We start from the raw sequence: 57,671 nt of genomic DNA, 5'->3' as shown, positions 1-57,671 counted from the left end.
CTCGCGCACCTGCTCCGTCACGACTCCGTGCACGGCCGCTTCGACGGCACCGTCGAGGCCGGCAACGGCGAGATCATCGTTCGCGGCAATCCCATCAAGGTACTGTCGGCCACCAATCCGGCCAACCTTCCGTGGAAGGAGCTGGGGGTGGACATCGTCGTCGAGTCGACGGGCCGTTTCACCAAGCGCGACCAGGCGGCCGCCCATCTTGCCGCCGGCGCCCGCAAGGTGCTGATCTCGGCCCCGGCCTCCGGCGCCGACCTGACGCTCTGCTACGGCGTCAACCACCAGTCCTACGATCCGGCCGCCCACCACGTCGTCTCCAACGCGTCGTGCACCACCAACTGCCTGGCGCCGGTAGCCAAGGTGCTGCACGAGAGCTTCGGGCTGCGCCGCGGCATGATGACGACCATCCACTCGTACACGAACGACCAGAAGATCCTCGACCTGCCTCACGACGACCTTCGCCGTGCTCGTGCCGCCGCACTGTCGATGATCCCGACGACGACCGGCGCCGCCAAGGCCGTCGGCCTCGTGCTGCCGGCCCTGAAGGGCAGGCTCGACGGCATGGCCATCCGCGTTCCGACGCCGAACGTCTCGGTGGTCGACCTCGTGTTCGAGACGGACAAGAAGCCGTCGGCCGACGAGATCAACGCCGCAGTCAAAGCCGCCGCCAACGGGCCTCTGAAGGGAGTCCTGCAGTACTGCGACGAGGAGCTCGTCTCGTGCGACTTCAACGGCAACCACCACTCGTCGATCTTCGATGCGCCGCTGACCAAGGTGCTGGAGCCCGGCTTCTCGAAGATCCTGTCGTGGTACGACAACGAAATGGGGTTCTCGGCCCGCATGTGCGACGTCGTCGCGATGATGGCCTCTTCGCTGTGACCTTCGTCGTCCCGTGAAGAGCATCGAGAAGATTCCTCTGGAGGGACGACGCGTTTTCATCCGCGTCGACTTCAATGCGCCGGTGACCGACGGCCGCATCACCGACGTGACGCGCATCCGCGCTGCGAAGAAGACGATCGAATACGCAATCGCCAAACGCGCCAAGGTGATCCTGGCGTCCCACCGCGGACGTCCCGGCGGCAAGGTGACGCCCGAACTGTCGCTCGGCCCCATTGCCGGGCAGCTGTCCGAGGAAATCGGCGGGAAGCCGGTCCGGCTTCTGCCCGATTGCATCGGTCCGGAAGTCGAGCGCGCCATCGCGCAGATGAAGGACGGCGAAGTCGTCCTTCTCGAGAACCTGCGCTTCCACAAGGAAGAGGAAAAGAACGACGAAGGCTTCGCGCGCGCGCTGGCGGCCTTGTGCGACGTCTACATCAACGACGCATTTGGCGCGGCGCACCGCGCACACGCCTCGACTGCGGGCATGGCCCGCTTCGTCGCCGACTGCGGGGCGGGCTTCCTGATGTTCGAGGAGGTCGCTGCGCTGCAGAGCCTGCTCGACGATCCGCCGCGTCCGTTCGTCGCCGTCATCGGCGGCGCCAAGGTCCGCGACAAGGTCAAGCTGATGCACAACCTGCTCGACCGCGTCGACTCGCTGCTGATCGGCGGCGCGATGTCGTACACGTTCCTGCACGCGATCGGCATCCCGGTCGGTGCGTCGATCGTCGACGACGACAACGTCGATCTCGCGCGCAGCCTCGTCACCGATGCGCGTGCACGCGGGGTGCGGCTCGCGCTTCCGCTCGACCACGTGATTGCGCGCGAGTTCAAGGAAACGGCCCCCGTCAAGGCGACCGAAGGTGCTGCGATCGATACCGGCTTCATGGGCCTCGACATCGGCCCGAAGACGCGCAGCGAATTTCGCGAGATCCTGCTCGGCGCGCGGACGATCTTCTGGAACGGCCCGATGGGCGTCTTCGAATGGGAAAGCTGCGCTGCCGGCACGATGGCAGTCGCCAACGCCGTGGCCGACTCGAACGCGCACAGCGTGATCGGCGGAGGCGACTCCGGCGCTGCACTGGCCAAGTCGGGGCGCACCGGCGACGTCAGCCACGTGTCCACCGGCGGCGGCGCTTCGCTCGAGTTCCTCGAAGGGAGCGAGCTTCCCGGCGTCGCTGCGCTCGAGCAGGCCGAGGCGGCAGCGTGAGGACTCCCCTTCTTGCGGGCAACTGGAAGCTTCAGGCCGGCACTCGAGCCGAGGCCGTCGCACTCGCGACCGCCGTGGCGGGAGGCTGCCGCGGCCTGTCCGGACGCGACGTGATGATCGCTCCTCCGTTCCCCGTTCTTCGCGACGTCGCAAGCGCGGTGCAGGCGAGCATCGTCGCCGTCGGCAGCCAGGACATCTACTGGGAAGCGTCGGGCGCATTTACCGGCGAAGTGTCGGCTGCGATGGTCGCCGATACCGGATGCCGGTACGCGATCATCGGGCACAGCGAGAGGCGCCAGTTCTTCGGGGAAACCGATGCCGGCGTCGCGAAAAAGGCCGCAGCCGCGTTCGCGGCAGGGCTGGTGCCGGTAGTCTGCGTCGGCGAGTCGCTGGCCGAGCGTGACGGCGGCCGGACGATGCAGGTGATCTCCACCCAGGTGCGCGAGGGCATCGGCGGCCTTTCGCCCGAGGCTTTTGCCGCCCTGGTGCTCGCCTACGAGCCGGTATGGGCGATCGGCACCGGCCGCACCGCCACGCCGCAGCAGGCCCAGGAAGTCCACGCCCACATCCGCGCCCTCGTCCGGGGACTGGCCCCGGCTGGAATCTCCGACCGCCTTCGCATTCTCTATGGAGGAAGCGTCAAGCCGGGCAACATCGACGAGCTGATGGCCTGTCCGGACGTCGACGGCGCGCTCGTCGGCGGCGCCAGCCTCGTCGCCGACGATTTCCTTCGCATCGTGCACTATCGGGAGCTCTCTTCATGAACGCATTGCTGATTATCGTCCACGTCGTTTCTTGCATCGTCCTGATCCTCGTCGTGCTGCTGCAGGCCGGGCGCGGCGCCGACATGGGCGCTGCATTCGGAGGCGCGAGCACGCCGATGTTCGGCTCGGGAAGCTCGACCAATCCGCTCGCGCGCATGACGACGATCACCGCGATCGCGTTCCTCACCTCTGCGCTGCTGCTCGCCGTGTCGTCGGCGCGGCGCGCATCGGTGTTCGACAGCTACAAGGCGCCTGCTCACGTCGACGTTCCCGTCGGTGCAGTGCCGGCGCAGCAGGAGTCGCCCGCTGCTTCTTCCGACCAGGCGCCCGCAACTCCGCCCGTCGGCGAGGCCAAGCCTTTGACGATTCCCGCAGCACCGGGCGCAGCCGCTCCGGGCGCCGGTGACGCAGCACCCGCAGCGGCGCCGTCTCCCCAGGCTGCCGCGCCGCAAGACGCTCCCACTCCAGCGCCGGCGCGAGCGCCGGCTGGTGCTGCAACGCCGCCGCCGGCCCAACCGGCGGAGCAAGCACCTCCCGGGCAGTGACGAGGCACCCGCGAAAAGCAGGAAAACAAGGGTTGACCGCGCCGGCGGCGACCCCTAAAACGCGCGCTTCGACGCGTGCGTCTTTGCGAGGCTGGCGGAACTGGCAGACGCGCTAGGTTGAGGGCCTAGTGGCCGAAAGGTCGTGGGGGTTCAAGTCCCCCGCCTCGCACCACCGAATCATCACGAGACATCCAGCGGAAATCCCGGCGCGCAGGCAAGGCAGAAGCCCCTCGCGAGCGTTTTGCAAGCGTTCGGGGCTCCACCCTACAATGCGGTCCTTTCGATGGGCACATTCACCTCCCTTCTGATCATCGTCGTCTGCGTGGCGCTGTGCGCGTTCTTCTCGGCGGCCGAGACGGCACTTCTGCGCCTGCGCGAGCACGAGATCGAAGAAGAGATCGAGAAGCGCCACGGCCCGGCTGCGCTGGCCATCCGCGATCTCGTCGCGTCGACGTCGCGGCTGCTGTTCACGATTCTTCTCGGCAACAACATCGTCAACATCCTCGGCGCCTCCGTGGCCTCGGTGCTGTTCGTCAACATGTTCGGTCCCGAGTGGGGAGTGCTGGTGTCGGCCCTCGGCATGACGCTGGTGATCTTCCTGTTCGGCGAGATCTTTCCGAAGGCGCTGGCGGCGCATCATCCGCGCGGCGTCGCATCGTTCATCGCGATCCCGCTCTACCTGATTCACCAGGCGCTCCGGCCCTTCCACCTGCTGATGGACCGCTACCTGACGCCGATCGTCGAGCGCGTGGCCGGCGGCCAGTCGCTCGGCGAGGTGCACAACCGCACCGAAGAAATCCTTCGCCTGGCGCGCGAGGAGCGGAACGAAGGCGCCGAAAGACCCCAGTCCGGGTCGGTGTCGGCCATCATCGGTGCGGCGGCCGGCGCCTCCGAGATGACGGTGTCCGACATCATGATCTCGCGCGCCGAGGTCACGGCCTTCCCGGTCGGCACCCCGGCTTCCGAAATCCTCGAGCGGGTGCTCGAGGAACGCTACACGCGCGTGCCGGTCTACGAGGAATCGATCGATCACGTCATCGGCGTCCTGCACCTGAAGGACCTGGTCAAGCTGGTGCAGGACGGAGGCAGCGACGTGCGCGGCATCCTGCGCAACGTGCTGCGCGTTCCCGAGCGCAAGTCGATCCTGCCGCTGCTGGCGGACATGCAGCACGCGTTCGTGCACATGGCCATCGTCAAGGACGAGTTCAACGTCACGCTCGGCATCGTCACGCAGGAAGACATCCTCGAGGAACTGGTCGGTGAAATCCGCGACGAGTTCGACCACGAGGAGCTGCTGACGATACGCCGCCTGGCCGACGACCACTTCGAGGTGCTCGGCCGCGTCAAGGTCCACGACTTCAACCGCGAGAGCGACTGGAACATTCCGGCCGAACGCGGCGACACGCTGGCAGGCCTCATCTTCAACATTCTCGGGCGCGCGCCGCGCCGCTGGGAGACGGTGACGCTGCCGGGCTACGAGATCGTCGTCGTCGACGTCTCCGGAAATCGCATCTCGCAGGTGCGCATCCGGCGGCTCGAAGAGGACTCCGAAGAAAGAGCCGAGGCCTGAATGCCGGTCACGCTGCACTGTCCGCCGAAGCCCTGACGCCCCGCGATCCGCCGTCCGCGCACGCGCTCAGCGAATCGCTTCGGCGCGGGCTGCGCCGTCAGCTCTCGTCCGCCTTCTTCTGCGCGGCCAGCCTGTCGGCCACTTCCTGCTTCGGCACCACGCGCCCGTTGCCGACCCCTTCGCAGATGCTTCGGGCTTCGGCAGTCCACCCACCGCGCCGGATCAGCTCCGGCCAGAACGGGAAGGTGCGGCACTGCACCGGCCTCGATTCGTAGACGGTGCAAAGGTTCGTCTCCGCATCGAGCAGCACGCAGCGGCCGTCGGCGAAATCGAGCTCGGTCCAGCCGTTCTCGTCACGAAACGTGAAGCGTGCGCGGAATTCGCGAGTGCTGAGGCCGAGCCTGTCGGCAAGCGCCTTCACGTCGTCGCTGCCGAGGTAGACGTGGGAGTACTGCCCGCGGGTCCAGCAGCATTTGCCGCACTGGGTGCACTCGAAGCGCAGCCCACGTTCCTTCTTTTCTTCCTCTGGCATCGCGGCGCGCGAGCATGACCGGGTCGAAGGGCAGGCGCAACGGCCTTTGCGCGGCGCGGCGCGTCTATTGCACGGCCCGCGCGGGCCTTTGCACGGGTGCGTGCGGGCTGTAATGGGTCGGGCGCCAGTTGCGCCGGAGGCGGCGCTTGCGTCCATGCCTTCCTTTTCGTCGAACAGCGCAGCCTCGAGCCGGCTCGCAACAGCCGCCGTCGCCGCGCTCGCCTGCAGCGCGTTCTTCTTTACGTGGCTCGGGCGCCAGCCCTTCACCGACGAGGGCTCGGTCTGCCACATGGCGATGCGGCTGCTGGGCGGCGCCCACCTCTACCGCGACGCGTGGAACGAAAAGGCTCCGCTGCACTTCGTGCTCGCGGCGCAGTGGGGGCGCGCGTTCGGCGTGACGGTGACGAGCCTTCGCGCCCTTGCTGCCACCGAAATGTTCGTCGTGCTGCTGCTGCTCGCGCGCCTTGTCGGCGGCGCGCGCTGGGTCGCCATGGCAACGGCGCTGCTGGTCGCTCCGTGGTACCAGGCGCATCATGGCGTACAGGAGGCGACGCTGGCGCCGCTTGCGCTGGCAACCATCGAGGCCTCGACTGCAAGCGGATGGCTGTCCCTCGCTGCGGCCGGGGTGCTTGCGGCCAGCGGCTGCTGGGTGAAGCAGAGTTTCGTCGCGATCCTTCCCGCGTTCGCCGACGAGACGCGGCCGCGCCTCGTCGTGCTCGCTGGCGCGACGCTCGCGGCGGCGCTGGCATGGCTCGCGGTATTCTACCTTCACTGCGGGGATGCCATTTGGCAGATGCCGCCGTTCGGCCAGCGCGAAGCGGCGCTGCCGTACGTCACCGGCATCTGGTCCGAGGACAAGACGATCCTTCTCGTGCACACGTCGGCGATCGTCGCGCTGATTCTCGCGACGACGCGGCTCGGCAGCGACGTGCTGACGCGACGCCTCGCCGCCTCCGCTTTCTGGATGGCGCTGCCTGCGCTGCTGAGGCCCGGTGCGTTTCGAGCTTGGCCTTCGGCCGTATTGGCGATTGCGGCGGTCTGCCGCGTGATCGCCTCGGCAACGCCGGCGCAGCAGCGACGCTGGAGCGCGGCTCTGCTGGCTCCGGCCATTGCAGTCGGCGTCGCCCGCATCGCGATCCACGACGGGAACTATTCCACCCTCGCCAACGTGGCTGCGCGCGTGGATTCGCTTACCGAGCCGGGCGCTCCGATCTGGGTCGGGCCCCACGAGGCTCTGATCTATTGTCTTTCCGGACATCACGCGGCCACGCGAGTCGATTTCGCGCTGCCATGGTCTCCGGCGCCGTCGATGCGCGCCGCCCTGCTCGAGCAGCTCGCCGCCGCTCCGCCGCAAGTGATCGTCGATGCCAGCGATGCGTACCAGCGCTGGCAGGGGCGGCTCGAAGACAGCCTGCCTGGCATCGGCTCACTGCTCGACAGCCGGTATCGGCACGTCGATACGATCGGCGGCTTTGCGATCTGGCAGCGAGCGGACCCCGCCGCGATCCCTTTGCCAACGGCGCAGCCCTCGCATAACTAACACCCATGTTCGAAACGGTTTTTCCCGAGCACGACCTGTTCTCGACCCCCGAACATCGCCAGTTCCGCACGACCATTCGCAAGTTCGTCCAGGACAAGCTCGTGCCGCGCTCGCGCGAGTTCGACGAGATGGGGCACTTCGACACGAAGCTGTACCCGGAGATGGGCAAGCTCGGGATGCTCGGCATCCGCTACGACCCGCGATTCGGCGGCCTCGGCCTCGACTACAGCTTCACGGCCATCCTCGCCGAGGAGCTCGGCTGCTGCGACAACGCCGGCGTCGCGATGGGCATCTTCGTGCAGACCGACATGGCCACTCCGTCGCTGGCCCAGTTCGGCTCCGACGAGCTGCGCCAGCAATACCTCGTACCGGCCATCCGCGGCGAGGCGATCGGCGCGATCGGAGTGACCGAGCCGACGGCCGGCTCGGACGTCTCGGCAATCAAGACGCGCGCGGTGCGCGACGGCGACGACTGGGTCATCAACGGCCAGAAGATGTTCATCACGAACGCTTCGACGGCCGATTTCTTCTGCCTGCTGGCCGTCACCGACCCGGGCGCCGGTTACGGCGGATTTTCGCAGATCGTCGTGCCGACCAGGTCGCCCGGCGTGTCGTTCACGCTGCTCGACAAGATCGGCAACTGGGGCTCGGACACCGGCGCAATCTATCTCGAAGACGTACGCGTTCCGGTCACGAACACGATCGGCGACATCGGGCGCGGCTTCCAGCAGCAGATGATGCAGTTCCAGGACGAGCGGCTGATCGCGGTGCTCGCCGCGGCGGCCGGCGCGATGGACGTCTGGAACAAGACCAAGGCCTACTGCGAGCAGAGGATCGTCTTCGGCAAGCCGCTGTCGAAGTTCCAGGTCAACCAGTTCAAGTTCGTTGACATGCTGGTGCGCATCCAGGCTGCGCGCGAGCTGGGCTACGCATGCGTGAGCAAACGCATGAAGGGCGAAGACGCCACGCGCGAGATCTCGATGGCCAAGATCTTCTGCATCGAGGTCCAGCAGTACGTCGCCACCACCTGCCTGCAGCTTTACGGCGGCGCCGGTTACCTGACCGACAACCCGGCCGGACGCCTGTTCGTCGACTCGCGCCTGAGCTCGATCGGCGCCGGCGCCGACGAGGTCATGAAGCAGGTCATCGCCAGAACCCTCGGTTTCTGAAGTTCCTCGGTTTCTGAAGGAGAATCCATGTCCGAGCAGCAAAACTTCTATCGCTTCACCGGCACCGACGGCTACATCGCCTCGGGGTCCCTCGTCGATGCCGTCAACTGCGCGATCGCACTGGAGCGGCCGCTGCTGCTGCGCGGCGAGCCCGGCACCGGCAAGACGCTGCTCGCGCGCCACATCAGCGACGCGCTCGGCCTTGCGATGGAGAGCTGGCACGTCAAATCGACGTCGAAGGCCGCCGACGGCCTCTACGTGTACGACACCGTGCAGCGCCTGAACGACAGCCGCTTCGGCGGCGCCGACGTCTCCGACATCCGCGCCTACATCAAGATGGGCCCGCTCGGTCGCTGCTTTTCCGCCGAGGACCGCCGCGTGCTGTTGATCGACGAAGTCGACAAGGCAGACATCGAGTTCCCGAACGATCTTCTGCACGAACTCGACGAGATGCGCTTTACCGTCACCGAGACGGGCGACGAAGTGGCCGCCGCCAAGCGGCCGATCGTGCTGATCACGTCGAACAACGAAAAAGAGCTGCCCGACGCGTTCCTGCGCCGCTGCATCTTCCACTACATCGAATTTCCCGACGTGCGCCTGATGAGGCGCATCGTCGCCGTCCACCATCCGCGCCTCGAAGAGACCCTGCTCGACCAGTGCCTGATCAAGTTCTACTGGCTTCGCGAGCAGCCCGAGCTGCGCAAGCGTCCTTCGACTTCCGAGCTGATCGACTGGATCGCGGCGCTCGGCCGCGCCGGACTGACGGCCGACAAGATCGAATTGCACATTCCGTTCATCGGCAGCCTGCTCAAGACCGAGCAGGACTCCGAAGCGCTCAAGCGCTACCAGAAGCAGGGCGGCAACTACCCGAGCTCGTGGTCGGACCTCGGGCCCAGGTACAACCAGTAAACGCCATGTTCCTCGATCTTTTCTACGGTCTGCGCGAGCAAGGGGTGCCGGTGGGCACCCAGGAATGGCTCACGCTGATGGAAGCCGTCGGAAAAGGCCTGCACGGCTCGAGCCTCAAGCGTTTCTACAACCTCTCGCGCGCCTGCCTCATCAAGCACGAAGGACACTTCGATGCTTTCGACCGCGTCTTCGCCAAAGTGTTCCACGGCGTCGAAGGCTCTCTCGACTCGCTGACCGACGAAGTGCTCGAGTGGCTCAAGGAGGCCAGGGATTTTCCCCAGCTCACGCCCGAGCAGCTCGCCGAGCTGGAGCGGCTTGCCGGTGACGAGCTGATGCGCCGTTTCCTCGAGACGCTGGCCGAGCAGGACGAGCAGCACGACGGCGGCAACAAGTGGGTAGGCACCGGCGGCCGTTCTCCGTACGGGCACGGCGGCGTGCATCCGACCGGCATACGCGTCGGCGGCCCGGGCCGCAGCCGCTCGGCGATGAAAGTCGCCGAGGAAAGGCACTTCGAAGACTACCGGACCGACGTGCGCCTCGACGTGCGCCAGCTGAAAGTCGCGCTGAGGCGGCTTCGCCAGCTCACGCGTCGCGGCAACCCGACCGAGCTCGACATCGACGAGAGCATCGACGAGACGTGCCGCAACGCCGGCGAAATCGAGCTGGTTTTCCGCGCCCCGCGGCGCAATGACGTGCGCGTGCTGCTGCTGATGGACGTCGGCGGCACGATGTCGCCGTGGTTCGAGCCGGTCAGCCGCCTGCTGACGGCGCTGCACGAGGAGCGGGGCCTCAAGTCTTTCGAAGCGTTCTACTTCCACAACTGCATTTACGACCACGTCTACACGAGTGCCCGCCTGACGCGCGCATCGGCGATCGCGACCACGCAGGTGCTGAGAACCCACGAGCCGTACTGGAAAGTGATCGTCGTCGGCGATGCCGCGATGCATCCGGCCGAGCTGCTCGAGCCGTACGGCGGCATCGATCCGCGCGTCACGACCGCGACGCCGGGAATCGACTGGATGCAGCGCATCCACGAACACTTCGACCGCTCGGTGTGGCTCAATCCGGAGCCGCAAAAATCTTGGGAGCGCACGCACACGACGCGTCTGCTGAAGCGCATCTATCCGATGTATCCTCTGTCGGTAGATGGACTTACCGAAGCGGTGAGACTGCTCGTCGGCGTCGGGCGCGCGGTCAACACCAAGGCCGCCTGAGCCGTCCGAAGCGCGCGACATCAAACGCTTTTCCCCATCTGCGGGTGCGGATCGCCTTGCTCCTCCGCCAGGATCGGACCATTCGTGAAGGCTCACGTTCCGCACCGGGGGCTTCACGAGAAACCAGGCAGGAGGCCTTCGTCTCCTGCACCACGGAGACCAGTGGGCATACCAGGCCTTTTCGATTCCGATCCCGACTCTTTCCCGCATCGATTCGAGCAGCGCTCGCCGCAGACTCGCGTGCACCGGCGCCAGCGCTCGGTCGTGGCTGCAGCACGTCCGTTCGCGTTCGCGGCCGTCTTTGCAGCAGCGGCGGCGCTGACCTCGCCGCCGCGTGCGCTCGCCGAATCACCCGCCTCCGTGCTCGAGGAAGCGCCCCACTACGGCGTCTACTACGACCGCTACGAGCCCGCGTTCTACACCGGCTTCGCACCACGCACGCTCGATCCCGCGCGTATCCAGCTCCACATCGGCCGCGGCAACCAGCTTCGTGCAACAGTTGTGCTGGCCGACGACGTGCTGCGCGAGTATGCGCGCGACCTTGCCACCAGGCGCGACACCATCCGAGCGCTGGTGTCCAGCCGCGAGCTGGTGCTGACGCAGAACGACGGCCTTGCGCGCTTCGAGGGCGCGTTATCCGATGCCGGGCTCGACCGGCTCGTGTCCGAAGAGCAGGCGCTCGCGCCCGACGTCCTGCGCGAGCGCAACCTCGCGCTGCTCGAACGCCTGAATCCCCGGCGGATCTTCCGCATCCACACGCCGGTCGACGACCTCGTTCGCCAGTGGACGGCCGCGCTTCGCCCCGAAGACCGCGAGCATCTCGATACGGCAAGACGCCTCGACCTCATCAACCGCCTGCTGCCGACGCGCCTGTTCGTCGCCGAGGCCGACGCCGGCACCGAGGCGGAGCTTGCGGCGCTGGTCCGCGTCAGCCCGCAAGGCGGCGCTGCGCTCGACCAGGGCGCACTCGCGGCGCTGCGCGCGCCGTACCTGCATCTTCTCGATCGCGTCTCGCACGGCATCTATCCGCACCGCGACGGTGCGCTCGACTTCGCCGAATTCACGGCGATCTGGCCCGTCGGCACGTGGAACCAGAGCACGACGCTGCACGGCCGGCCGATCCCCGAATATCCGACTCCCGGCCGCCGAGCGCTCACCACGCACCAGCGCTCGCAACTGATCGACCATGTGGCCGATGAGCCAATCTACAGCTGGTTTCCGTGGCTGCCGTACATGCACGTCGGCGACCACCTGCACAACGCGATCCACCTTCCGTACTGGCAGATGAGGACGTCGCAGACCTCGTTCCTGCCGGCGACCTGGCGCCAGGCCAAGGACGCCGACGGTCACGACTACGAATACCTGTGGCTGCTGTCGCGCGGCCCGATGTCGCACGGCTGCACGCACCTGAACGCCGGCCACATCTCCGAGCTGCGCCAGCTCCTGCCGTCGGCCGGCGACCAGCTCGGAAACGTCGACGTCTTCTACAACACGTCGGCGCAGTACGACGTGTTCGACATCCACGGGACTCTTCATCCGGAAGTGATGGGCGTGCGCTACTTCATTGCGTACTCGCTCGACGGCGTGAGGCCGGGGCGCCTGCGCGTGCGCGACGAGAGGCACGCATACTACGACTGGCTTTACGCCGGCGAGCTTCAATACGACGGTGCCGACCACGGCGTGTTCGACCACGTCGAGGACTGCCGTTTCGTCGGCCGCAGCGCATTGACGGGCCGTGGATACGACCGCATCCCGCTCTACGAAGCCGACTACGAGCCGGAGAAAGTGCAGTTCTACCGCAAGACCGAAATCCCGTTCATCCGTGAGCTGAGGACGGTGTCGGTGCGGCACCCGTTCCCGGGGCTCGACGTCACGGCCCAGGCAATTCCTGCGTCGAACACCGCGGGGAACTGAGCCGAGACCCGGGACAGATCCCGGCATCTCTTCACAGCGAGAACAACTCGGCCATGTCCTGCGGCTGCGTCGCGTAGATCCTGGCGTCGTCGGGAAGCCGCACCCAAGGCTGCGCGCTTCGCGTCCAGATGTGCGCGAGCGGCCGCACCCACGAACGATCGTCGAGAGTTCCCGGCTGGACGACGACGAGGGCCGGCGCCAGCGCGGGGTCGCCGAACAGCCGCGAGCCGCAATTGCTGCAAATCCGGCCGTTTTTCGTGCGCCCGTCGGGCATCACGATGCGATACGCGTGAAGCTCGCCCGAGAGCACGTGCACGCTTTCGCGACGCAGTACCATCGAGATGCCGAACACGCTGCCGGTGCGGCGCTGGCAGTCGGTGCAGTGGCAGGCGTAAACGGTCAGCGGCTCGGCGTCGACACGGTAGCGGACGCTGCCGCAGAGGCAGCCGCCATGCTGCGGGATCTCCACCGCCGCGCCGTCACTCGCGCAGCAGGACGTCGGCCGCCAGGCGCGCGCGCTTCAGGATGCGCCGCAGGCCCTCGTGCTTCTGTACCTGGGCGCGAAGCGTGACGATCGCGCGGCGCTCGAGCCGGTAACGGTCGAGTTTCTTCGGTTTCGGCGCGACGCCTTTTCCGGCCAGATCCTCGAGCGGCTTCCAGAACGTCTCGATCGGATGGCCCCACGTGGCGAGGTCTTCCGGATCGAGCCGGGCAGCGATGCCGCGGCACAGCGCAAGGCGCGCCGGATCGCCGGCGATCTCGCCTGCCCATTTGTGCAGCGAGGCGGTCGACGGGCGCGAGTGTTTCGCGACGCCGATCGGATCGCCGAGCCCCTTGCCCTCGTGCTCGTGCTCTCCGTAATTGATCGCCGAGGCCTCGAACGGAACGTCGAGAAACTCGAAGACGCCGCGCATGATGGTCTCAGGATCCGAGACCAGATCCTCGTAGACCACGTGGCAGATCGGAACCTTTTTTGCGCGCAGGAACTTCGCGATCGCCGGCACGTAACGTTCGGTGATCGGGTTGTAGGCGTGGGCCGCCTGGTAGTCGCTGTCGAAAAACGACTCGGCAAACGAGCTGAAAACCGCCAGCGGATGCCGGGTCAAGACGACGAACTTCGCGTTCGGGTAGATCTTCGCGATGAACTCGAGCACCAGGGCGTAGGCCGGCGTCTTGTCGAGGAACAGGCGCTTGTTCGGCCGGGTGGCGAGCATCCGAAGGTACAGCGTGTCGGCGTAGGCGCGGCACGCGTCGATGTAGTCCTGCTCCCCTCCGGGCAGGTCGGCGACGAATTCCCTGGTCGATTCGGCCGCGAGCACATGGTCGTACGGCGCCTTGTCGACGTTGGCGTAGTAGCCGAGGTGGGCCAGCGGCGTCAGCAGGTGCGGCTCGGGACGACCGTACACGAGCGAGTGCGACGAGATCATGCGGGCGAGCATCGTCGATCCCGAGCGCGGGGAGCCGACGACGAAGACGACCTTTTCTTCCATGGGAATCGTGAACCTTACCGAGCGTGGTCGCTCGCTTCCATTCGGCATCGAAGCCCGCGACATCAGCGCGGGATGCGCGCGTCGAGCCACTGCCAGATGTCGTCCATCACTTCGTCGCGGTTGATCTCGTTCAGCATCTCGTGGCGGCCGCCGGGATAGAGCTTGACCGTGACGTCCGACGAGGAGGACGCGCGCACGAAAGCCGCGGCACCCTCGGCGCTGCAGAGGCGGTCGTCGAGGCCGTGGACCAGCAGCACGGGTTGCGTGATTTCGCCGGAGCGCCCGACCAGCAGCGTGATGCCTTCGAAGAGCTTGAGGAACAGTTCCTCGCGAACGCGCTCGCGCAGGATCAGCGGGTCTTCCAGGTAGGCGCGCTGTTCTTCGGGATCCCGCGACAGACGCGTTGCGTCGACCCGGCGTTCGCCCGCCTCGAGGATCGGGACGATGGCCGGGCCGGACAGGATCAGCAGGTCGGGCTGCGGATTTCTTTCGAGCACGCACGCGGTCGCAATCAGGCCGCCCATCGAGTGCCCGAACAGGACCTGGGGTCCGTGGGACTCCTCGCGGCGCGTCAGTGACAAGAATGTCGACAAGTCGTCGAGGAAATGGCCGAACTGCTCGACGGTACCGGTCTCGCCGCCCGACAGCCCATGGCCGCGGTGGTCGAGGGCATGGACCGCAACTCCGCGCGCAGCCAGGAAGCGGCCGAAGCGGTCGTAGCGGGCGCTGTGCTCGCTCATGCCGTGGGCAAGCACGAAAACGGCCCGGGGCCGGTGCGAGCCGGGCAGCCACGCCCGCCGCTGGATGCGGACTCCGCCGACGCCTTCGAATTCCCCTTCGGTCGTCACGACGGCCGCCGGATCTGCTGCTGCTGCCTGCGGCTGGTTCACCCGGGCGGTATAAATTGCGCGGCCCCGCGAGTCGAGAACGCAGCCGGCGCGCCCCGGCGCAACACGGTAGGCATGAAACGGGCCGGCGCGGCCACGGACCGCCGGCCGGCGGTAGAAGGTAGTTTCCAACTCCGCGATTTTCAAAGCGGGTCATAATCCTTGACGGGGGTGGGTCGTTTGATTACAAGAACGGCTCTTCGAGGCTGCGGGGCCTCGAGAGGAGTACCTTCAAAATGCTCGAATCGGCACTAATTGTGGCCGGCCTCGTGCTCATCGGATGGCTTTTTCCTGAAGCCTGAAGCGCCAAACGCTCGATACACGGACCGACAAAAAGGATTATAGACCAAGGAAAAAGGGGTCCCGGCGCAATGCCGGGACCCCTTTTCCTTTCTCCCTTGCGCAATTTGCACGACGCCGAACACCGATGCGCGCGTGTCGTGTCAGTGAATGGTCCGGTCGTCCCAGCCGCGGCCGCGCATGCGGCGTCTCAGTCTCCACAATTCGAATCTCTTTCGCAGTCGCCGCCACGTCGCGCGGTCCAGCGTGTCAAAGCCCGCAACGCCGTTCCAGCGCAGGTACGCGTAACCGAACAGCGTGCCGCCGAGGTGCGCGGTGTGCGCGATTCCCGTTCCGGTCCCCTCCACCGGCTGCAGCAGCTCGAGGATGATCAGGAACGCGACCAGGTAACGGACGCGAATCGGCCCCGCGAAGAACACGTAGACCTCGCGGTTGGGAAACCACATCGCGTACGCAATCAGCATTCCGTAGATCGCGCCGGAGGCACCGACGCACGGGATCCAGGTATTCAGGCTCGCGAGCGTGAAAAGGATGCCGCCGCCGACTGCGCAGACGAAGTAGTAGCGCAGGAAAAAACGCGAGCCCCAGCGCACCGCCAGCTCGGAGCCGACCATCCACAGCACGAACATGTTCCACAGCAGGTGGAACACGCCGCCGTGAAGGAACTGGTACGTGAACAGGCGCCAGACTTCGCCGCGCTGGACGAGCGCCGGCACCAGCCCGAACTGCCGCGTGAGCCATCCTCCGGTGGCCGACTGCAAGAGGAACACGGCAACGCAGGCGGCGACCAGCCGCGCGATGACGGGCGGCACGGGACCGGGCGGGCCGAATCGAAGATTCGGCCGGTACCTGCCTGATCCGTAGCCGTAAGGTCTCACGAAGCTCCCCCACCCCGCGCCGGCAAAGCGCCGGTCGCTTCAGGTCATACGTAGCTCAGCCAGTGCGCGTACTGCGGGCTGCGACCGCGAATCGCGCGGAAGTATGCGTCCTGCAGCTTCTTGGTCACCGGGCCGGGACCGCCGCTGCCGATCGTGCGGTCGTCGAGCGAACGCATCGGCGTGATCTCCGCCGCCGTTCCGGTCAGGAACGCCTCGTCGGCGATGTAGATCTCGTCGCGCGTAAAGCGCTCCTCGACCACCTCGACGCCGTCGGCGCGCAGCAGCTCGATGGCCGACGCGCGCGTGATGCCTTCGAGCACCGTCGCGATCGGCGGAGTCTTGACGCGCCCGCCGCGGACGATGAAGAGATTTTCTCCGCAGCCCTCCGCAGCGTAGCCGTCGGTGTCGAGCATCAGCGACTCGTCGTAGCCGCCGCGACGCGCTTCGACACTGGCCAGGATCGAATTGACGTAGTGACCGACGGCCTTGGCCTTGGTCATCAGCGTGTTGACGTGCATGCGCTGGAAGCTGGAGGTGCGAACGCGAATGCCGCGCGCAAGGCCCTCGTCACCGAGGTAGCTGCCCCACGGCCATACCGCGATCGACGCGTGGATAGGATTGACGGCGGCCGATCCGAGCCCCATCTCGCCGTCGGCGACGTACACGAGGGGGCGGATGTAGCAGGCCTTCAACTCGTTGGCGCGAATGGTGTCGAGGCAGCCCTCGATCAGAGCATCGACGCCGTACGGCGACTCGATGCCGAGGATGTTGCACGACTGCACCAGGCGAACGATGTGCTCGCGAAGGCGGAACACCGCCGAGCGCCCGCTCTCGGTTTCGTAGCAGCGGATGCCTTCGAACGCGCCGACTCCGTAATGCAGTGTATGCGTGAGCACGTGGACCTTTGCGTCGTCCCACGGCGTCATCGTCCCGTTCATCCAGATGCATTTGCCCTTATCCACGCGGCGTTTCGTAGCGGCCGAGACGGCCAAGGTCAATGCGACCCCGATTGGAGAAGGAAGATGCTCTCGTACAGGCGCCGCACTTCTTCGCGGCTGCGCTGGTAATCGTCGAGAAGGCGGCGACCGGGATCGGTGCCGTCGTATCCGAGTCGGATCGCAAGAGGCGCCACCGCGGCCGGATCGCTGCCCAGCTCTTCGACCGGGCGGTTTCTCTCCAGCCGAAGCCTTGCCTCCAGGCGGCGCAGGAAGCGGTAGTGCTCGAGAAGGCTTGCCGCAGCCTGCTCGCCGACCAGGCCTTCGTCCCGAAGCGCTTCGAGAGCGCCGGCGGTAGAGCGGCGCCGCACCGACGGATGCGATGCGCCATAGCGGAGCTGGAGCATCTGCACGAGGAACTCGATGTCGACGATGCCGCCGCGGCCGATCTTGATGTTGAGCCGGCCGGTTTGTTCGCCCGAGAGCTCGTTTTCCAGACGGGAGCGGAGGTGGGCGATCTCGGCGATGCCGGCGGCATCGACGCTCCCGCTCCAGATCCTCGTGTCGACGGCGTCCTGGATCCTCGCCGCCAGATCGCCGTCGGCGTAGACCACGCGCGAGCGGATCAGCGCCTGGCGCTCCCACAGCTCGGCCTCGTGGGCATGATACTCGAAGAAGCTCGCCAGCGAGGTCACCAGGGGCCCGCTGTGGCCCGACGGGCGCAGCCGCGCATCCACCGCGTACGCAACGCCGTCGCCGGTTCGAGACGACAGCAGCGAGATCAGCTTCTGGGCCCACTTGGTCGCCAGCTGGTGCGCCCCGGGGTCGTAGCCTTCGCCGCTGCCCTCGTAAATGAAGATCAGGTCGAGGTCGGAGCCGTACGACATTTCGCGGGCACCGAGCTTTCCCATCGCGACCACCGCCAGGCGCAGCTGCTGCCAGGGCCCGCGCACTTTCGCGGAGACGAGGCTTCGCGCCGAGTCGGCGGCTGCCACCAGCACGACCTCGGCCAGGGTGCTCAATGCGCGGTGCACGGCATCGTCGGCCAGCGCACCGGCAAGATCGGCAAGCCCCGTCTTCAGAATCTCGGTGGTGCGAAAGCGCCGCAGCGCCGCGAGCGTGCCTTCCTCGTCGCTTGCCGGCGGCGGCATCGTGGCAGCGAGCGCTTCGCGGAGTGTCGCCGCGTCAGGCTCGCCGCCGCTGGCCGAGTCGGAGCGCACCAGGGAGTCCAGAAGCTCGGGATGGCCGACGAGGTGTCCCGCAAGATAAGGGCTGCTCGCGAACAGCGAGACGAGGATCTCCATCGTCCTCGGCGCGTTGCCGAGAAGCGCGAGATAGCTCGTATGCGCGCCGGTGCGGACGAGGAAATCGACGAGGCCCGAAAGCGCCCGCGCCGGATCCGACGAGCGCACGACGGCATCGAGCAGGTGCGGCGCGAGTGCCTCGACGGCGCGGCGGCGCTGGGGACTGGCCGGTCCGCGGAGGCGACCCTGGTAGATGCGTGCCAGATTGCGCGCAGCCTCGGTGCCGTCGGGAATTCCCATGCGCTCGAGCACAGCGCCGGCATCTTCGAAGCGGCCCTCGCCGATCTGGCCGAGCACCGCCATCGCCACCGGATCGATCGCGTGCTCGCGCCGAGCCGGCTCGTCGGGCCTCAACTCGAGAAAACGCAGGAACAGCCCGTGCACGCGCCGCGTCTGCTTTTCCCAGTCTTTCTCGAAACCGGCCACTTCGTCCGGAGCCGGCGGCGCGCCGCGGCGCCCGGTGCCGTAACCGAGGCGCCGCGCTAGAGCGCGAAGCTCTTCGGGCTGTTGCGGCAGCGTCTGGGTCTGGCGCTTCTCGTCGATCTGTACGGCGTGTTCGACGTTGCGCAGGAACAGGTACGCCGCGCGCAACGCGTCGGCATCGGCAGGCGGGAGCAGGTTCTCGCGCTCGAGAGAATCGATTGCCCGGCGCGTGGACGTTCCGCGCACCGATCGCACGTGGCCGCCGTGAATGAGCTGCAGCACCTGCACGACGAACTCGAGCTCGCGGATGCCGCCGCGGCCGGTCTTGACGTTGCGGGTGCCGGGTTTCTGCAACGCCAGCTCCGCGTCGATGCGGTCCTTCATGCTGCGAAGGTCCTCGACGGTGTCGTAGTCGAGGTGACGCCGGTAGAGGAACGGCTCGAGCGAGGCGAGGAAACGGGTGCCGAGCGCCAGATCGCCGGCAATCGGCCTCGCCTTGGCCAGCGCGCCGCGTTCCCAGGTGTCTCCCCATCCTTCGTAGTAATCGAGCGCAACTTCGACCGGATTGACCGGCAAGCCGTTGATGCCTTCGGGGCGCAGCCGCAGATCGACGCGAAAGACGACGCCGTCGGCAGTCGCTTCGCCGATGGCACGCGTCACCGAAGCGGCGAGCTGAGAGAAGAACTGGCGCGCCGGAGGGCTGCCGTCGGTAACGGCGTCCGATTCGTACAGGTAGACGAGATCGACATCGGAGCTGAAATTCAGTTCCCCGCCGCCGAGCTTTCCCATGCCGAGCACGACGAAACCGATGGGACGACCGTCGGGCGCCACGGCGTCGCCGTGCTGCGCGGCCAGTGTCGCGCGCGAATGGGAGGTCGCAATCGATATCGCGACCTCTGCCAGCAGCGTCAGCGACGATACAGTCTCGTCGAGGTCGGCAAGCCCGATCACGTCGCGGGCGCCGATGCGGAACATTTCGGCGGCAGCCAGGCGGCGCAGCTTTCGATGCAGGGCCGGCGTGTCGTCGTCGACACTGACGGCCGCGGCTGCAACGAGGGTTTCGCGCGACGGCGGCCCCTGCTCGCAGCTTCGTGCAAGCGCCGGCCACTGCGGGCCGCGTCCGACGAGCTGGCGTACGAGCCACGCGCTGGAGCCGGCGATTACCGCGAGCGTTTGCAGCCCGGCGGTCGGCCAATTGGTGAGGGATTCAGCGCCGCCGGCCTCGATGACACTCTCGAGTGCGCGCCCGGCCTGTTCGGGAGAAGGCGACGCCGCCAGTGCGGCCTCGAGAGCCTGTCTCCACGCCGCAGGCTGCGAAATCGCGATCTGTTCGAGAACCGGCCTCATCACGCCGGCGAGGACACCATGCCCGCCGGCTCCGGTCCAGCAGCCGCCGCGACGACTTCCTGCGACTGGCAAAGCTGCACTGCAAGATCTTGCTCGCGCGACCAGCGTTCCCAGTCGGCGGCGGCGCGCGCGGCCATCGCTTCCCTGCGGTCGCCCTTGGGAATTCGCCGTCCGGCCGCGTTCTCTTCGAGCGGCACGAAAAGGCCGTAGTTCGCGTTCATCGGCTGGAAATCGCGGCGGCCGCGGTCGGTGATGTACGCGAGCAGCGAGCCGAGCGAAGTCGTCGGCGGCGGTGTGATCATTTCTGCGCCCGACGCCAGCCGCGCGGCATTGATTCCCGCGAGAAGCCCCGTTGCCGCCGATTCGACGTAGCCTTCGACGCCGGTGAGCTGGCCCGCCAGCATCAGGCCCGGTCGCGCAAGCGTCTCGAGCGTCGGCCTCAGCGCCTTCGGGGAGTTGAGGAACGTGTTGCGGTGCAGGCTGCCGAGGCGCACGAACTCGGCATTTTCGAGGGCCGGGATCATCCGGAAGACGCGGCGCTGCTCCGGGTACGTCATCTTGGTCTGGAATCCGACCATGCTGAACAGGCGACCTTCGCGGTCGTCCTGGCGAAGCTGCACGACGGCATGCGCGCGCCGTCCGGTGCGAGGATCGATGAGACCGACGGGACGCATCGGCCCGAACGCGAGCGTGTCGCGTCCTCGCCTTGCGATCTCTTCGACAGGCATGCAGCCCTCGAAGTGCACGCAGCGCTCGAAACTCTTGAGCGGCATCTTTTCGGCCGCGAGGATTTCGTCGACGAACCGCTCGTAGCAGCCGCGGTCGAGCGGGCAGTTGATGTAGTCGTCGCCGCCGCGGCCCCAGCGCGCCGCGCGGAACGCCACGTTCATGTCGATCGAATCGGCCGTGAGGATCGGCGAAATCGCGTCGTAGAAGTACAGGTGCTCCTCGCCGACGAAGCGTGCCAGCTCCTGCGACAGCGACGACGAAGTGAGCGGCCCGGTCGCGATGATCACGATCTCGCCGTCCGGGATTGTCTTCGATTCGCCGCGATGGATGCGTACCGACGGCAACGCCTCGATGGCCGCCGTGATCTGCTCGGCGAAACGAACGCGGTCGACCGCAAGCGCCGATCCGGCCGGAACCCGCGTCGCGTCGGCCACGGTCATGACAAGCGACCCGACAGAGCGCATCTCGCGCTTGAGGATGCCGACGGCGGTGCGCTCGGAGTCTTCGCGCAGCGAGTTCGAGCAGACGAGCTCCGCGAGCAGCGAGCTCTGGTGCGCCTCGGTGCTGACCAGCGGGCGCATTTCCCACAGATCGACCGCCAGGCCGGCGCGCGCGATCTGCCAGGTCGCCTCGCAGCCTGCCAGGCCGCCGCCGACGACGGTGATGCGCGGCGCGGCCAAGAGGTTACGCCTGCTCCTGCAGCAGTGGTCCTTCGTCGGTGGCTTCGGAGTAGGTGCAACCCTCGCGCACGCAGCGGCGCACGGTGCCGGCGCGCTTGGTCGTCTTTTCGACCACCAGCGGCGCTTCGCACTCCGGACAAGGCGTTTGGATCGGCCGGTCCCACAGCGCGAACTTGCACGTCGGGTAGCGGTTGCAGCTGTAGAAGATCTTGCCGCGCCTGGAGACCTTCTGGACCAGGTCTCCTTCGCCGCACCCGCCGAGCTCCTTCGGGCACGTGATGCCGAGAGGCACCGGCGTGTTGGCCGACTTGATGTTCTTGCACTCCGGGTAGGCGGAGCAGCCGAGGAAGCGCCCGAACTTGGAGAACTTGTACGCCATCGCCGAGCCGCACTTCTCGCAGACCTCGTCGGTTTCCTCTGGCGCGTCGAGCACGATCGACCCGTCGTCGCGGCGCGTGAAGTTGCCGGTGAACTTGCAGTCGGGGAAACCGGGGCATGCGGCGAACTCGCCGTTGCGACCCCACTTGATGACCAGGGTCTTGCCGCACTTCGGGCACGGCAGGTCGGTCTCGACCACCTCGCGCTTGACGTCGCGCATCTCGATCTTGGCGCGGTCGAGGTCGGCGCGGAACGGCTTGTAGAAGTTGCGCGTGGCGTCGAGCCAGTCGCTCTTTCCATCCTCGACGTCGTCGAGCTTGTCCTCCAGCTCGGCCGTGAACTCGGCATTGAGGATGTCGGGGAAGGACTCGACGAGAAGGTCGGTCACCAGCGCGCCGAGCTCGGTCGGCACGAGGCGGCGCTGCTCGTCCTGGCGCACGTACTCGCGGCCGATGATCGTCGACATGATCGTCGCGTACGTGGACGGACGTCCGATGCCCCGCTCTTCGAGTTCGCGGATCAGCGTCGCCTGCGTGAAGCGCGGCGGAGGCTGCGTGAAATGCTGGCTGGCCGCCAGCTTCTCGAGCGCCAGCGCCTGGTCCTCGGAAAGATCCGGCAGCGAGCCCGAGTCGTCGTTCTCGTCCGGTGCGTCGCGGCCTTCCTCGTAGACGCGCAGGAAGCCGGCGAAGCGAAGGATCTGGCCAGTGGCGCGGAACTTTCCGCCTGCCGCGTGGATATCGACACTGGTCTGGTCGTAGACGGCCGGGCTCATCTGGCTGGCCAGGAAGCGGTTCCACACCAGCGTATAGACGCGAAACTCGTCGGCCGGCAGGAACTCGCGCACCCTGTCGGGCGGGAACTCCAGCGATGTGGGCCGGATTGCCTCGTGCGCGTCCTGCGCGCTCTTCTTGGTGCGGTAGACGTTGGGCGTGGACGGTGCGAACGCATCGCCGTACGTGTCCCGCACGTACTGGAGCGCTGCGACCTGCGCATCGGCCGCGACGCGCGTCGAGTCGGTGCGCATGTACGTGATCAGTCCCGTCGTCCCTTCGGTGCCGAGATCGATGCCTTCGTAGAGGCGCTGCGCGGCCGACATCGTGCGCCGCGGCTGGAAGCCGTGCTTGCGCGAAGCCTCCTGCTGCAGCGTCGACGTGATGAATGGCGGTGCCGGGCGCCGTTGCCGTTCGGTCCTCTTGACCTCGCCGACTTTCCAGTCGCGCGCGTCGCGGAATCGCTTTTCGAGATCGCGGGCCTGGACCTGGTCGCGAATGTAGAAGCGATCCTCGAGCGCCTTGCCGCCGTTTTCGGCTCCGTCGGCGCGCAGGTTCTTGGTTTCGATGCGCTTGCCGTCGACCTCGATGAGCCTCGCTTCGAAGAGCTGGCGCTCGTCCTTGCCTTGCTGATTGGCCGGAAACAGCGACGCCGTGATCTGCCAGTACTCGACCGCAACGAAGCCCAGGATCTCGCGCTCCCTCTCGACGAGAAGGCGCACGGCCACCGACTGCACTCGCCCGGCCGAAAGTCCGCGGCGCACCTTGTCCCATAGCAGGGGGCTGATCTGGTAGCCGACCAGGCGATCGATGACGCGCCGGGCCTGCTGGGCTTCGAACTTGCTGGTGTCGATGTCGCCGGGGTGGTGGATCGCGCTCTGGACCGCGCTCTTGGTGATCTCGTTGAACAGTACCCGGTGCACCTTGCCCTTGAATCCCTTGGGCACGACGTGCTGGCGGATGTGCCACGCAATGGCCTCGCCTTCGCGGTCCGGGTCGGGGGCGAGGTAGATGCTCTGCTTGCCCTTGGCGGCGGCCTTCAGCTCCTTGATGACCTTGGCCTTGCCACGGATCACCTCGTAGTCGGGCTCGAAGTCGTGGTCGACGTCTACCCCGAGCTTGCTCTTGGGCAGGTCGACCAGATGGCCGACGGAGGCCAGCACCTGGTAATCGCGCCCAAGGTAGCGCGCCAGAGTCTTGGCCTTGGCCGGGGATTCGACGATGACGAGGTTTTTGGCTGCCATGGCAGTTAGGTTGGCTTGGGGTCCGTCCTGAACGGTTGGGGCCTGCGCGGTCGGCTACTAATAAGGATGGAATTGCCCGGGTCGCCGGTTCCCGACCGTGGCCCGGAAAAGGCCATGCCCCTCACGGCGGACATGCCCGTCCAGTTCGAGGGCCGTTAACAACGCCAGAACTTCTGTGCCGTCAAGTGCTGTCGAAGCGCAGATCTGGTCGGCCGTGGCCGGCGAGTGATCCAGAAAGGCAATAATCACTGCTTCTTTCGGCGAAAGGTCGTCGGGTAAGATCACCTTCTTTTTCGATAATTTATGTCGATTTTTCTCATCCAACGAACGAAGTCCCGGAATGCCTGCCAGATCTGTCAGTGCACAAAATGGCGCGGCGCCGTGGCGGAGGAGCCGGTTGGTCCCCTCCGACAGCGGGGAGTCGATCGGTCCGGGCACGGCCAGCACGTCCCTTCCCTGGTCGAGGGCGTGCCGGGCGCTGGCCAGCGACCCGCTGCGCGAGCGGGCCTCGACGACGACGGTAGCCTGGCAAAGACCGGTGATGATCCGGTTACGGAACGGGAACAGCCAGGCGCGGGGTGTCCTGCCCGCCGGCTGCTCGGTCAGGAGGCAGCCCCCGCGATCCAGGATGTTCGAGGCGAGCCCGGTGTGCTCCGGCGGGTAGATCCGGTCGAGGCCGCCGGCCAGCACGGCCGCGGTACGGCCGCCCTCGAGCGCACCACGATGGGCCGCGACGTCGATGCCTCGCGCGAGACCACTGACCACCACGATACCCGCTTCGGCGAGACCCCGGCCCAGGCTTCGCGCGGTCCTCTCGCCGTAGTCGCTGCAGGCTCTCGCCCCGACGACGGCCACCGCCGGCGAGCAGGCCGACGGCTCACAGCCCTTCCAGAACAATGCGAGCGGCGGATCCGGAACCTGGCGAAGCAGCGCGGGGTAGGCGCTGTCGCCGAGTGCAGCGATTCGCAGCCCGAGCCGGCGACAGCGCTCCATGTGCCGCGGCGCATCGTCCCGCCACGACTCGCGCAGCTTCTCGATCGCTGCCGGCCGCGCCCCCGCTGCGGCAAGCGCCTCGTCGCCGGCACGCACGGCGGCCAGCGCTCCGCCGAAGGCGCTGACCAGCCGCAGCCAGCCGTCGGGCCTGCCCTCGGCAGCCAGGGCGATGGCGAGCCACGCCGTCGTTTCGTCGTCGGACACCGCAGAGGCTTAGCCGCTGCGCAGCGTGCGCGGCAATGCCGCAAACGTCATGGGATGTGGGACGCGATCGCTTCCTCGTCGGCCTCATGGGCTGGCGTGGGGACGAGCACTGCATCGTGATATTCTCGCAGGACATGGCTCTGGCCGCTCCATCGACCGACCAGAATACGTTCGCGTCGTCATGGCGCGCGACGCTGCAGGGCATCCGGCGCCGCCTCGTCGGAGAGCGTCTGGCGCCCGAAGATCGCGACGCGTTCGCCGAGGAGATCCACGAAAAGGAAATTCGCCGGCTTCGCGCACTGACGCCGTTGGCGCTCGTGATGCACGTCGCGCACGCGCTGATCTACCGGGTGCCCGACAGCCAGCGCGCCTCGTTGCCGCCGGGCATCGTGCACTGGCACGACCTCATCGTCCGCCTCCACATCGCAACGATTCCGGTGACGCTGGCGATCATCCTGGTCGTGTTCCGATTCCCTCGCTCCGCCGTCGGCCGCCAGATCATGGCGCTGACTGCGGCCGCCTACCTTTCCCACGGCGCCATCGCCAGCGGCGTCGACCAGCTCAAGTTCGCGAACATGGATGCCTTCACCGGCTACTGCTTCGGGAGTGCCGTGATCTGTTCGTTCCCGTTCCTGCGAGGCCTCACGGTCTACTCGATAGGCTTCGCGGTCGTCGCCGTGGCATTGATGACGTTCCAGCCGGACGCATCGCTGCGCCTGTCCGCCATGCTCAACGCGACGATGGTCGTCACGAGCAGCGTGCTGGTCGGCTCGATCCTCGCGGCCGCGCGCCGTCGCGATTTCGCGCAGAGACGCACCATCGCGCATCAGCGCGACGAGCTTGCGAGCCTCAACAGCGATCTCGAACACCGCGTCGACGAGCAGGTTGCCGAGATCGTGCGCCGCGCCGAGGAAGTGAACAAGCTCAACGCCCAGCTTCGCTCGCAGATCCGCGCACGCTCGACGGAGCTGCAGGTGGCGCTTGCGCAGCTGGCCTTGCAGCGCGGCGACGAAGGACTGCTCCACGACGGCGACGTCATCGGGGACCGCTTCGAGGTCGGTGAACGGATCGGCGCCGGCGCAATGGGGCTCGTCTACACCGGCACCGACCGCGTGACGGGCGCTCGCGTCGCGATCAAGGTCATCAAGACCAACAGCTCGATGGACATCGATTCGATGCGGCGATTCCTCGGCGAAGCCAGCGCCGCGGCGGCGTTCACGCATCCCGCAGTCGTCGGCATGGTCCACGTCGATATCGCCGGCAACGGGCTGCTTTACCAGGTCCAGGAGCTCGTCACCGGGCAGTCGCTCGACGAGGTGCTGCAAGCGGGGCCGTGGGCCCAGGCCGACGTCGCACGCTTCGGCGCCGTCCTGTGCGATGCGCTCGCTGCGGCCCACAGTCACGGAGTCGTGCACCGCGACGTCAAGCCGTCCAACGTCATGCTGACGCCGGCCGGGCCGGGTCTGAAGCTGCTCGACTTCGGCCTTGCCAAGTTGATGGACGAGGTATCGCGCGACACGCAGAGCCAGACGGCCACCGGGCTCATCGTCGGCACTCCCGCGTACATGGCTCCCGAGCAGGTGCTCGGGCACGAGATCTCTTCGAAGGTGGACGTCTACTCGTCGGGCGTGCTGATGTTCCAGCTGCTGACCGGGCGCCTTGCGTTCGAAACCGACGGCGCCAGCAAGGTGATGATCAGCCACGTCGCAAGAGAAGCGCCCGACGTGCGTGCGATCCGCGACGGCGTCTGCGGCGAGCTGGCCGATCTGGTCGCGACCTGCCTCGTCAAGGATCCGGCGCTAAGACCCGACGCTGCGACGATCGGCGCCAGCCTTGCGGCGCTCGCCGATGCGCTCGGTGCGGAGACCCTGCCGGCAATTGCGCGCAGGATGGGGGCCGCCGCGTCGGGCGCCGTCTCCGACAGCGACCGCAACCGCAGCATCGCGCGGCGTCTCGGCGCATTTTCGTAAAGCGGAGCGCCCTCCGGCGCACAATCTGCAGGAGATCGCGCGCCACCGGCGGCGCAGGCTGTCCGAGGACTGCGCGCTCGTCAGGCTGCGCGCGCCGGCGCCCGCAAGGAGGCGAGGAAATTGCCGAGCAGCCGCTTGCCTTCCACGGTCAGGATCGACTCGGGATGGAACTGCACTCCGTCGACCGCCAGCGTGCGGTGACGCAGTCCCATGATTTCGTCTTCGTCGGTCCACGCGCTCACTTCGAGCACGTCCGGCAGCGTCGACTTCTCGACGATCAGCGAATGGTAGCGCGTCGCGATGAACGGATTGGCCAGGCCTCGGAAGATGCCGCGCCCGTCGTGATGGATCGGGGAAGTCTTGCCGTGCATCAGGCGCGGTGCGCGCACGACGTCGCCGCCGAAGACCTGGCCGATGCTCTGGTGACCGAGGCAGACGCCGAGAATGGGAATGCGTCCGGCGAACGCTTCGACCACCGGCATCGAGATGCCGGCCTCGTTCGGCGTGCACGGCCCCGGCGAGATCACGATGCCCGACGGCGCGAGTTTTTCGATGCCCGCGATGTCGATCGTATCGTTGCGGTACACTTCAACATCGGCACCGAGCTCGCCCAGGTACTGCACGAGGTTGTAGGTGAACGAATCGTAGTTATCGATCATCAACAGCATGGGAGGCCATGCTACTGCGGCGGCCCGGCGATTGCATCCGCTGCGCCGCTGTCCGCCTCTCGACACGGCGGGCCACTGCGGATACTGCGACCACCATGCGCGGCGGCGCCAGCATCGAGCACGAGGCCCACGTGGCCGAGGCAATTCCCCGCCCGTGGCGCCTCGTCGACTACCTGAAGGAACGGCTCGTCGCGGTGCCGGTCACCGAGATCGGCAACCTCATTACATCGGGTTGCGTTCGCATCGGAACACCCGGCGCCGTCGGTCGCACAATGGATATGGTCGCTTGCGGGGATCGCATTACGATCGAGCGCGCCGCTTTGGAATCGCTGCGTCTTCGCGGCCGCTGGAATCCGCCGTGGGACCACGTTCCCGACGTGCTGTACGAGGACGACGATCTGCTGGTCGTGCACAAAAACGCCGGCCTTCACGTGCATCCTCTCGGCGATCATCGCGAATGCACTCTGGTGGGCGCGTTGCTGCACCGCGCGGGCCTGCGTGAGCAAGAGCCGTGGGCGGCGTGGCGTCCTCACGTGGTGCAGCGCCTGGATTGCGTCGTCTCCGGTCTTCTCGTCGTCGCGAAGGGAGCCGTATCGAAAGCCGCGCTCGTGCGCGTCCAGAAAGCGGGGCGACTCGAACGCAGGTACCTTGCCGTCGTCGACGGGTGTGTCGGTGACGACGACGGCGTCATCGATGCACCGGTAGGCCGCGACGAGGCACGCGGCTGGCGCCGCGCGATCGTACGCGAGGAGCGCGGCGGCGAGCGCGCGATCACACGCTGGCGCATCGTGGCTCGACTCGCGCACCGCACGATCGTCGAGCTGGAACCGGAGACCGGCCGCACCCACCAGCTTCGCGTTCACCTGGCGAGCATCGGCCATCCGATTGCCGGCGACGTCCTTTACGGAGGAAGCCGCCTCGATGCGTTCGCCGCGCGCGACGGCGAGGCGGTCGAAGCCGCGGCGATGTCGATCCCTGCGGACCTGGTGCCGGCCCCCGACGAACGACTCGGCAACCTCGTACGCCCGATCGCGCTTCACGCCCGGCGCATCTCGCTGCAGCATCCGCGCCTGGGCACGACGATCGACGTGGAGCACGAGCCGTGCGGCCGGGCTTTCGCGCTTGCGGCCGGCGAGGAATGGGCCAACGCGGCGCGATCTGCCCTTGCGTGCAGACCGCCGCCTTCGATCTGAGCGGCCGCACGAAAAGGCCCTGTCGCGCGTAGCCGCCGGCCATCCGGATACACAGTTGCTCGGCGCCCGGAAACGAGGAAGATCGAACCGCGCCGGTCTCGCAACCGCGGCCGACCTGGAGAGAACGATCCGAATGTCGCCAAGAATGCCTTTCCTGCTTTCGATCCTCTGGGCTGCCGCAGCGCTGTCGCTGGCGACTCCGGCCTGGGCCCACAGCACCGGCGGCGCGGCCGGAGGGTTCGCAAGCGGTTTCATGCATCCGCTGTTCGGCCCGGACCACGTCATTGCGATGGTCGCCGTCGGACTCTGGGGCGCGTTCCTCGGCCAGCCGGCGATCTGGATACTGCCTGTCGTGTTCCCGATGGTGATGGCCTTCGGCGGAGCGCTCGGCGTTGCCGGAGTGCCTCTTCCCGGCGTCGAAGTCGGTATCGCGATGTCGGCGATCGTGCTCGGCTCGATGGTCGCGCTGGCCGCTCGACCTCCGCTGTGGATCGCGGCCGTCGTCGTCGGCAGCTTCGCGATTTTCCACGGCCACGCCCACGGCACCGAGCTTCCGGCCGCCGCCGATCCGCTCGCCTACAGCCTCGGCTTCGTCATCGCGACCGGGCTGCTGCACATCTCGGGCATCGGGATCGGTCTTCTCGTGCGCTGGCCGGCCGGCCGCATCGTTGTCCGCGCCGGAGGCGGCGCGATCGCGCTCGGAGGCTTCGCGTTCCTGTTCCACCTCGTATGACGCGCTTGCTCGTGCTCGCGTGCCTCGTCGTCCTCCTGCCGGAGGCTGCGTGGGCGCACACGCCGATCCAGGGCATCGGCGATTTCTACTCGGGCGTGCTGCACCCGTGGGTGGTGCCTCAGCACATTCTTCCGATCGTCGCGCTCGGACTTCTTCTCGGCCAGCGCGGCGAGGAGTTCTTCCAGGCCGGGCTCGGCAGTTTTCTCGTCGCGATCCTGCTCGGGCTTGCTGCGGCGGGAGCCGGGTTCCAGGGAATTCCCGAAGTCGTGCTGCTCGTGCTCTCGACGCTCGAAGGCGTCGCCGTCGCACTGGCGCCCCCGCTGCCGCGCAGCGCCTGCGTCGCGCTCGCGTTCGCGACGGCGCTGCTCGTGGCACTCGATTCGTCACCCGAGGCGAGCACGCTTCGCGCGACTCTGATGACGCTCGGCGGCACCGCCATCGGTGCGAGCCTCGGCCTGATCTATTCGGGCGGTCTTTCGCGAAAGCTGGCGGCGCCGTGGGCGCGCATCGCGGTGCGCGTGGTCGGCTCGTGGATCGCGGCCAGCTCGGTGCTCGTGCTCGCGCTGGCGACGGTGGGGAAGGCTCCGGCGAAATGACCGCCGTGACGCTACGAAAATCGTAGCGCTACGATTTTTGTAGCAGCCCGGTCAATGCCGCGCCGGCTCGCACGAATACGAACGCCGTCAGCGTCCGATCTTCAGTTCCCTGCCGAACGCGTTGCGGAACCGCTTGGACACTTCGCTTTCCTTCCACGCCGTCATGCCGGGCTCGCGCAGGATGAATTCGCGGCCGGTCGTGCGTAGCGAGACGCGCGAGCCCGCCGGCGCCAGGCGTCTCTTCTCGATGATGTCCGACAGGCACAGGAGCAGTCCGGCGCGTTCGAGCGCATCGTAGTCGTCCTCGCCGAGGGGCGGCGAGCAGATGTGCGGATCCCAGCCGTCGGGATCGGACGTTTCGATCATCGAGGACACCAGCGTGATGCCGCGGTGGCTGAACCCGGCCAGTCCGCTGGAGCGCACCATCGCAGCGGTGTGCATCTGCATTTTGTAGTAGTCGATGCTGCGCCCGGCATCGAAGAGATTGGCGGCGTGGCCGAGCATCTCCCTCCACGTCGGCTCCGGATACGGCTCGAGCTGGTCGTACAGCGACAGCGTGATCTGCAGGCGCCTTTTCGCACGCAGCGGCTCGCAAGTGGCAAAGCGCGCCGCGAACGCGGCCACCGACGCCGCGCGCACCTTGTCGGGATCCGGAAGCCCGGCGCCGGTGCGGGCCAGCACGGTTCCTTCGCGCATGCCCTGCCCGGAGACGAGAAAATGACTGGCGCCGCAGGCGTCGAGGATCGCCGCGGCGACGATGCTGCCGCCGACGATCGAATCCGCCCTTTGCCGGTTCAGCCCGGGAAGCTCGGCGCGGCCTTTCGAATCGCGCCCGAGGAACACGGCCGTCAGCTCGCGCAGCCGCGCGTACGTGAGGTTGTACCCGTGAAGACGTGTGATCGGGTAGCTCCAGCGCCGCGTGTCCACCTTGGCCAGGTTGCGCACGGTGCCGCCGGTGCCGACGACGCTGTCGTCCTCGTCGATCAGCCCGATTTTCGCGCGACGCAGCAGGCGGCGCACGTGGGCGCGAAGCTTCTTGACCTGCGAAGGAGTCGGCGGATCGGATTTGAGGAATTCGTCGCTGACGCGCAGCGCTCCGAGAGGCAGGCTGCAGGTCTTCGTCAGCTTGCGGTTGCGGAAGTGCATGAGCTGCACGCTGCCGCCGCCGATATCGAACACGAGGCCGCTGTAGACCGGAAGGCCGTAGACGGCGCCGAGGAAGCCGTCGCGCCCCTCTTCGTCGCTGCCGAGCAGGTGGATCTCGACTCCGCTCTCGCGGCGGGTTCTCGCGAAAAGCTCTTCGCGATTGACGGCCTCGCGAAGTGCGGCCGTGCCGAAGGCCCGCACGACGGTGGCACCGGCCGCCAGTGCGACCTGGCGGAAGTCGCGAAGCATCACGACTGCGCGATCCATCGCTTCGTCGCTCAGGCGACCGTCCTTGCCGATTGCGCGGATGAGCTGGAGCGGCGCATGCTCGTCGACGACCACCTCGAGCACGCCGCCGCTGACGACCCGGAAGACGACCATGCGCGCCGAGTTCGACCCGACGTCGATTACTGCAACCGGCTGTCTGGTCACTTCAGTCTTTGCGCCGGCGCGCCGACCGGATCTTTGCGGGCGCTGCCTTCTGCTTGGCTGCCATCTCGAGGAAGATCTCGTGGGAATCGCGGCGGGCCTCTCCGGCGGTAGGGCGGCGCCGCGTGTACGTCCCGTCGGGGTTGCAGTCCCAGCGCGAGTAGTTGTCGGTGTCGAACACGTCGAGGATCGCCGAGAGCTCGCGGCACAGCTTCGGGTCGAGCACCGGCGCAATGCTCTCGACGCGGCGGTCCAGGTTGCGCTTCATCCAGTCGGCCGACCCGATGAAATATTCGGGATGGCCACCGTTGCGGAACTCGTAGAGGCGCGAGTGCTCGAGGAAACGCCCGACGATGCTGAACACCTGGATGTTCTCGGACAGTCCTGCCACGCCGGGACGGATGCAGCAGAGCCCGCGCACGTCGAGCGAGACCGGCACGCCCGCGCGCCCCGCCTCGTAAAGCTCGCGGATCAGCTCCTGGTCCTGGAGCTGATTCATCTTCGCGCGGATTCCCGACGGGCGTCCTTCGCGCGCGTGCTCGGCCTCGCGGCGGATCAGCTCGATGAAACGGGTGCGCATGTGCTGCGGCGCGACGATCAGCTTTCCGTAGGAGCGCGGCTTGAGCGCGCCGGTGAGCTGGTTGAACAGGAGCGCGACGTCGCGGCAGAGCCCCGCATCCGCAGTCAGAAGGCCGAGGTCCTCGTAAATGCGCGCCGTGCCTTCGTGGTAGTTGCCGGTGCCGATGTGCACGTACTGGTGAAGCTTGCCGCCCTCGTCCCTCACGACCAGCGCGAGCTTGACGTGGGTCTTCAGTTTTTCGACGCCGTAGGAAACGTGCACGCCCTCGCGCTCGAGGAACTGGCCCCACGCGATATTCGGAGCTTCGTCGAAGCGCGCGGTGATCTCGACGAGCACGGCGACCTGCTTGCCACGGCGCGCCGCCTCGGCCAGCGCACGGATGATCGGCGAGTCGCGGCTGGTGCGGTAGATCGTGATCTTGAGCGCCAGCACCTGCGGATCTTCGGCTGCTTCCTGCAGGAAGCGCACCACCGAGCTTTCGTAGCTGTGGTACGGGTGGTGCAGCAGGATGTCGCCGCGTGCAATCTCGCGGAACATCGACCCCGGCTCGGCATCGTCGCTGCGCAGGCGCGGATGATCGACCGGCTCGTACGGCGGCAGCAGCAGGGTTTCGGCGTCCGGCACCCTGAGCGACATCAGGTCGCTCAGTCCGAGGAACGTCTCGGTCACGTAGACGTCGTCGATCGAGAGGCCGAGCTGCCGCGCGAGCCAGGTCTGGAGCTCCACGGGCATGTCGCTGCTGACCTTGAGGCCCGAAACGCCGGCAAAACGCCTCGCCTTCAGGTCGCGCGTCACCTGGCGCACGATCGCGCCGGGAAGCAGCGCTTCTGCTTCGTCCTCGTCGTCGATGATCTCGGGATCGGCCTCGACCGCGCGCGTGACGCTGAAAAAATAGTGCCGGAACGTGTCGCTGCCCGAAACGACGAGATCGAGGTTCGCGGCAATCACCTGCTCGAGCGCAACGAAGCCCGCAGGACCCGGCACGGCGACCCAGCGTGAACGGTTGGTCGGGACCTTCAGGCGGAGCACTCGTTCGCGTCCGCCGGCAGTGGGAAACTGGATGGCGAGATTCAGCCCCTGCCCCGAGATGAATGGGAAAGGATGCTCGGCATCGATCGCCAGCGGCGTCAGGATCGGCAGCACCGTGTGCTCGAAGTCCTCGCGCAACGCTGACTGCTGCGCCTCGTCGAGCTCCTCCCAGTCGAGGATCGCAAGCCCGGCCTCGCGAAGTGCAGGACGAATGTCGCGGAGCATCAGCGCGGAGACCACTTCGAGCTGGGAGCGCACTTCGGCGCGGCAGGCTTCCAACTCCTCGTGCGGCGTGCGCCCGTCGGGCGAGCGGCGCGCTCCCGACCTGCGCACCTGCTGCAGCAGGCCACCCACCCTCTTCATGAAGAACTCGTCGTGGAGCATCGCGTGGATGCCGAGGAACTTGACCCGCTCCAGAAGTGGAAGCTCGGGGTCGCCCGCGAGCTCGAGCACGCGCCGCGCGAACGCGAGCCAGCTCAGCTCCCGGTTAAGGAAGGCCTCGGGCGAATCCAGCGGGATCTGCCGCGGCGTGGCGGGCGAGGAGGAAACGTCCAACTTCGGATTCTCTCTGGGCATGGGGCAGCTCAGGCCGCGGTCGGCAGTGCGCGGAAAAAAGGCGACCATCCGTGCGAGGCCGTGTTCCTGCTTTTGCCCAGGAACGGAGAATCTGGGGGGATCATTGTAAGGAAAACGTTAGGACAGGATTGCCGCGGGTGCCAGTGACTGTCCGCGAAGGCGCTTTTGCCGCCGCAGCAGCGGAAATTGTCTTCGCGAATCGCGGAAATTCCTGCGCTGTCATTGATGACCCGCCCGCGCACGCGGCAGAAAACAGCCCGTGTACGCTGTGACCTTTACCGCCGCGCATCAGGGCATCGACAGCTACCTCGTGCAGGTCGAAGCGAGCGTTGCCAACGGGCTTCCTTATTTCGTGATCGTCGGCCTGCCCGACGCGGCCGTGCGCGAGGGCGGCGAGCGCGTGCGCACGGCGGTACGCGACACGCTCGGCGGGTTCCCGTCCAAACGCTGTTCGGTCAACCTTTCTCCCGCGTCCAGACGCAAGGGAGGCTCCGGCTTCGATCTCGCCATCGCCATCGCGATCGCCGCTGCGGACGGAAAGATCCCGGTCGCAGCCATCGCCAACGCCGTCTTCCTGGCCGAGCTCGGGCTGGACGGGACGCTTCGGCCCGTCAGCGGCGCACTCCCGGCAGCGATCGCGGCGGCGCGCGACGGACCGGCGCGCCTCGTGGTCGCCCGTCCGAATGCCGCGGAAGCGGCGCTGGCCGAAGGCGTCAGCGTCTACGGCGTCGCGACGTTTCGTGAAGCGCTCGAGCTGGTTTCGGGCAACTTTTCCTCGTCGCCGGTGCATACCGATGCATCGCGGCTGCTGACCGCCGCGGCCGATGAGCGCGACGAAGTCGATCTCTGCGACATTCGCGGACTCGGTACCGCCAAGCGCGCACTGGAGATCGCGGCGGCCGGCGAACATCCGCTGCTTCTTTCGGGTCCGCCCGGAGCCGGCAAGACGATGCTCGCGCGGCGGCTGGTCACTCTTCTTCCGCCGATGAGCCTGGCCGAAGCCATTGAGACGACGTCCATCCACAGCATCGCGCGAACCAAGGGCGAAGCCGTGCTCGTGACGAGACGACCGTGGCGGGCGCCGCACCATACGACGTCGGGCGCCGGCCTGGTCGGCGGCGGCTCCTGGCCTCAGCCCGGCGAGATCAGCCTCGCGCACAACGGCGTGCTCTTCCTCGACGAGCTTCCCGAGTTCTCGCCGCGGATCCTCAACCAGCTTCGCGAGCCCTTGGAGGACCGCAAGCTCACGATCAGCCGCGCGGGGGCAAAGACGACGTTTCCTGCGAGATTTTTGATGGTTGGGGCGATGAATCCCTGCCCTTGCGGTTACTGGCGCACGAAACTGCGGGAGTGTCGCTGCAGCGATGGAGATGTCGCGCGATATCGCGCGCGCATCAGCGGGCCGTTGCTCGATCGCATCGATCTTTACGTGGACGTGCCGAGCGTGGAGGTGGAGGAGCTGCGCGCGAGTGGAACCGAGGAGACCAGCGCAGCGGCAAGAGCACGTGTCGTCGCCGCGCGTCGGCGCCGACGACTCGCAGCGGCGATGCGGCTTACTGCGGCAGCAGAGTCCGTGCTTGCGCGTGCGGCGCGAACGATGGCGCTTTCGGCGCGAGGGATTTCACGCTGCGTCGGTGTCGCGCGAACGATCGCGTGCCTTGCCGGCAGCGACGAAATCGATCACGCGCATGTCTCCGAGGCATTGCAATACCGGGTGTCGACGGAGCAACCCACGGGGATCGAGCGCCGCGATGCAGCAACCGGACGTGCATGTGTGGCCCGGTGATCGACACGAGGCAGTCTGCCTTGGCGCAGCAGGACTGGTCGAGCCTTCCAGGGATTGCTCCGCCGCATCAATTAGGTCATAAAATTATGACCATGAAAAATTCCCAGCGAATGGCCGCCGGCGAATTCAAGGCCAAGTGCCTGTCCGTGCTCGATCGCGTCGCCGAAACGAAAGCCGGCGTGATCATCACCAAGCACGGCCGTCCAGTCGCTCAACTTGTCCCGATTACTCCGGAAACGAAGCCCGCGAGCCTGCTCGGCAGCGTGAAGTACCATGGAGACATCGTTGCGCCTCTCGACGAGCCCTGGGACGTCGAGTCTTGATCGTCCTCGACACGCACGCATGGATCTGGCTGGCCAGCGACCCGAAGCGGCTGAGCCGGCCAGCCGCGAAGGAGATCCGACGAGCGAAGCGCGTCGGAGTAGCGGCGATCAGTCTTTGGGAAACTGCAATGCTGGTCCGCAAGCGCAGAATCGAGCTCGACCGGAGCCTTCTCGAATGGATTGAACACGCGCTCGAATCCACAAGGGCCGAGATCCTCCCGCTGACACCGGCCGTCGCCGCCGTAGGCTCCAGGCTCGAGATTCATGGCGACCCCGGAGATCGCATCATTGCAGCGACGGCGTTGCTTGCCGCGGCGACGCTGGTGACGAAGGATGAACAACTTCGACGGTACGACGCGCTGAAGACGGTGTGGTGAGCGGCGCCGTACGCGGCAGGAGCGTGGACGTGAGCAAGACAAGCGCGGCCAACCCCGGCAAAATACCCACTACTGATCTTGGTCCTGTCAGCGTGCGCCGATACCGAACCGCCCCTTCACGTTCGCGCGTGAGTTGCGCAGGATCGCCGCCGCCCGCTCGTCGGAGACGGTGCGCGACAGCGCGAGCGCGCCGGCCATCTCGGCGATCGCCGACCAGGCGACCGCCTCCGCATCTTTTACACCGAGTTTCTTCGCGAGCTTCACAAGCGCTGCGGCCCAACGCTCGGTGCCGTCGGTAAAGCGCTCGCGCGCTCGTTCCGACATATTCGGGAGGTCGCCCGAAAGTGTTGCGACTGGGCAGCCGGCCGCGCGATCGAGACGGTGCGACGCCCCGAGATAGAACTCCACGTAATTCGCGATCGCCGCCGCGGGCTCGCGCTCCTCCGTCAGACTCAGGAAGCGGCCGTGCGCGATGCCGAACATGTGCGTGATCGCCTGCGCGACCAGGTCGTCCTTCGATTCGAAGTGGGCGTAGAACCCACCATGCGTGAGCCCCGCGGCGGCCATTACCTCCGCAACGCTGACACGCTCCACGCCCTTCGTCCGGATCGCCGCGGCGGCTTCGCCGAGGACTCGAAGTCGCGTCTTTTCCTTGTGGGCCTCGTCATATCGCACAGGCTAAATGCTAGCAATCATGCTATAGACAGTCAAGTACCCATAGTCTTAGTGTATTTTCCGCTTGCTTTGCTATGATCATCATCATACTACAACGTCCATGGTTCGGTGCTCGATCCTGGCCGAGAGCCCGCCTCGCACACTCGTGGCGGCCCGCTGGCAGACGGGGACGCTCGCCACGAGGCTCCGCATTCTCCATCCCTCCGGTGCCAGGCTCGTAATCCTCTGCGCCATCAGCCTCGCGAGTTGCACCGTCGGTCCCGACTATCACCCCCTGCCCCTGAAGCTCGGCGGCTTTCACAACGCGGCTGCGATCCACGCGAGGAACGCCGCGGCACCCGCGCCCCCGCTCGATCGCTGGTGGACGGGCTTCGGCGATCCGGAACTCACGAGCCTCATCGAGCGTGCGCTGGAACAGAATCTCGACCTCGCGGCCGCCCTGGCACGGGTGGACCAGGCGCGGGCAGCGGCACGAGGAGCCGGCGCAGCGCTTTTCCCGACCGCGGATGCCGCCGCCCAGGTCTCGCCCATTCGTCAATCCCTCGAGAGCCCGATCGGCGCGATCGGCGGGCAATCGCCGGGGTTCGATCGCAACGTCACGCTCTACGACATCGGCGTGGGCGCGAGCTGGGAAGTCGATCTTTTCGGCGGGCTCAGACGTGGCGCGCAGGCCGCAGGAGCGGAAGCGGAAGCCGCGCAAGCGGCCGGCGTCGCTACCCGGATCACCGTCGCGGCAGAAGCAGCGGACGCTTATTTCCTCGTGCGCGGCTTCCAGGCGCGTCTTGCCTTCGCTCGCGAGCAGATTGCGACCGACGAGCGTCTGCTCGGTCTGATCCGCCTTCGGTTCGCACACGGCGATGCCAGCGAACTCGAAGTCGCCCAGGCTGACGCGCTGCTCGCGCACGCCCGCGGCACGGTGCCGCTGCTCGTCTCCGGCCTCGAAGCCCAATGCAATCGCCTGGACGTTCTGATGGCCGAACAACCTGGCACTTTTGCTGGCACTTTTGCGGCAGAGCTCGCGAGCGAGGCTCAGATTCCGGCCATCCCGAACATTCCCAGCGGCGATGAACCCGTCGATGTCCTGCGCCGGCGGCCGGACGTGATCGCCGCCGAGCGCCGTGTCGCGGCATCGAGCGCGCGGATCGGCGCTGCACTTGCAGAGTATTATCCCAAGCTCTCGATCGCCGGCCTGCTCGGGTTCGAGAGTGTCGACGTCGATCATCTCTTCCGATCGGCGACATTCCAGCCGCAAGGCATCGCGGGGCTGCGCTGGCGACTCTTCGACTTCGGCAAGATCCACAGCGAGGTCGCGGAGGCTCGCGGCGCCGAAGCCGAAGCATTGGCTCGTTTTCGAAGCTCGATTCTTCGGGCTGCCGAAGACGTCGAGAACGCATTCATGCTGCTCGCTGAGTCGGAGGCACGCAGCAACGAGCTCGCGAGCGAGGTGGCGGCGCTCCAGAAGTCGCGCGATCTTGCGGAGACTGCGTATCGAGGAGGCGCCATCGGCCTGACGGACGTCCTCGACGCCGACCGCCTACTCCTCGTCGCCGACGACGAGCTGGCAAAGACACGCGCCGACTCCGCGCGCGCCGCGGTCGCATCGTTCCGTGCTCTGGGAGGCGGATGGTCGGGACCGAGCAACGTAGCGACCGGCACTGCCAGGACCGCGCATCCAACTTCCGCTCACGACACATCGCCGCGATCACCAACCGACGGAGACCTCCATGCTTCAGCGCGGTAATCTTTCGCGTTTCGCCTCTTTGGCCCTGTTGCCCTTCGCCTCGGCTGCCTGCACGAACGCGAACTCGTCCGACGACCCGCGCACGCAGAGTGCTCTCGTGCGGGTCGCAACGGTGGAGGCCGCCACTCAGACGGAGCGCTCGTTCACGGGAATCGTCGCGGCGCGTGTGCAAAGCGACCTTGGCTTCCGGGTGCCCGGAAAGATCCTGGAGCGGTTGGTCGACACCGGTCAAACCGTGACGCGCGGCCAACCGCTGATGCGTATCGATGCCGCGGATTTGAAGCTTGCCGCGCGCGCGAGAGAGGAGGCCGTTGCGGCCGCGGCGGCGCGCGCGCGCCAGACCGAGAAGGACGAGATTCGCGATCGCGCTCTCAGCGCTGCGGGCGCGGTCTCCGCCTCGACTTACGAAAAAGCCGAAGCGGCGGCCAAGTCGGCAAAGGCGGAGCTCAACGCGGCCGACGCCTACGCCGATGTCGCTCGCAATGAAACGAGCTATACCGATCTTCTTGCCGATGCCGACGGTGTGGTGGTGGAGACTCTCGCCGAACCGGGACAAGTCGTTGCCGCCGGACAGGTCGTCGTGCGTATCGCGCATGCCGGTCAACGCGAAGCGGTCATCGATCTGCCCGAAACGGTTCGTCCGGCAATCGGATCGATGGGCCGGGCGATGTTGTATGGAAGCGAGCTGACGGGCTCTGCGCAACTTCGCCAGTTGTCGGATGCCGCAAACGCGAAGACTCGGACGTTCGAGGCACGGTATGTACTGGGCGCGAGTCTGGCAGAGGCGCCGCTCGGCTCGACCGTGTCGATCCAGATTCCGTCCATCACGTCCACGCCGACACTACGGGTCCCGACCGGCGCGATTTTCGATGCGGGCAATGGTCCAGGCGTGTGGCGGATCGAAGGCGAAACGCCTCGGGTCACGTGGCGTGCGGTCGAAGTCTCTCAACTCGGCGCGGAAGCGGCCGCGGTTGTCGGCGATCTCGCGCCGGGCGATCGCATCGTCGCGCTCGGCGTACATCTGCTGCACGAAGGCGAGTCGGTGCGACTGGCGGGGAGCGCGACCGCCGAGCCATGAGCAGCTTCAATCTCTCCGCTCTCGCCGTACGAGAGCGCTCGGTCACTCTTTTCCTGCTCGTCGCGATCGCCATCGCCGGCATCATGGCCTTTTTCAGGCTCGGGCGGGCGGAAGATCCCTCTTTTACGATCAAGCAGATGACCGTCGTCACGGCGTGGCCGGGAGCCACGGCAAAGGAGATGGAAGAGCTGGTCGCCGAGAAGCTGGAGAAGCGGATGCAGGAGCTCCGCTGGTACGACCGGACCGAGACATTCTCGCGGCCGGGACTGGCCTTCTCCACGGTGATTCTGCTCGACAGCACCCCACCGGCCGAAGTTGCGGAAGAATTCTATCAGGCACGCAAGAAGCTCGGAGACGAAGCCCACAACCTGCCGCGGGGCGTGATCGGTCCGATCGTGAACGACGAATATTCGGACGTGAACTTCGCGCTCTATGCGCTGAAGGCGCGCGGAGAGCCTCATCGATTCCTCGTTCGCGATGCCGAAGTCTTACGCCAACGGCTTCTTCACGTACCGGGTGTCAAGAAGGTCAACATCATCGGCGAGCAGGCGGAAAAGATCTTCGTCGAATTCTCCCATGATCGCCTCGCCACCCTCGGCGTGTCACCTCGGGACATCTTTGCCGCACTCAGCGGCCGCAACGAGATCACGCCGGCGGGCTCGTTCGAAGCCAACGGTCCGCAGGTCTTCATCCGACTCGACGGAGCAATCGCCGACCTCGATGCGATCCGGAGTACGCCCGTCGCCGCGCAGGGCCGTACGCTCAAGCTCTCCGACGTCGCCACGGTGACACGAGGCTACGAGGATCCGGCGACTCTCCTGATCCGCAACAACGGCGAACCGACCTTGCTGCTCGGCGTGATCATGCGCGAAGGCTGGAACGGCCTCGACCTCGGCAAAGCGCTCGAGACCGAAGCGGCGGCGATCAATGCGGAGATGCCGCTCGGCATGGGGCTGTCGAAGGTCACCGACCAGTCCGTGAACATCCGCTCGGCCGTCGACGAGTTCATGATCAAGTTCTTCGTTGCCCTCGCCGTGGTGATTCTGGTGGGCTTTCTCAGCATGGGATGGCGCGCCGGAATGGTCGTCGCGGCGGCCGTACCTCTGACGCTTGCCGCGGTGTTCATCGTGATGGCGGCGACCGGCAAGGACTTCGATCGCATCACGCTCGGGTCGCTCATCCTGGCGCTCGGGCTGCTGGTCGACGATGCGATCATCGCGATCGAGATGATGGTCGTGAAGATGAAGGAAGGCCACGAGCGCACGCACGCGGCAGCGTATGCCTGGAGCCATACCGCCGCGCCCATGCTCGCCGGGACCCTGGTGACCGCGATCGGCTTCATGCCGAACGGCTTCTCCAAATCGAGCGCCGGCGAATACACCAGCAACATGTTTTGGATCGTAGGAATCGCGCTGATCGCATCCTGGATCGTTGCGGTCGTGTTCACGCCTTATCTCGGAGTGAAGCTGCTTCCGGACGTCGCGAAGCCAAAGGGCGGGCACGGCGCGATCTACGCCACGCCTCTGTACAACCGTTTTCGCCGGGTGCTTGGTCTCGTCGTTCGCCGCAAATGGCTCGTCGCCGGGAGCGTGGTCGGCGTATTCGCCGTCGCGCTCCTCGGCATGGGAGTCGTCAAGCAGCAGTTCTTTCCGAATTCCGATCGGCCGGAGGTGCTCATCGAAGTGCAGATGCCGTATGGCACGTCGATCGAGCAGACCAGTGCCGCCAGCGCCAAGGTCGAGTCGTGGCTGGCCGAGCAGCCGGAAGCGGCGATCGTGACCGCCTACGTCGGACAGGGTGCGCCGCGCTTCTACATCCCCATGTCTCCCGAGCTGCCCGATCCCTCGTTCGCGAAGATCGTCGTCCTGACACAGAGCGAAGAATCGCGTGACGCGCTCAAGCTGAAGTTTCGACAGGCGGTGGCGGCCGGCCTGGCGCCGGAAGCCCGCCTGCGCGCTACCCAGCTCGTGTTCGGTCCGCCCTCGCCCTTCCCCGTCGCCTTTCGCGTCATGGGACCTGAGCCCGAGAAGCTCCGCGAAATTGCGGCGCAGGTCCGTGCCACGATGCAGGCCGAGCCGGAGATGAGAACCGTCAATACCGATTGGGGCGATCGCGTGCCCACGCTTCATTTCTCGCTCGAGCAGGACAGGCTGCAAACGATCGGCTTGACGACGGGCGACGTTGCGCAGCAACTTCAGTTCCTGCTGAGCGGAATCCCGATCACCGAGGTCCGCGAAGACATCCGCTCGGTGCAGGTCATTGCCCGCTCTGCGGGCGACGCGCGGCTCGATCCGAGCCGCATCACCGATTTCACGTTGGTGGGAAGTGCAGGCCAGCGGATTCCACTGTCGCAAATCGGTAAGGTGGAGATCCGCATGGAAGATCCCGTCCTGCGTCGGCGCGATCGCACACCGACGGTGACGGTGCGTGGAGACATTGCCGACGGCTTGCAACCGCCGGACGTGTCTGCGGCCATCCGGAAAGCGCTCCAGCCCGTCGTCGCGAATCTGCCGGCGGGCTACCGAATCGAGGAGGGCGGCGCCACCGAGGAGTCCGGCAAGGCCAATCGTGCGATCGCTCCGCTGTTCCCCATCATGATCGCTCTCACGCTCATCACGATCATCTTCCAGGTCCGGTCGATCTCCGCGATGGCGATGGTGTTCGCGAGCGCACCGCTCGGCCTGGTCGGGGTCGTCCCGACCTTGCTGCTGTTCCATCAACCGTTCGGGTTCAACGCGTTGATCGGTCTGATTGCGCTTGCGGGAATCCTGATGCGCAACACGCTGATCCTGATCGGCCAGATCCGCACCAACGAGGAAGACCAGCTGGCGCCCTTCGATGCCGTCGTCGAAGCCACTATCCAGCGCGCGCGACCGGTCATCCTGACGGCGCTCGCCGCCATGCTGGCGTTTATTCCGCTGACGCACTCGGTCTTCTGGGGAACGCTCGCGTATACGCTGATCGGTGGAACATTCGCCGGGACGGTTCTCACGCTGGTTTTCCTGCCGGCGCTGTACGCGATCTGGTTCAGGATCGACCCGACGATCACGGAGACGAGCCCACTCGTTCCGTTCGAACGGGGCCTATCCAATGGTGCAGAGCGTACCTCGTGGCAGGCTATGCTTCCGCAGTGAGAGTGCGAGGACGACGCCGCCCTGGCCTGCCTCGGTGGCGTGGCTGCGTGTCGGTGCGCGAAATCGAGCGACTCGAGGCGAGAGCGCCGCGCCGGACAGCTGTTGTCGTCGCCAATCGCGGTTGCGTGCGAGCCATGCCGGCTTGGCAGTAACGAATCAAAGGATAGCTTGGTGAATCAGAACGAGGAAATGGCATGACAGAGCGAAATACCGATCAGGTCGCCGACTGGAACGGCCAAAGCGGGGAGCGCTGGGTCGCCTACCAGGCCCGGCTCGACGCCATGCTGGCGGTGTTCGGCCAGGCCGCGATCGAAGCCGCCGCGCCCGCGACGGGCGAGCGCGTGCTAGATGTCGGCTGCGGCGCGGGCGCGTCGAGTCTGGCTCTGGCCGCCCGCGTCGGCGCTAGGGGCCAAGTGCTGGGCGTGGACATATCCGAACCGCTGATCGGCCGAGCGCGCGCGCTTGCGCCACAGGATGCGCCGGCCCAGTTCCGGGTGGCCGACGCGGGCAGTGCCGAACTGCCCCAGGGCGCGTTCGACATCCTGTTCTCACGTTTCGGGGTGATGTTCTTCGACGATCCGGCAGGGGCGTTCGCCCATTTGCGCCGCGCGCTGCAGCCGGGCGGGCGGGTAGCTTTCGTCTGCTGGCGCGGCGCGGCCGAGAACGATTGGGTGCGCCTGCCGATGGGCGCGATCAAGGGCATCGTTCCGCCGACCGCGCCGCCCGATCCCGAAGCGCCCGGCCCGTTCTCGTTCAGCGACCCGGGGAGGATGGCGCGCATTCTGACGGCGGCCGGCTTCACCGATATTGCTATCGCGCCCTTTGATGCTTCCATCCCGTTCGGCGAGGGCAGGACGCGGGACGCGGCGATCGACGACGCGGTGGAGATAGCGTTCGAGGTCGGGCCGCTGTCGCGCGCCCTCGCTAATCAGCCCGACGACATCCGCGCCCGCGCCTCGGCCGCGGTTCGTGCCGCCTTCGCAGGCCGCCCCGGCGAGCGGTCAGTGATGATCGACGGCGCGGCGTGGATCGTAACGGCGCGCAATCCGGTAAGCTGACAGGGATGAAAAGGGGGAGACGCCCCCGCGCGGCGGAGCACCCGCACCACTCGGCCTCCTCGCGGTGAGCCCGACCTTGCTGCTGTCTCGGGACTCTCGACGTCGCACAGTTCGTGCCCGAGCTCGTCGCGAAGCATGCGGAGTAGACGGGCATGCGGCGTCGTCGTCGCCACCGACAAATGGGCGACGGCCGGCCTTTCCCCACCTGTCGTCGAGACATAGTGACGCGCGCGCGGCAGTTGAAATCCCGGATCCTTCGGTTCATAATTGCGCAATTACGCAATGCCGAAATCGATGAAACGTGCTCCGACGAACGGCGACCGCTCCGTAGCGCTGCGGCGCTTCAAGGCCGAAGTGTTCCAGGCGCTCGCGCACCCGACGCGCATCCACATCGCCGAGTGTCTTGCCGAGGGCGAGCAGCCAGTGTCCAGCCTGATGGAGAAGATCGGGATCGAGCCGGCCAACCTGTCCCAGCACCTGGCGGTGCTGCGTGCCAAGGGACTCGTCGTCAACCGCAAGGAAGGAACGCAGGCCTTCTACGCGCTTCGCGACCCGCTGCTGAGCGAGATCCTCGCGAAGATGCGCAAGTACTTCCAGGCCCATGTCCAGGAAGCCCTGCGAATCCTGCAGGAGCTGTAGATGCGCATGTCCGTCGGCACCCAGGCCAGGAGTCGTGACGCGTCGGCGATACCGCTGCCGAAGCTGCTGCTGTGCCTGCGCGGCTACACGCTCGGCACGCTGGCCGCCGACACGCTGGCCGGGATCACGGTGGGGCTGGTCGCACTGCCGCTCGCGATGGCTTTCGCGATCGCCTCCGGCGTAGCGCCGCAGGCGGGGATCTACTGCGCCATCGTTGCGGGATTCCTGATTTCGGCGCTCGGCGGCTCGCGCACCCAGATCGGCGGCCCGACCGGCGCTTTCGTCGTCGTCGTCGCGGGGATCGTTGCCAGACACGGCCTCGACGGCCTGTTCATGTGCACGATGATGGCCGGCGTGATTCTCGTCGCGCTCGCCGTCACCGGGCTCGGTACCGCCGTCAAGTACGTTCCGCGGCCCGTCGTCATCGGCTTCACCAACGGCATCGCGGTGCTGATCGCCAGCACGCAGATCAAGGACTTCTTCGGCCTCGCGATCGACCCGGTGCCGGGGGACTTCCTCGGCCGCCTGCAGGCGATCGGCGCGCACTGGAGCTCGCTGTCGTGGTCCGCGACGCTGATGTCGGTCGCCGCGCTCGCCGTCATCCTGGTCGTGCGCCACTATCGCCCTGCGGTGCCTGGCTCCGTCGTCGCGCTCGTCGTCGGAACGATCGTCGCGTGGCTCTTCGGGCTGCCGGTGGAAACCATCAAATCGCGGTTCGGCGGAATCCCGAGCGGGCTGCCGACGATCATGTTGCCGCACTTCCGGGCCGACCTGATCCTGCCTCTGCTGTCTCCGACGTTGACGGTGGTCATGCTCGGTGCGATCGAGTCGCTGCTGTCGGCAGTCGTCGCCGACAGGATGTCGGGCGACAGGCACAATCCGAACGTCGAGCTGTTCGCGCAGGGGATCGCCAACATCATGTCCCCGCTCGTCGGCGGCCTGCCGGCAACCGGCGCGATCGCGCGGACAGCGACCAACATCCGCTCGGGCGCACGCACGCCGGTGGCGGGGATCGTCCACGCACTGACGCTTCTGCTCGTCATTCTCGTCGCGGCGCCTCTTGCCGGGCACGTTCCGCTGTGCGTGCTGGCGGCAATCCTGATGGTGGTGTCGTGGAACATGGGCGAGTGGGGGCAGATCGGCGAGATCGTGAGGCTGACGTGGGCCGACATTGCAGTCTGGATGATCACGTTCGCGCTCACCGTGCTCGCGGACCTTACGGTGGCGGTCGAAGCCGGGATGATGCTCGCGGCGCTTCTGTACATCCGCAAGGTCACGAGCACGACGACCGTCTCGCGCGTCACCGCGGAGTACGTCGCCGGCGGCGTCGTGCACAGCCTGCAGTCGAACCCGATTCCCGACGGCGTCGTCGTCTACCGCATCCACGGGCCCTTCCTCTTCGGCGCGACCGACAAGCTGGCGGTCATCGAAGAGGAGTTCGACGACCTGCCGACAGTGGTCGTCCTGCGGGTGCGCAACATGACCGCGATTGATGCCACCGGCCTGCACGCGCTCGAGAACCTGGGCGCCAGGCTCGAGGCGACCGGGCGTCACTTGGTGATCTGCGGAATGCGCGACCAGCCTTCGAAGCTGATGGAGCAAGCGGAGTTCCACCGGCACATCGGTGACGCCAACCTGCAGCCCAACCTTGCCGCGGGGCTCGACCGCGCGCGGGAGATCCTGGCCGAAGCGACGCCGCCGGCATGGCGCGAGTCGGCCTGACGCGGGGGCACCCACCGCGCATTATTCGTCATGCATTGCGCGTCACGCACCGCGCGTCATGCGCCGGGCGTCATGCGCCGGGCGTCGAGCGCGAGCGCGACCGACCCCGCGACAGCGCTGCGACTCCGTCGCTATCCCCTCCGATCTAGCGGGATGCGCTCTGCTGCTGGTCGCGGAGTTCGTCCAGGGCCTTGACCCGGATGCGTTCGTTGTCGTTGAAACGCTGCTGTTGCAGGCGATCGATGGCCGCCTGCTTCTGGGCATCCGACAGGCTGGCGTCGGCAAGAATGCCGTCTCGCGCGCTACGGTAGTCGTCGAAGCGCGAATTCCACTGCGCGCGCTCCTTGTCGAGAGTTTCCAGCCGGTCGGCGCCGTCTTCCCCGAAACGCTCGACCCTCAGTGTGCGGATGTCTTCGTCGCCGCCACCGGATGCGCGGATCTTCGCCTCGTCCTCCTCGAGCGTCTCGACGGCCTTCGACTGCTCGTAGGCCTGGCGGGCCGCCGGCGGAAGGTTTTCGTAGAGCTTGTCGATCTTCGCCTTCTTCTCTTCGTCGCTGAGGTCCGGATCCTTGGCGACTTCCTGCTGCTCGATCGCGACCTCGGCTTCCGCCTCGGCGTCGCCGAACAGCCGATCGGAAAGTTCCGGACCGAAGATCTCCCGGCGAAGAGCGCGCAGGCTCTCGAATCGTGCGCGCAGGTCGTCGCTGCCCGGATCCGACAGGCCGAGCGCGACGCCGCGGTCGCGGTAGAGCATGTAGCGGTCGAGGAAGGCCAGCGCCTGGTCGACGGCGGGCGCCTGAAGACGGCGCCGGATCTCGTTCCTGATATCCGCGAGGATCTGCTCGACCGGCTTCTCGCCGATCGTCGACAGGAAATATTCGAACAGTTCGACGGCTTCCGGACCGGGCACGAAGTTGCCGCTGGCGTCGACGAGCAGCCCGCCGGCCACTTCGGTTCCCGCCAGCGAGCCGACACCGGAGGTTTCGTGATGCTCGGCGTTGTGATGCGCTGCGCTGTCGCGCAGCGAGTCTGCGCCGCGTGCACGCGCGGCATCCTCGTCGGCCGACGGGGTGCTCGTCGTTGCTGCGATGCTCCCTGCACCCGGCACGCCGACGCGCGAGGGCCGCGACCACCACATCAGCAACAGACCGGTCACGATGCCGATCCATACCAGCGTGCGAACTCTCGTCGTCAATTCGCTTCCTCTTGGTCAGCTCGAATCGGTCGGCTCGAACGACGGAAGGCGGGTCCGCGCTTGTCGGACCCGCCTTCGCGCTGGGATTCTGATTCCGGCGCCGCCGGAATGCGAATCAGAGGCCGAGGTTCTTCAGCCGATTGGCATGATTCTCGAACAGCGTGACCGGATTGGTCTCGAAGATCGACACCAGGCCGAGCACCTGGTTGACCTCGTCCAGATGGTTCTGGAAGTAGTTGTCGCGAATCACGGTTCCGAGGTGCGAGCTGCAGCGGCCGACCAGGCCGTCGTTCGACTCCGAGTAGAAGAGCGACGACAGGCCGAGAGCCACGTCGGAGATGTCCAGCGCGTTGGTCAGCACGCCGGTTCCCGACCACGAGTAGTAGTAGATGCCGCCGACGGTGGCTGCACCGCTGCCACACGACGTCGTCGGTACGCCCTTCGGATACGAAGCGTTGAACGCGGCGGCGCCGGTCGCGGTCAGCGAATCCAGGCCGGCGATCGCATCCTGCTGGTTGCTGTGCCCGGTCAGAAGGTTCAGCACCATGCCGAGGCTGTTGGCGAAGTACGAGAGCACACTCTCGACGAAGCCTCCGCCGGAGATGTGCGAGCGCAGGTACGTCGCGAGATCGGCGCCCTTGTGCGGCGTTGCGACCGACGTCACCGATGCGACCAGGTCGGGACGCACCGAAGCGACGTAGCGGATGTCGAAGCCGCCATGGCTGTGGCCGATCAGGTTCACCTTGCCCTTGCCGGTTGCGGCTACGATCGTCTGCACCTGCGACAGCAACTGCTCACCGCGCTGCGTGCTCGAGTTGAACGCACTGACGTTCGGCGTGTAGACGGTCGCGCCGTGATCGGTGAGATCCGACGTGATTCCGTAGAAATATTCATAGACACCAAAAAGTGCGTCGAAACCGGCCATGCCGTGCTCGAGCACGATCGGATACTTGGTCTTCGCAGTGGAACAGTTGAACAGGCAGAACGCCGACGCCGGACGCGGCGCAGCCGAGACGAGCAGTGCAGCCACGGTCATGGCTATCAGAATTTTTTTCATGGATCGCGATTCTCCCGGAGTGATGTGGAACAGGTCCGAGGCCCCTGTTCGAGGCATTTGCTAGCATGCGGCACCCGCCCTGGGAAGATCGCTGTGCGAAGATTCTCCTTATAGAACAAGTAGTTAAAGTGGAGAGCGCTACTCGCTACATGGGCGGAGCCGTACGCAGACGACTACTTCGCCGCGCCTGTAGCTACTTGGGGTGGCCCCCCGATTCTGAGTCTGTAAAAAACCATATCGCCGCGGCCGCTTTTCGCCGGCTCCGCGCTCCGCGCGGTCCATGCTGGGCCCACCCGGCCATGGACTTATGGGACGTTAAAGGGCACCCACGGGGAGCGCACGTGGTACATCGCCGGCGTCTCGATCTTCACCCTGATGCCCCAGCTCAGCGGCATCCTCCCTGCCGAAGCACGACGTCAGGGAATCGTTCGCGCCGCCCTTGACGAGCAATATTTATGGTAATACAGCTTGCTGTATGAAGACCACGATCGACATCCCCGACGAACTGCTCGTGCGCGCCAAGAAGCGAGCCGCCGAGCTGCGCAGGCCGTTGCGCTCGCTGGTGACCGAGGGGCTACGCGATCAGCTCGCCGGGAAACCCGGCAAGTCGGCGAAGCGGGAGCAACCGCGATCCATTCGATGGGTGACAGTGACTGGCGGCCTGCCGCCTGGGCTGGATCTGGCGGATCGGGAAGAAATGCACGACTGGCTCCGAAAGAGGCGATGATCGCGATCGACACCAATCTGCTGGTCTACGCGCACCGTCGGGGAACAGGCGAGCACCGGGCCGCTCGCAAATCGATCGAGCGCGCAGCCGAAGATCCGCGGGGCTGGGGCATTGCCTTGCAGAGCGTGGGAGAGTTCTGGAGCGTCGTCACGCATGCCAGCGCGGCAGGAGGCGCTTCCTCCACGACTCAGGCGGCCGCGTTTCTTCGCAACCTTCGCGCCGACGCCGGTATGATCGTCTGGACGCCGGGGACCGGGTTCGACGAGAGGCTTCTTCAGCTCGCGGAGGATCTGCAAGTGGCGGGCCCGCGCGTTTTCGATCTTCAGATCGCGCTCACCGTCTTCGAGCATGGCGCCTCCGAGTTGTGGACCCACGACCGCAGCTTCGTGAAGCTCCCTGGCCTTCGCCTCGTCCATCCTCTGTAGATCCGCACGAATTGACACTTGGTTCGGACGCAGCGAGTGGCCTGGAGCGACTCATCGCGCCGGTAGAGGGTCCGGTGGCACGTTGCAGCGGGATGCGCGGTGAACTGCCTTGACACCACGTGGCGCCGTCACTCTTATTGACGCCAGCCCGGCTGATTCGCCGAACTCGCCTCGCCAGCCCCACACGATCATGACCGAAAGCTGGAGTTCGCAAGACGACAGGAGAATCCGAAGATGCACTCCCACTTCACTAGGGCGATCGTTCCGGGCGCGTCGTCGCGATCGCCGCGCGAATGGCGACGATGACGAAGACCGTCGTCGTCCTGCCCGGGGAAGACGCAGCGCCGGAAGCCATGGAGCCGAGCATCGCTCTCCTCGAGCGCATGGGGCTGCCAATCCGCTGGAGTTTCCCGCTGGTCGGCGAAGCGGCGATGCGCCAGAGCGGCGATCCGTTCCCCGACTCGGCGCGCGCAGCCATCGATGCCGCCGACGCCACGCTCTTCGGCGCCACCTCGGGCGCTTCCGCCCGTGCGCTGTTCTATCTGCGCTGGGGCAAGCAGACCTACGCCAACGTTCGGCCGCTGCGCTGGAGCAAGGGGTTTTGCAGCAGCCTCGCTGATCCCTCCGGAATCGACCTCGTGCTGGTGCGCGAGAATCTCGAGGACCTCTATCTTTACGCCGAAGGCGAGATCGCCGAGCTTGCGCCACTGTCGCTCCACAGCCTGACGGCCGGTAAACGGGTGGACGAGCTGGGTGAAGGAAGCTTTGCGATCAAGGCCATTACGCGCCGGGGGAGCGAACGCGTGATTCGCTACGCCTTCGAAGTGGCCAGGAGGCGCAAGGCCGCGGGAAGACCCGGCCACCTTACGCTGGGCGCGAAATGGAACATGCTGCCGCGCACCGACGGGCTGTTCCGGGAAGTCGGCGCCGCGATCGCGAGCGAGTATCCCGACGTCAAGTTCGAGACGCTTCTCATCGACGATCTTGCCCATCGCCTGACCGCCCGGCCGGCGTCCTTCGACGTGCTCGTAATGCCGAATCTTTACGGCGACGTCCTGTCGGATGCAGCTGCGGGTCTGGTCGGCGGGCTCGGTCTCGCGCCGAGCGGCTGCTACGGCGACGACTACGCCTACTTCGAGTCGGCGCACGGTACGGCACCCGATCTCGTCGGCCGCCACGTCATCAATCCGACTGCGACGCTGCTCTCCGCATCGATGATGCTCGAGTATCTCGGATTTGCCGATGCGGCCGCAGCCATAGAGCGCGCGGTGCGCGCGGCGTATGCGGAGGGCACGATTCTCACGCCGGACCAGGGTGGAACCGCCACGACCGGGCGCTTCTGCGACGCCGTAGAGGCGAATCTCCGATGAACTCGCCCAGGCCGCGCACGATGTTCGAGAAAGTGTGGAACGAGCACGTGGTCGAGCGGCTCGACGAGCAGGCCGACCTCATCCACATCGACCGCCACCTGCTTCACGATCTTTCGGGCCCCTTCTCGATGCAATCCCTGGAGGAGAAGAACCTCGGCTGCCGCAGGCCCGAGCTTACCTTCGCTTTCCCGGATCACGGCGTATCGACTTCGCCGAGCCGTTACGACGATGCCGCCGGAGGCGGTCCACTGCTGGATCTTTTCCGACACCACTGCGCGAAGCTCGGCATCCATCTGTTCGACTTGGGCAGCGAGGAACAGGGCATCGTCCACGTCTCCGCTCCGGAGCTCGGGCTGGCCCTGCCGGGACTGACGATCGTGTGCGGAGACAGTCATACCTCCACGCAGGGAGCCTTCGGTGCACTCGCCCTGGGCATCGGCAATACGGAAGTCACCCAGGTCCTGGCCACGCAGACGCTTGTTCTCGATCGCCCGCGCACGATGCGGCTACGGATCGACGGGAAGCTCGGAGTGGGCGTCAGCGCGAAAGACGTCGCCCTCGCGATCATCGCGCGCGACGGGCCGGACGCGGGTTGCGGCTACGCTGTCGAGTTCGCCGGAAGTTTCTCGGAAGCGCTTTCACTCGAAGGCCGCATGACGCTGTGCAACCTCTCGCTGGAGATGGGTGCACGGTTTGCCTTCACGGCGCCCGACGAAGCAACGTTCGAATGGCTGCGCGGACGGCGCTACGCCCCGGCCGGCGACGAATGGGATCGTGCGGTGCGCCACTGGCGCACTCTTGCCAGCGAAACCGGCGCGGTTTTTGACCGCGAAGTCACTCTCGATGTCGCGAGTCTTGCGCCGCAAATCACCTGGGGCACGAGTCCCGCCCACGCCGTCGCGATCGACGCACGAGTTCCCGATCCGGCCAGCGCTCCCGACGCGGCGGCGAGGCGGAGCTGGCTCGATGCGCTCTCCTACATGGGACTCGAGGGCGGCGAACCGCTCGACGGTATCGCCGTGCAGCATGTGTTCATCGGCTCCTGCACCAATAGCCGGCTCGCCGATCTGGTCGAAGCCGCGCGCGTGGTGCGCGGTCGCAAGGTCGCGGCCGGTGTGCGGGCGTGGGTAGTGGCAGGTTCGCGGAGCGTTCAGCGCGAAGCCGTCGCGCTCGGGATCGACCGCGTGTTCCGCGACGCGGGTTTCGAGTGGCGTGAGCCGGGCTGTTCGATGTGCATCGCGATGAACGGCGACGCCGTGCCATCGGGAGAACGCGCGGTCTCGACCTCCAACCGCAACTTCGTCGGGCGTCAGGGCCCGGGTGCGCGCACGCACCTCGCAAGCCCGGCGACTGCAGCCGCGGCAGCGGTGAGCGGATGCATCCGCGATCCGCGCTCTTTGTTGCCGCTCGCCTGAGGCGTGGGCGACCGAAGGAAGAAAAACCATGGATCCGTTCGTCTCCCTTGATAGCCTCGCGCTCCCTTTTCCCGTCGACAACGTAGACACCGATGTCATTACGCCGCTGCGGCGAATTCTCGAGGGCACGGCTTCCATGGTCGAGCACGCGTTCGAGTCGCTGCGATTCGCGGCCGACGGCACGCTCAAGCCGGACTGTGCCCTGAACAGCGCGCGCTGGAAGGGCGCCGAGATTCTACTGGCCGGTCACAATTTTGGCTGCGGAAGTTCGCGAGAGACTGCCGTCTGGGCCGTGCGCGGCATGGGCTTTCGTTGCATCATCGCCCCGAGCTTCGGCGACATCTTCCGTTCCAATTGCTTCAAGAACGGGTTGCTGCCGGTCGTCCTCGACGCCTCGGATATGGCGACGCTGGTAGAGGAGGCGCGGGGGGACACGAAACGGTTCCGGATCGATCTCGAGAATTGTTGCGTGACCGCACCGAGCGGTCGCACCTTCCCCTTCGATGTGGGGACGCTTCGTCGTGAGATTCTCCTGGAAGGTCTCGACGACCTGGCGCTTGCGTTGAGACGCGGCCAGGCGATCGAGCGTTTCGAAGAAGCGGACCGGGAGCGCCGACCCTGGGTCTACCTCTGACGACAATTTCCCGAAAGGGTTTGCGGTCGACTGCGCTCGACTGTGCCCGTGGCGAATCCGAGTAGCGCTGCAGTTTCTGCCCGGGGGTCGGTCCCCGCTCTGACTTTTGACCCCCCCATGCTAGTCAGCGAGCGCGAGGCGCTACAGCAATGCAATGCCCATCCTGTAAGCACGACAACCGCGCCGAGCGCCGGTTCTGTGCCGAATGTGGCGCCGCGCTTGCCGCGCGTTGTGCGTCGTGCGGCGAGGCGAACCAGCGCGGCGAGAAGTTCTGCGGCGGCTGCGGCGGCGCGCTGACCGCTCGCCCGGCGATGTCCGCTCCGCAGCTGGCCGTACGCACCGCCCCCAGGCACCTCACCGAGAAGATCCTGAGCTCACGCGGCGGCCTGGAAGGCGAGCGCAAGCAGGTGACGGTGCTGTTCGCCGACATCAAAGGCTCGATGGACCTGGCCGAACAGATGGACCCCGAGGCCTGGTCGGAGATCATGCAGCGTTTCTTTACGATCCTCGCCGAGGGCGTAGAGCGCTTCGAAGGCTTCGTCGACAAGTTCACCGGCGACGGGATCATGGCGCTGTTCGGCGCGCCAATCGCGCACGAGGATCATGCGCGCCGCGCCTGCTACGCAGCGTTGCACCTGCAGGACGGACTCCGGCGTTATGCCAACGAACTGCGCCTGGGCCGCGGGCTGAACTTCTCGGCGCGTCTCGGTCTCAACTCCGGCGAGGTCGTCGTGGGCAGCATCCGCACGGTCGGCGACGGTCTGCGCATGGATTACACGGCCCAGGGCCATACCGTCGGGCTGGCGGCGCGCATGGAACAGATCGCCGAGCCCGGCAAGGTCTACCTGACGGCCCACACTGCCGCTCAGGTGCAGGGCTACTTCACGCTCTGCGATCTCGGCGCAATGGAGATCAAGGGCGTGCAAGGCGCGATGCACGTCTACGAGATGCAGGGGCTCGGCCAGATGCGCACGCGACTCGATGTCTCGCGGAGCCGCGGATTCTCGCGTTTCGTCGGGCGCGGCGATGAGATGCACCTGATCGAAACCGCGCTGGCACGCGCCCGCGAAGGTCATGCGCAGGTGGTCGGCATCGTCGGCGAGGCGGGACTCGGCAAGAGCCGGCTCTGTTACGAATTCCTGGAGCGCTGCCGGTCGCAGGGCCTCATGACGTACGAGACGACCGGTGTCGCCCACGGCAAGGCGATTCCGTTCCTGCCGGTGCAGCGGCTGTTCCGCGCTTTTTATGGCATCACCGACCAGGACAGCGACGCGACGGCGCGCGAGCGCATTGCCGGCCGCCTGCTGCTGCTCGACGAGCGCCTGCGCGAGAGCCTGCCACTGATCTTCGACTTCCTCGGAGTTCCGGATCAGGACAACCCGCCCCCGCGCATCGACCCCGAGGCGCGCCAGCGGCAGTTATTCGACCTGGTGCGACGCGTGGTACAGGCGCGCGGGCAACGCGAGACGCAAGTCACCCTGCTCGAGGATCTGCACTGGTTCGACGGCGGCAGCGCAGCGTTTGTGGAGCCGCTGCTCGAAGCGATCGTGGGGACGCGCCATCTCGTGCTGCTCAACTTCCGTCCCGAGTACCAGGCATCGTGGATGGGGCGGTCGTATTACCATCAGCTGCCGCTGGCACTGCTCGGTCCCGATGCCATCCGCGAGCTGCTCGAGGCGCTGCTCGGCAACGACCCCAGCATCGTTGGACTTGCCGACGCGATCTATGCCCGCACGGCCGGCAATCCCTTCTACACCGAGGAGGTGGTGCAGAACCTGATCGAGTCGGGAAAGCTCCAGGGCAGCAAGGGCGCGTATCGACTGGTCACGCCCGTCCACAAGCTGGAGGTGCCGAGCTCCGTGCACGCGCTGCTGGCGGCACGCATCGATCGCCTCGCCGCGCGCGAGAAGGACGTCCTGCAAACCGCTGCCGTGATCGGGCGCGAGTTCGACGAGCCCACGCTCGCCGCCGTCGTCGAACAGGACGCGCCGCAGCTGCGCGAAGCGCTCCAGACCTTGAAAGACGCCGAGTTCGTGTACGAGCAGTCGCTGTACCCGGTCGCGGAATATCTATTCAAGCATCCGCTCACGCAGGAGGTCGCGCTCGCCTCGCAACTTCAGGAGCGACGGCGGCGACTGCACGCAGCGGTGGCGCGCGTCATCGAGGCAGCGCACGGCGGCGACCTCGATCAGCAGGCAGCGTTGCTCGCGCATCACTGGGAAGAGGCCGCCGATGCCCGGCAGGCGGTGCGCTGGCATCGCCGCGCCGCCGAGTGGGCCGGCGCACGCGATCCGGTCGAAGGACTGCGTCACTGGCGCAAGGTGCGCGAGCTTGGCCGGTCGTGCGACGACGCAGAGGTGAAGGAGTCGCGGCTGCGCGCCTGCGGCGTTCTTCTGGCTGGCGGCTCCTGGCGTCTCGGCATGAGCGAGGACGACATGCGCGAATGCATGGACGAGGTACGCGCCCTGGCGCAGGAGCTCGGACGTCCGGCGATCATGGTCACGTCGCTGACTGGCATTTCCGGGCACCTCGGCATGCTCGGTCGGGCAGAAGCGGCGCTCGAGCGAGCCGAAGAGGCGAGAGCCATGCTTCGCGATGACACGGGTCCAGGCGAGACCTTCTCGGTCGAGACCGCTCATGCGTACTGGCTCGGGGTCGCGGGACGCATTCCGCGTGCGATTGAAGAATTGGAGCGCGTCGCCGAGCTCACGGGTGGAGATCCGGAGGTTGGCCGCGAGCTGATCGGCTACAGTCCATTGATTTGGGCCGAGCACTGCCGAGGGTGGATGCGGGCGCAGACGGGTCGCTTCGACGAGTGCTGGCCGCAGGTCGAACACGCGATCGCGATGGCACGCGAGCACGGAGCACTGGAGAACCTCGGATGGGCGCTCGGAATCCTTAGTCACTGCGCCTATCTCGCCGGCACGTCGCGCGCGCCGGCGACAGACGTTCGCCGGGCTTGTCTGGAGGGAGTGGAGATCTTCGAAGCAGGTGGGAGCCGGTTCTCGAAGATTACCGCCTCCAACAACCTCGCGACCGCCCATTTCTTGAACGGTGACTATCGCGAGGCCGAAGATCGGCTTACCGAAGGGATTGCACAGGCGCGGGCCGCCGGCACTGCGCTCGAATGGCTGGGCTTCAACCTCGCGGTTTTTGCCGATTCGCGTCTGGCCCGCGGCGACGTCGAGGCCGCAATCGCCAAGGCGCAAGAAGCGATCGACACCTCGGATGCGGGCGGCGCCTGGTTTCAATCTGCCGTCGCTCGCGCCGTGCTGGCCGACGCGCTCGTCGAGATCGGCGCGGCGGAGCACGAGGTCACACCCGTCATTGCCGAAGCTCGCGAGCTGGTACGCAAGAGCGGCGGCAACTCCCTGCTGCCGCGACTTCGCGCGGCCGAGGCCCGCCTCGCCGGTCGCGACGACCGCAAGGCTCTCGAAGCGGGGCTGCGTGAGGCCGAGTCCATGTACCGCGCCATGGGCGCACCGGATGCTGCCGATCGCCTCGCGCGGGAGCTCGGCGATTGACGATGACACTGCCGCGTCGGTAGCCGTTCGGGACCATCGTTGTCGGCACGGACCAGGATCGGAAGATTTCTCCGCGTCGCCGGCACAGTCGCATGGCTTCGCTGACGACTTCGTGTGAGCAGCGAAGTCGCCCAAGGTTTGGGCAAGGTGCTGCACTCGCGAGCAGCGCCGAAGTCTGCCGCCATCGTCTCGGAGGATCGCCGACGCGAATTGCAACTTGACCCCGGGCCCGCTGTTACACGCCTGCGGCCGCCGCGGGAGAAATTGGTGCCGAAGCTGCGGGCACGCAGTGCTTAGGTTGTTCGTTGCCCCGGCGGTGACGACATCGCCAAACCCCATGTCGGGGGATAGCGGGTGGCGCCACGGCGCCGGGCTCCGCGGCAAACCTGGAAACGGTGCCGAACAGGCGCTGCGGCGCGGCATTAGCGATACAATCGGTGAGTTTCGCCACAGAGTGAACGCGCAGAGGAGTCGCACAGGCGGCGCAGCGCTGTGCGCCGCCGCGCCGCTGCGCGTGGCCGGCGCAATGGGCCGCGTCTTGACGGGCGCAACCGCGGCGAAGCGTCGCCTGAACTCGTAGTGCCCGTGAAGCAGGCAGCGCCTCGGCAAAATGCGCTACGCGATCGGCAACCTCCGTGCGGTCTCCCCAACTGGCAGCTTCCTTGCATACCTGGCGCTGTGAGTAGCGGCGTCAAGAGAAGCCGCAAGTGGCGTCAACGTTCCCACCCGGCCCTTACGGCGGTCGACGCGAGCCCCATGGACGCTGGGCCGGGCGGCGCGAAGTCGCACGTTGCCAGGCGCCTGCTCTGGCAACAGCGCCTCGAGCGCCTCGCCGCCGGCGACGGGCTCTCCGTGGCGTCGCCTGAGGAAGAAGGCGACCGGAAGCGAACAGCGGAGGAAAAAGAGATGGAAGACAAGACCGATGCCCTCAAGCTGATGGTGCTGCTGTCGCCCGACGGCACGGTGCTGTCCGCCAAGGGTACCGACACGGATGAGTTCTCGGCGGTGGCTGCCTATGCGACGCAGCTCGCGCAGCGGCTCGGAGAAGGGCTGGGCCTCG

General features: G+C 66.7%; 45 protein-coding genes, 1 tRNA gene and 1 pseudogene (1 of these 47 running past the window's edge). 31 read left to right on the top strand and 16 right to left on the bottom strand.

What is annotated here, in order from left to right:
• From gap to VGK20_08310, 6 genes are all read left to right on the top strand, one after another.
• Positions 1-885: the 3' portion of a type I glyceraldehyde-3-phosphate dehydrogenase gene (gap, locus tag VGK20_08335; GenBank protein HEY2774046.1), read on the top strand. It extends 120 nt beyond the left edge of the window; the window shows 885 of its 1,005 coding nt (coding positions 121-1,005); its start codon lies off the left edge, out of view; it ends in the stop codon at positions 883-885.
• Positions 886-898: 13 nt separating this feature from the next.
• Positions 899-2,092 carry a phosphoglycerate kinase gene (locus VGK20_08330; protein HEY2774045.1) on the top strand — a complete coding sequence of 398 codons (1,194 nt, stop codon included), beginning with the start codon at positions 899-901 and terminating at the stop codon, positions 2,090-2,092.
• Positions 2,089-2,856 (top strand): triose-phosphate isomerase, encoded by a 768-nt coding sequence (gene tpiA / locus VGK20_08325; protein HEY2774044.1) that lies wholly within the window; start codon positions 2,089-2,091, stop codon positions 2,854-2,856. Before VGK20_08330 ends, tpiA begins: the two co-directional genes overlap by 4 nt.
• Positions 2,853-3,401 carry a preprotein translocase subunit SecG gene (gene secG, locus VGK20_08320; protein ID HEY2774043.1) on the top strand — a complete coding sequence of 183 codons (549 nt, stop codon included), beginning with the start codon at positions 2,853-2,855 and terminating at the stop codon, positions 3,399-3,401. Before tpiA ends, secG begins: the two co-directional genes overlap by 4 nt.
• A gap of 85 nt (positions 3,402-3,486) precedes the next feature.
• Positions 3,487-3,573 (top strand) — tRNA-Leu (locus VGK20_08315).
• Between the two features lie 111 nt (positions 3,574-3,684).
• A complete protein-coding gene (locus tag VGK20_08310; protein ID HEY2774042.1) occupies positions 3,685-4,971 on the top strand; it encodes a hemolysin family protein in 1,287 nt (428 codons plus the stop codon).
• A gap of 97 nt (positions 4,972-5,068) precedes the next feature.
• On the opposite strand, the gene VGK20_08305 is transcribed toward VGK20_08310, so the two are convergent.
• On the bottom strand, positions 5,069-5,503 hold the full coding sequence (locus VGK20_08305) for a YkgJ family cysteine cluster protein (GenBank protein HEY2774041.1): 435 nt from the start codon (positions 5,501-5,503) through the stop codon (positions 5,069-5,071).
• Positions 5,504-5,657: 154 nt separating this feature from the next.
• Between VGK20_08305 and VGK20_08300 the strand changes: the two genes are divergently transcribed.
• The 5 genes from VGK20_08300 to VGK20_08280 all read left to right on the top strand — a co-directional run bounded on the left by VGK20_08300 (position 5,658) and on the right by VGK20_08280 (position 12,249).
• Complete coding sequence (locus tag VGK20_08300) at positions 5,658-7,043, top strand: hypothetical protein (protein HEY2774040.1); 1,386 nt, start codon at positions 5,658-5,660, stop codon at positions 7,041-7,043.
• 5 nt (positions 7,044-7,048) lie between these two features.
• On the top strand, positions 7,049-8,212 hold the full coding sequence (locus tag VGK20_08295; protein ID HEY2774039.1) for an acyl-CoA dehydrogenase family protein: 1,164 nt from the start codon (positions 7,049-7,051) through the stop codon (positions 8,210-8,212).
• Positions 8,213-8,239: 27 nt separating this feature from the next.
• Entirely contained in the window at positions 8,240-9,121 is an 882-nt protein-coding gene (locus tag VGK20_08290; protein ID HEY2774038.1) for a MoxR family ATPase, read from the top strand.
• A 5-nt stretch (positions 9,122-9,126) separates the two neighbouring features.
• On the top strand, positions 9,127-10,335 hold the full coding sequence (locus VGK20_08285; protein ID HEY2774037.1) for a VWA domain-containing protein: 1,209 nt from the start codon (positions 9,127-9,129) through the stop codon (positions 10,333-10,335).
• Between the two features lie 162 nt (positions 10,336-10,497).
• A complete protein-coding gene (locus VGK20_08280) occupies positions 10,498-12,249 on the top strand; it encodes a hypothetical protein (protein ID HEY2774036.1) in 1,752 nt (583 codons plus the stop codon).
• 31 nt (positions 12,250-12,280) lie between these two features.
• On the opposite strand, the gene VGK20_08275 is transcribed toward VGK20_08280, so the two are convergent.
• The 9 genes and pseudogenes from VGK20_08275 to dprA form a co-directional block, all read right to left on the bottom strand.
• Entirely contained in the window at positions 12,281-12,718 is a 438-nt protein-coding gene (locus VGK20_08275; GenBank protein ID HEY2774035.1) for a GFA family protein, read from the bottom strand.
• Between the two features lie 10 nt (positions 12,719-12,728).
• Positions 12,729-13,739, bottom strand: a complete 1,011-nt coding sequence (locus VGK20_08270; protein HEY2774034.1) for a sulfotransferase — start codon at positions 13,737-13,739, stop codon at positions 12,729-12,731.
• Positions 13,740-13,801: 62 nt separating this feature from the next.
• Entirely contained in the window at positions 13,802-14,629 is an 828-nt protein-coding gene (locus VGK20_08265; GenBank protein HEY2774033.1) for an alpha/beta hydrolase, read from the bottom strand.
• Positions 14,630-15,069: 440 nt separating this feature from the next.
• Entirely contained in the window at positions 15,070-15,738 is a 669-nt protein-coding gene (locus VGK20_08260) for a rhomboid family intramembrane serine protease (GenBank protein ID HEY2774032.1), read from the bottom strand.
• A 110-nt stretch (positions 15,739-15,848) separates the two neighbouring features.
• Entirely contained in the window at positions 15,849-16,766 is a 918-nt protein-coding gene (locus tag VGK20_08255; GenBank protein ID HEY2774031.1) for a branched-chain amino acid transaminase, read from the bottom strand.
• Positions 16,767-16,798: 32 nt separating this feature from the next.
• Entirely contained in the window at positions 16,799-19,813 is a 3,015-nt protein-coding gene (gene glnE, locus VGK20_08250; GenBank protein ID HEY2774030.1) for a bifunctional [glutamate--ammonia ligase]-adenylyl-L-tyrosine phosphorylase/[glutamate--ammonia-ligase] adenylyltransferase, read from the bottom strand.
• A gap of 101 nt (positions 19,814-19,914) precedes the next feature.
• Positions 19,915-21,222: pseudogene (trmFO, locus tag VGK20_08245) on the bottom strand (methylenetetrahydrofolate--tRNA-(uracil(54)-C(5))-methyltransferase (FADH(2)-oxidizing) TrmFO).
• Between the two features lie 4 nt (positions 21,223-21,226).
• Complete coding sequence (topA, locus tag VGK20_08240; GenBank protein HEY2774029.1) at positions 21,227-23,614, bottom strand: type I DNA topoisomerase; 2,388 nt, start codon at positions 23,612-23,614, stop codon at positions 21,227-21,229.
• A gap of 57 nt (positions 23,615-23,671) precedes the next feature.
• Positions 23,672-24,811, bottom strand: a complete 1,140-nt coding sequence (gene dprA, locus VGK20_08235; GenBank protein ID HEY2774028.1) for a DNA-processing protein DprA — start codon at positions 24,809-24,811, stop codon at positions 23,672-23,674.
• A gap of 35 nt (positions 24,812-24,846) precedes the next feature.
• On the opposite strand from dprA, the gene VGK20_08230 reads away from it, so the two are divergent.
• Entirely contained in the window at positions 24,847-26,781 is a 1,935-nt protein-coding gene (locus tag VGK20_08230; protein HEY2774027.1) for a serine/threonine-protein kinase, read from the top strand.
• A gap of 80 nt (positions 26,782-26,861) precedes the next feature.
• On the opposite strand, the gene VGK20_08225 is transcribed toward VGK20_08230, so the two are convergent.
• A complete protein-coding gene (locus VGK20_08225) occupies positions 26,862-27,449 on the bottom strand; it encodes an aminodeoxychorismate/anthranilate synthase component II (protein ID HEY2774026.1) in 588 nt (195 codons plus the stop codon).
• Between the two features lie 95 nt (positions 27,450-27,544).
• On the opposite strand from VGK20_08225, the gene VGK20_08220 reads away from it, so the two are divergent.
• The 3 genes from VGK20_08220 (at position 27,545) to VGK20_08210 (ending at position 29,971) form a co-directional block, all read left to right on the top strand.
• Positions 27,545-28,642 carry an RluA family pseudouridine synthase gene (locus VGK20_08220; protein HEY2774025.1) on the top strand — a complete coding sequence of 366 codons (1,098 nt, stop codon included), beginning with the start codon at positions 27,545-27,547 and terminating at the stop codon, positions 28,640-28,642.
• 133 nt (positions 28,643-28,775) lie between these two features.
• Positions 28,776-29,375 carry a HupE/UreJ family protein gene (locus tag VGK20_08215; GenBank protein ID HEY2774024.1) on the top strand — a complete coding sequence of 200 codons (600 nt, stop codon included), beginning with the start codon at positions 28,776-28,778 and terminating at the stop codon, positions 29,373-29,375.
• The gene (locus tag VGK20_08210; GenBank protein ID HEY2774023.1) at positions 29,372-29,971 is read left to right on the top strand and encodes a HupE/UreJ family protein; all 600 of its coding nucleotides are present in this window, start codon (positions 29,372-29,374) and stop codon (positions 29,969-29,971) included. The genes VGK20_08215 and VGK20_08210 overlap by 4 nt, the downstream gene beginning before the upstream one ends.
• Positions 29,972-30,058: 87 nt before the next feature.
• Here the strand turns inward: VGK20_08210 and VGK20_08205 are convergent, their stop codons facing one another.
• Both VGK20_08205 and ppk1 read right to left on the bottom strand, forming a co-directional pair.
• Positions 30,059-31,549, bottom strand: coding sequence for a Ppx/GppA phosphatase family protein (locus tag VGK20_08205; protein ID HEY2774022.1), 1,491 nt, complete (start codon positions 31,547-31,549; stop codon positions 30,059-30,061).
• 1 nt (position 31,550) lies between these two features.
• Positions 31,551-33,710 carry a polyphosphate kinase 1 gene (gene ppk1, locus VGK20_08200; protein HEY2774021.1) on the bottom strand — a complete coding sequence of 720 codons (2,160 nt, stop codon included), beginning with the start codon at positions 33,708-33,710 and terminating at the stop codon, positions 31,551-31,553.
• 280 nt (positions 33,711-33,990) lie between these two features.
• On the opposite strand from ppk1, the gene VGK20_08195 reads away from it, so the two are divergent.
• From VGK20_08195 to VGK20_08185, 3 genes are read left to right on the top strand one after another with little or no spacing between them, the layout of a single operon-like run.
• Complete coding sequence (locus VGK20_08195) at positions 33,991-35,517, top strand: YifB family Mg chelatase-like AAA ATPase (protein ID HEY2774020.1); 1,527 nt, start codon at positions 33,991-33,993, stop codon at positions 35,515-35,517.
• Complete coding sequence (locus tag VGK20_08190; protein HEY2774019.1) at positions 35,514-35,840, top strand: type II toxin-antitoxin system prevent-host-death family antitoxin; 327 nt, start codon at positions 35,514-35,516, stop codon at positions 35,838-35,840. The genes VGK20_08195 and VGK20_08190 overlap by 4 nt, the downstream gene beginning before the upstream one ends.
• Positions 35,837-36,217, top strand: a complete 381-nt coding sequence (locus VGK20_08185; protein HEY2774018.1) for a type II toxin-antitoxin system VapC family toxin — start codon at positions 35,837-35,839, stop codon at positions 36,215-36,217. The genes VGK20_08190 and VGK20_08185 overlap by 4 nt, the downstream gene beginning before the upstream one ends.
• Positions 36,218-36,304: 87 nt before the next feature.
• On the opposite strand, the gene VGK20_08180 is transcribed toward VGK20_08185, so the two are convergent.
• Positions 36,305-36,892 (bottom strand): TetR/AcrR family transcriptional regulator, encoded by a 588-nt coding sequence (locus VGK20_08180; protein ID HEY2774017.1) that lies wholly within the window; start codon positions 36,890-36,892, stop codon positions 36,305-36,307.
• Between the two features lie 100 nt (positions 36,893-36,992).
• On the opposite strand from VGK20_08180, the gene VGK20_08175 reads away from it, so the two are divergent.
• The 6 genes from VGK20_08175 (at position 36,993) to VGK20_08150 (ending at position 46,264) form a co-directional block, all read left to right on the top strand.
• Positions 36,993-38,633 carry a TolC family protein gene (locus VGK20_08175; GenBank protein HEY2774016.1) on the top strand — a complete coding sequence of 547 codons (1,641 nt, stop codon included), beginning with the start codon at positions 36,993-36,995 and terminating at the stop codon, positions 38,631-38,633.
• The gene (locus tag VGK20_08170) at positions 38,617-39,711 is read left to right on the top strand and encodes an efflux RND transporter periplasmic adaptor subunit (protein HEY2774015.1); all 1,095 of its coding nucleotides are present in this window, start codon (positions 38,617-38,619) and stop codon (positions 39,709-39,711) included. Before VGK20_08175 ends, VGK20_08170 begins: the two co-directional genes overlap by 17 nt.
• Entirely contained in the window at positions 39,708-42,845 is a 3,138-nt protein-coding gene (locus tag VGK20_08165) for an efflux RND transporter permease subunit (protein ID HEY2774014.1), read from the top strand. Before VGK20_08170 ends, VGK20_08165 begins: the two co-directional genes overlap by 4 nt.
• A 194-nt stretch (positions 42,846-43,039) precedes the next feature.
• Positions 43,040-43,903, top strand: coding sequence for a methyltransferase domain-containing protein (locus tag VGK20_08160; protein ID HEY2774013.1), 864 nt, complete (start codon positions 43,040-43,042; stop codon positions 43,901-43,903).
• Between the two features lie 294 nt (positions 43,904-44,197).
• Complete coding sequence (locus tag VGK20_08155; GenBank protein HEY2774012.1) at positions 44,198-44,542, top strand: metalloregulator ArsR/SmtB family transcription factor; 345 nt, start codon at positions 44,198-44,200, stop codon at positions 44,540-44,542.
• Positions 44,543-46,264 (top strand): SulP family inorganic anion transporter, encoded by a 1,722-nt coding sequence (locus tag VGK20_08150; protein HEY2774011.1) that lies wholly within the window; start codon positions 44,543-44,545, stop codon positions 46,262-46,264.
• Positions 46,265-46,409: 145 nt separating this feature from the next.
• Here the strand turns inward: VGK20_08150 and VGK20_08145 are convergent, their stop codons facing one another.
• Together VGK20_08145 and VGK20_08140 are read right to left on the bottom strand one after the other, a co-directional pair.
• Positions 46,410-47,459 (bottom strand): lipase secretion chaperone, encoded by a 1,050-nt coding sequence (locus VGK20_08145; protein ID HEY2774010.1) that lies wholly within the window; start codon positions 47,457-47,459, stop codon positions 46,410-46,412.
• Positions 47,460-47,574: 115 nt separating this feature from the next.
• Entirely contained in the window at positions 47,575-48,516 is a 942-nt protein-coding gene (locus tag VGK20_08140; protein HEY2774009.1) for a triacylglycerol lipase, read from the bottom strand.
• A 475-nt stretch (positions 48,517-48,991) separates the two neighbouring features.
• Between VGK20_08140 and VGK20_08135 the strand changes: the two genes are divergently transcribed.
• From VGK20_08135 to VGK20_08105, 7 genes are all read left to right on the top strand, one after another.
• Positions 48,992-49,243 (top strand): hypothetical protein, encoded by a 252-nt coding sequence (locus tag VGK20_08135; GenBank protein ID HEY2774008.1) that lies wholly within the window; start codon positions 48,992-48,994, stop codon positions 49,241-49,243.
• A complete protein-coding gene (locus VGK20_08130) occupies positions 49,240-49,668 on the top strand; it encodes a TA system VapC family ribonuclease toxin (protein ID HEY2774007.1) in 429 nt (142 codons plus the stop codon). The genes VGK20_08135 and VGK20_08130 overlap by 4 nt, the downstream gene beginning before the upstream one ends.
• 302 nt (positions 49,669-49,970) lie before the next feature.
• Entirely contained in the window at positions 49,971-51,038 is a 1,068-nt protein-coding gene (locus VGK20_08125) for an isocitrate/isopropylmalate family dehydrogenase (protein ID HEY2774006.1), read from the top strand.
• Positions 51,035-52,453 (top strand): 3-isopropylmalate dehydratase large subunit, encoded by a 1,419-nt coding sequence (leuC, locus tag VGK20_08120; GenBank protein HEY2774005.1) that lies wholly within the window; start codon positions 51,035-51,037, stop codon positions 52,451-52,453. Before VGK20_08125 ends, leuC begins: the two co-directional genes overlap by 4 nt.
• A gap of 28 nt (positions 52,454-52,481) precedes the next feature.
• Complete coding sequence (gene leuD / locus VGK20_08115; GenBank protein ID HEY2774004.1) at positions 52,482-53,087, top strand: 3-isopropylmalate dehydratase small subunit; 606 nt, start codon at positions 52,482-52,484, stop codon at positions 53,085-53,087.
• A 311-nt stretch (positions 53,088-53,398) separates the two neighbouring features.
• A complete protein-coding gene (locus VGK20_08110; protein HEY2774003.1) occupies positions 53,399-56,611 on the top strand; it encodes an adenylate/guanylate cyclase domain-containing protein in 3,213 nt (1,070 codons plus the stop codon).
• A gap of 756 nt (positions 56,612-57,367) precedes the next feature.
• Positions 57,368-57,671, top strand: a 304-nt coding sequence (locus VGK20_08105; protein ID HEY2774002.1) for a hypothetical protein, incomplete at its 3' end; no start/stop codon positions are given.

Source organism: Candidatus Binatia bacterium (assembly GCA_036493895.1).
GTDB lineage: Bacteria > Desulfobacterota > Binatia > UBA1149 > CAITLU01 > DATNBU01.
The sequence above is the reverse complement of the archived record's forward strand: the minus strand, read 5'-3'. Positions and strand labels throughout refer to the sequence as shown.

Coding starts and splice junctions, on each gene's coding strand:
- leuC (HEY2774005.1), top strand. CDS start 51,035: ATGAACTCGCCCAGGCCGCGCACGATGTTCGAGAAAGTGTGGAACGAG.
- glnE (HEY2774030.1), bottom strand. CDS start 19,813: ATGAGGCCGGTTCTCGAACAGATCGCGATTTCGCAGCCTGCGGCGTGG.
- VGK20_08140 (HEY2774009.1), bottom strand. CDS start 48,516: ATGAAAAAAATTCTGATAGCCATGACCGTGGCTGCACTGCTCGTCTCG.
- VGK20_08285 (HEY2774037.1), top strand. CDS start 9,127: ATGTTCCTCGATCTTTTCTACGGTCTGCGCGAGCAAGGGGTGCCGGTG.
- secG (HEY2774043.1), top strand. CDS start 2,853: ATGAACGCATTGCTGATTATCGTCCACGTCGTTTCTTGCATCGTCCTG.
- VGK20_08170 (HEY2774015.1), top strand. CDS start 38,617: ATGCTTCAGCGCGGTAATCTTTCGCGTTTCGCCTCTTTGGCCCTGTTG.
- VGK20_08130 (HEY2774007.1), top strand. CDS start 49,240: ATGATCGCGATCGACACCAATCTGCTGGTCTACGCGCACCGTCGGGGA.
- VGK20_08125 (HEY2774006.1), top strand. CDS start 49,971: ATGACGAAGACCGTCGTCGTCCTGCCCGGGGAAGACGCAGCGCCGGAA.
- VGK20_08150 (HEY2774011.1), top strand. CDS start 44,543: ATGCGCATGTCCGTCGGCACCCAGGCCAGGAGTCGTGACGCGTCGGCG.
- VGK20_08230 (HEY2774027.1), top strand. CDS start 24,847: ATGCCGCAAACGTCATGGGATGTGGGACGCGATCGCTTCCTCGTCGGC.
- VGK20_08310 (HEY2774042.1), top strand. CDS start 3,685: ATGGGCACATTCACCTCCCTTCTGATCATCGTCGTCTGCGTGGCGCTG.
- VGK20_08165 (HEY2774014.1), top strand. CDS start 39,708: ATGAGCAGCTTCAATCTCTCCGCTCTCGCCGTACGAGAGCGCTCGGTC.
- VGK20_08210 (HEY2774023.1), top strand. CDS start 29,372: ATGACGCGCTTGCTCGTGCTCGCGTGCCTCGTCGTCCTCCTGCCGGAG.
- VGK20_08225 (HEY2774026.1), bottom strand. CDS start 27,449: ATGCTGTTGATGATCGATAACTACGATTCGTTCACCTACAACCTCGTG.
- VGK20_08155 (HEY2774012.1), top strand. CDS start 44,198: ATGAAACGTGCTCCGACGAACGGCGACCGCTCCGTAGCGCTGCGGCGC.
- topA (HEY2774029.1), bottom strand. CDS start 23,614: ATGGCAGCCAAAAACCTCGTCATCGTCGAATCCCCGGCCAAGGCCAAG.
- VGK20_08295 (HEY2774039.1), top strand. CDS start 7,049: ATGTTCGAAACGGTTTTTCCCGAGCACGACCTGTTCTCGACCCCCGAA.
- VGK20_08290 (HEY2774038.1), top strand. CDS start 8,240: ATGTCCGAGCAGCAAAACTTCTATCGCTTCACCGGCACCGACGGCTAC.
- VGK20_08160 (HEY2774013.1), top strand. CDS start 43,040: ATGACAGAGCGAAATACCGATCAGGTCGCCGACTGGAACGGCCAAAGC.
- VGK20_08175 (HEY2774016.1), top strand. CDS start 36,993: ATGGTTCGGTGCTCGATCCTGGCCGAGAGCCCGCCTCGCACACTCGTG.
- VGK20_08305 (HEY2774041.1), bottom strand. CDS start 5,503: ATGCCAGAGGAAGAAAAGAAGGAACGTGGGCTGCGCTTCGAGTGCACC.
- VGK20_08135 (HEY2774008.1), top strand. CDS start 48,992: ATGAAGACCACGATCGACATCCCCGACGAACTGCTCGTGCGCGCCAAG.
- VGK20_08215 (HEY2774024.1), top strand. CDS start 28,776: ATGTCGCCAAGAATGCCTTTCCTGCTTTCGATCCTCTGGGCTGCCGCA.
- VGK20_08110 (HEY2774003.1), top strand. CDS start 53,399: ATGTCCGCTCCGCAGCTGGCCGTACGCACCGCCCCCAGGCACCTCACC.
- VGK20_08270 (HEY2774034.1), bottom strand. CDS start 13,739: ATGGAAGAAAAGGTCGTCTTCGTCGTCGGCTCCCCGCGCTCGGGATCG.
- leuD (HEY2774004.1), top strand. CDS start 52,482: ATGGATCCGTTCGTCTCCCTTGATAGCCTCGCGCTCCCTTTTCCCGTC.
- VGK20_08300 (HEY2774040.1), top strand. CDS start 5,658: ATGCCTTCCTTTTCGTCGAACAGCGCAGCCTCGAGCCGGCTCGCAACA.
- VGK20_08220 (HEY2774025.1), top strand. CDS start 27,545: ATGCGCGGCGGCGCCAGCATCGAGCACGAGGCCCACGTGGCCGAGGCA.